49 protein-coding genes and 1 pseudogene (1 of these 50 running past the window's edge) are annotated in these 57,671 nt (G+C 74.1%); 26 read left to right on the forward strand and 24 right to left on the reverse strand.

The genetic code is table 11. The features are described 5' to 3' along the window. Positions 1-75: 75 nt before the first annotated feature. The gene (locus AB0C22_RS26510; protein WP_219468778.1) at positions 76-1,617 is read right to left on the reverse strand and encodes a M4 family metallopeptidase; all 1,542 of its coding nucleotides are present in this window, start codon (positions 1,615-1,617) and stop codon (positions 76-78) included. A 442-nt stretch (positions 1,618-2,059) separates the two neighbouring features. Between AB0C22_RS26510 and AB0C22_RS26515 the strand changes: the two genes are divergently transcribed. The 9 genes from AB0C22_RS26515 (at position 2,060) to AB0C22_RS26555 (ending at position 13,174) form a co-directional block, all read left to right on the forward strand. Beyond that, on the forward strand, positions 2,060-3,820 hold the full coding sequence (locus AB0C22_RS26515; RefSeq protein WP_219468776.1) for an ATP-binding protein: 1,761 nt from the start codon (positions 2,060-2,062) through the stop codon (positions 3,818-3,820). A 13-nt stretch (positions 3,821-3,833) separates the two neighbouring features. Further along, positions 3,834-4,982: an exonuclease SbcCD subunit D gene (locus AB0C22_RS26520; protein ID WP_357537714.1), complete on the forward strand. Its 1,149-nt coding sequence runs from the start codon at positions 3,834-3,836 to the stop codon at positions 4,980-4,982. Further along, positions 4,982-7,456, forward strand: a complete 2,475-nt coding sequence (locus AB0C22_RS26525; RefSeq protein ID WP_357537716.1) for an SMC family ATPase — start codon at positions 4,982-4,984, stop codon at positions 7,454-7,456. The genes AB0C22_RS26520 and AB0C22_RS26525 overlap by 1 nt, the downstream gene beginning before the upstream one ends. A gap of 87 nt (positions 7,457-7,543) precedes the next feature. Further along, entirely contained in the window at positions 7,544-8,509 is a 966-nt protein-coding gene (locus AB0C22_RS26530) for a hypothetical protein (RefSeq protein WP_219468772.1), read from the forward strand. A gap of 28 nt (positions 8,510-8,537) precedes the next feature. Continuing rightward, positions 8,538-9,395, forward strand: a complete 858-nt coding sequence (locus tag AB0C22_RS26535) for a fused MFS/spermidine synthase (protein ID WP_208570737.1) — start codon at positions 8,538-8,540, stop codon at positions 9,393-9,395. Between the two features lie 82 nt (positions 9,396-9,477). Beyond that, the gene (locus tag AB0C22_RS26540) at positions 9,478-10,182 is read left to right on the forward strand and encodes a sigma-70 family RNA polymerase sigma factor (RefSeq protein ID WP_219468769.1); all 705 of its coding nucleotides are present in this window, start codon (positions 9,478-9,480) and stop codon (positions 10,180-10,182) included. 14 nt (positions 10,183-10,196) lie between these two features. Then, positions 10,197-10,961 carry a zf-HC2 domain-containing protein gene (locus tag AB0C22_RS26545; protein ID WP_255597934.1) on the forward strand — a complete coding sequence of 255 codons (765 nt, stop codon included), beginning with the start codon at positions 10,197-10,199 and terminating at the stop codon, positions 10,959-10,961. 204 nt (positions 10,962-11,165) lie between these two features. Continuing rightward, on the forward strand, positions 11,166-11,843 hold the full coding sequence (locus AB0C22_RS26550; RefSeq protein WP_357537719.1) for a hypothetical protein: 678 nt from the start codon (positions 11,166-11,168) through the stop codon (positions 11,841-11,843). Positions 11,844-12,253: 410 nt separating this feature from the next. Beyond that, positions 12,254-13,174 (forward strand): DNA-3-methyladenine glycosylase 2 family protein, encoded by a 921-nt coding sequence (locus AB0C22_RS26555; protein ID WP_219468764.1) that lies wholly within the window; start codon positions 12,254-12,256, stop codon positions 13,172-13,174. Positions 13,175-13,288: 114 nt separating this feature from the next. On the opposite strand, the gene AB0C22_RS26560 is transcribed toward AB0C22_RS26555, so the two are convergent. The 3 genes from AB0C22_RS26560 to AB0C22_RS26570 form a co-directional block, all read right to left on the reverse strand. Then, positions 13,289-13,798 (reverse strand): DUF1990 domain-containing protein, encoded by a 510-nt coding sequence (locus AB0C22_RS26560; RefSeq protein ID WP_219468761.1) that lies wholly within the window; start codon positions 13,796-13,798, stop codon positions 13,289-13,291. A 79-nt stretch (positions 13,799-13,877) separates the two neighbouring features. Beyond that, positions 13,878-14,300: an SRPBCC family protein gene (locus tag AB0C22_RS26565; protein ID WP_219468759.1), complete on the reverse strand. Its 423-nt coding sequence runs from the start codon at positions 14,298-14,300 to the stop codon at positions 13,878-13,880. A 250-nt stretch (positions 14,301-14,550) separates the two neighbouring features. Beyond that, positions 14,551-14,760, reverse strand: coding sequence for a hypothetical protein (locus AB0C22_RS26570; RefSeq protein WP_208569499.1), 210 nt, complete (start codon positions 14,758-14,760; stop codon positions 14,551-14,553). Positions 14,761-14,893: 133 nt separating this feature from the next. Between AB0C22_RS26570 and AB0C22_RS26575 the strand changes: the two genes are divergently transcribed. Then, positions 14,894-16,009 (forward strand): ATP-dependent DNA ligase, encoded by a 1,116-nt coding sequence (locus tag AB0C22_RS26575; protein WP_357537721.1) that lies wholly within the window; start codon positions 14,894-14,896, stop codon positions 16,007-16,009. 74 nt (positions 16,010-16,083) lie between these two features. Next, entirely contained in the window at positions 16,084-17,622 is a 1,539-nt protein-coding gene (locus AB0C22_RS26580; protein WP_219470803.1) for an alpha/beta hydrolase, read from the forward strand. Positions 17,623-17,732: 110 nt separating this feature from the next. On the opposite strand, the gene AB0C22_RS26585 is transcribed toward AB0C22_RS26580, so the two are convergent. Beyond that, positions 17,733-18,227, reverse strand: coding sequence for a potassium channel family protein (locus tag AB0C22_RS26585; protein WP_219468753.1), 495 nt, complete (start codon positions 18,225-18,227; stop codon positions 17,733-17,735). A gap of 121 nt (positions 18,228-18,348) precedes the next feature. Between AB0C22_RS26585 and AB0C22_RS26590 the strand changes: the two genes are divergently transcribed. Next, positions 18,349-18,801 carry a GNAT family N-acetyltransferase gene (locus AB0C22_RS26590; RefSeq protein WP_219468750.1) on the forward strand — a complete coding sequence of 151 codons (453 nt, stop codon included), beginning with the start codon at positions 18,349-18,351 and terminating at the stop codon, positions 18,799-18,801. A 53-nt stretch (positions 18,802-18,854) separates the two neighbouring features. Here AB0C22_RS26590 and AB0C22_RS26595 read toward each other — a convergent pair whose 3' ends face one another. The 4 genes from AB0C22_RS26595 to AB0C22_RS26610 are packed head-to-tail and all read right to left on the reverse strand — an operon-like array spanning position 18,855 to position 26,511. Then, the gene (locus AB0C22_RS26595) at positions 18,855-19,595 is read right to left on the reverse strand and encodes an ABC transporter ATP-binding protein (RefSeq protein ID WP_357537723.1); all 741 of its coding nucleotides are present in this window, start codon (positions 19,593-19,595) and stop codon (positions 18,855-18,857) included. Continuing rightward, complete coding sequence (locus AB0C22_RS26600) at positions 19,592-20,590, reverse strand: ABC transporter ATP-binding protein (protein WP_208569503.1); 999 nt, start codon at positions 20,588-20,590, stop codon at positions 19,592-19,594. Before AB0C22_RS26600 ends, AB0C22_RS26595 begins: the two co-directional genes overlap by 4 nt. Before the next feature lies 1 nt (position 20,591). Then, positions 20,592-23,282: an FtsX-like permease family protein gene (locus tag AB0C22_RS26605; RefSeq protein WP_219468747.1), complete on the reverse strand. Its 2,691-nt coding sequence runs from the start codon at positions 23,280-23,282 to the stop codon at positions 20,592-20,594. Between the two features lie 43 nt (positions 23,283-23,325). Further along, entirely contained in the window at positions 23,326-26,511 is a 3,186-nt protein-coding gene (locus AB0C22_RS26610; protein ID WP_357537725.1) for an ABC transporter permease, read from the reverse strand. Between the two features lie 155 nt (positions 26,512-26,666). Here AB0C22_RS26610 and AB0C22_RS26615 point away from each other — a divergent pair, with 155 nt between their 5' ends. After that, positions 26,667-26,960: a hypothetical protein gene (locus AB0C22_RS26615; protein WP_208569506.1), complete on the forward strand. Its 294-nt coding sequence runs from the start codon at positions 26,667-26,669 to the stop codon at positions 26,958-26,960. A 41-nt stretch (positions 26,961-27,001) separates the two neighbouring features. Here the strand turns inward: AB0C22_RS26615 and AB0C22_RS26620 are convergent, their stop codons facing one another. Both AB0C22_RS26620 and AB0C22_RS26625 read right to left on the reverse strand, forming a co-directional pair. Further along, positions 27,002-27,589, reverse strand: a complete 588-nt coding sequence (locus AB0C22_RS26620; protein ID WP_219468741.1) for a GNAT family N-acetyltransferase — start codon at positions 27,587-27,589, stop codon at positions 27,002-27,004. 14 nt (positions 27,590-27,603) lie between these two features. Next, a complete protein-coding gene (locus AB0C22_RS26625; RefSeq protein WP_357021853.1) occupies positions 27,604-27,792 on the reverse strand; it encodes a hypothetical protein in 189 nt (62 codons plus the stop codon). A gap of 223 nt (positions 27,793-28,015) precedes the next feature. Here AB0C22_RS26625 and AB0C22_RS26630 point away from each other — a divergent pair, with 223 nt between their 5' ends. Continuing rightward, complete coding sequence (locus tag AB0C22_RS26630; RefSeq protein ID WP_357537728.1) at positions 28,016-28,303, forward strand: hypothetical protein; 288 nt, start codon at positions 28,016-28,018, stop codon at positions 28,301-28,303. On the opposite strand, the gene AB0C22_RS26635 is transcribed toward AB0C22_RS26630, so the two are convergent. Together AB0C22_RS26635 and ligD are read right to left on the reverse strand one after the other, a co-directional pair. Further along, positions 28,296-28,451 (reverse strand): hypothetical protein, encoded by a 156-nt coding sequence (locus AB0C22_RS26635; RefSeq protein ID WP_219468737.1) that lies wholly within the window; start codon positions 28,449-28,451, stop codon positions 28,296-28,298. The two genes, AB0C22_RS26630 and AB0C22_RS26635, sit on opposite strands and share 8 nt — an antisense overlap. Positions 28,452-28,817: 366 nt before the next feature. Continuing rightward, positions 28,818-29,831 (reverse strand): annotated as a pseudogene (gene ligD / locus AB0C22_RS26640) (non-homologous end-joining DNA ligase); the annotation flags it as partial. Between the two features lie 47 nt (positions 29,832-29,878). Here ligD and msrB point away from each other — a divergent pair. The 4 genes from msrB (at position 29,879) to AB0C22_RS26660 (ending at position 32,446) form a co-directional block, all read left to right on the forward strand. Beyond that, on the forward strand, positions 29,879-30,289 hold the full coding sequence (gene msrB, locus AB0C22_RS26645) for a peptide-methionine (R)-S-oxide reductase MsrB (protein WP_219468733.1): 411 nt from the start codon (positions 29,879-29,881) through the stop codon (positions 30,287-30,289). Between the two features lie 104 nt (positions 30,290-30,393). Then, complete coding sequence (locus AB0C22_RS26650; protein ID WP_088645482.1) at positions 30,394-30,651, forward strand: Prokaryotic metallothionein; 258 nt, start codon at positions 30,394-30,396, stop codon at positions 30,649-30,651. A gap of 60 nt (positions 30,652-30,711) precedes the next feature. Beyond that, positions 30,712-31,158: a GNAT family N-acetyltransferase gene (locus tag AB0C22_RS26655; RefSeq protein ID WP_357537730.1), complete on the forward strand. Its 447-nt coding sequence runs from the start codon at positions 30,712-30,714 to the stop codon at positions 31,156-31,158. A gap of 172 nt (positions 31,159-31,330) precedes the next feature. Next, entirely contained in the window at positions 31,331-32,446 is a 1,116-nt protein-coding gene (locus AB0C22_RS26660) for a lytic polysaccharide monooxygenase (RefSeq protein WP_357537732.1), read from the forward strand. A 139-nt stretch (positions 32,447-32,585) separates the two neighbouring features. Here AB0C22_RS26660 and hemQ read toward each other — a convergent pair whose 3' ends face one another. The 3 genes from hemQ to hemE are packed head-to-tail and all read right to left on the reverse strand — an operon-like array spanning position 32,586 to position 35,809. Further along, on the reverse strand, positions 32,586-33,299 hold the full coding sequence (hemQ, locus tag AB0C22_RS26665) for a hydrogen peroxide-dependent heme synthase (RefSeq protein WP_208569514.1): 714 nt from the start codon (positions 33,297-33,299) through the stop codon (positions 32,586-32,588). Continuing rightward, a complete protein-coding gene (hemG, locus tag AB0C22_RS26670) occupies positions 33,296-34,708 on the reverse strand; it encodes a protoporphyrinogen oxidase (RefSeq protein ID WP_357537734.1) in 1,413 nt (470 codons plus the stop codon). The genes hemQ and hemG overlap by 4 nt, the downstream gene beginning before the upstream one ends. Before the next feature lie 3 nt (positions 34,709-34,711). After that, on the reverse strand, positions 34,712-35,809 hold the full coding sequence (hemE, locus tag AB0C22_RS26675) for a uroporphyrinogen decarboxylase (RefSeq protein ID WP_219468717.1): 1,098 nt from the start codon (positions 35,807-35,809) through the stop codon (positions 34,712-34,714). Between the two features lie 226 nt (positions 35,810-36,035). Here hemE and AB0C22_RS26680 point away from each other — a divergent pair, with 226 nt between their 5' ends. The 6 genes from AB0C22_RS26680 (at position 36,036) to AB0C22_RS26705 (ending at position 44,002) form a co-directional block, all read left to right on the forward strand. Continuing rightward, a complete protein-coding gene (locus AB0C22_RS26680) occupies positions 36,036-36,608 on the forward strand; it encodes a DUF3000 domain-containing protein (RefSeq protein ID WP_208569517.1) in 573 nt (190 codons plus the stop codon). A gap of 189 nt (positions 36,609-36,797) precedes the next feature. Further along, complete coding sequence (locus tag AB0C22_RS26685) at positions 36,798-38,108, forward strand: ribonuclease D (RefSeq protein ID WP_219468713.1); 1,311 nt, start codon at positions 36,798-36,800, stop codon at positions 38,106-38,108. Positions 38,109-38,270: 162 nt separating this feature from the next. After that, a complete protein-coding gene (locus AB0C22_RS26690; RefSeq protein WP_357537737.1) occupies positions 38,271-39,467 on the forward strand; it encodes a thiolase family protein in 1,197 nt (398 codons plus the stop codon). Further along, on the forward strand, positions 39,464-41,530 hold the full coding sequence (locus tag AB0C22_RS26695) for a 3-hydroxyacyl-CoA dehydrogenase NAD-binding domain-containing protein (RefSeq protein ID WP_357537739.1): 2,067 nt from the start codon (positions 39,464-39,466) through the stop codon (positions 41,528-41,530). Before AB0C22_RS26690 ends, AB0C22_RS26695 begins: the two co-directional genes overlap by 4 nt. A 167-nt stretch (positions 41,531-41,697) precedes the next feature. After that, the gene (locus tag AB0C22_RS26700; RefSeq protein WP_357537741.1) at positions 41,698-43,053 is read left to right on the forward strand and encodes a hypothetical protein; all 1,356 of its coding nucleotides are present in this window, start codon (positions 41,698-41,700) and stop codon (positions 43,051-43,053) included. Positions 43,054-43,288: 235 nt separating this feature from the next. Beyond that, positions 43,289-44,002 carry a hypothetical protein gene (locus AB0C22_RS26705; RefSeq protein ID WP_219468702.1) on the forward strand — a complete coding sequence of 238 codons (714 nt, stop codon included), beginning with the start codon at positions 43,289-43,291 and terminating at the stop codon, positions 44,000-44,002. 77 nt (positions 44,003-44,079) lie between these two features. Here the strand turns inward: AB0C22_RS26705 and AB0C22_RS26710 are convergent, their stop codons facing one another. The 5 genes from AB0C22_RS26710 to AB0C22_RS26730 form a co-directional block, all read right to left on the reverse strand. After that, on the reverse strand, positions 44,080-44,466 hold the full coding sequence (locus tag AB0C22_RS26710; RefSeq protein WP_219468699.1) for a VOC family protein: 387 nt from the start codon (positions 44,464-44,466) through the stop codon (positions 44,080-44,082). A gap of 188 nt (positions 44,467-44,654) precedes the next feature. Continuing rightward, entirely contained in the window at positions 44,655-45,833 is a 1,179-nt protein-coding gene (locus AB0C22_RS26715; RefSeq protein ID WP_208569524.1) for a HAMP domain-containing sensor histidine kinase, read from the reverse strand. A 100-nt stretch (positions 45,834-45,933) separates the two neighbouring features. Then, positions 45,934-46,596, reverse strand: a complete 663-nt coding sequence (locus AB0C22_RS26720) for a response regulator transcription factor (protein ID WP_208569525.1) — start codon at positions 46,594-46,596, stop codon at positions 45,934-45,936. Positions 46,597-46,661: 65 nt separating this feature from the next. Further along, a complete protein-coding gene (locus AB0C22_RS26725) occupies positions 46,662-47,951 on the reverse strand; it encodes a PQQ-binding-like beta-propeller repeat protein (protein ID WP_357537743.1) in 1,290 nt (429 codons plus the stop codon). Then, on the reverse strand, positions 47,948-49,222 hold the full coding sequence (locus tag AB0C22_RS26730) for a hypothetical protein (RefSeq protein ID WP_357537745.1): 1,275 nt from the start codon (positions 49,220-49,222) through the stop codon (positions 47,948-47,950). The genes AB0C22_RS26725 and AB0C22_RS26730 overlap by 4 nt, the downstream gene beginning before the upstream one ends. Positions 49,223-49,378: 156 nt before the next feature. Here AB0C22_RS26730 and AB0C22_RS26735 point away from each other — a divergent pair, with 156 nt between their 5' ends. Further along, complete coding sequence (locus AB0C22_RS26735; RefSeq protein WP_308291134.1) at positions 49,379-51,235, forward strand: hypothetical protein; 1,857 nt, start codon at positions 49,379-49,381, stop codon at positions 51,233-51,235. Between the two features lie 45 nt (positions 51,236-51,280). Here AB0C22_RS26735 and AB0C22_RS26740 read toward each other — a convergent pair whose 3' ends face one another. Further along, complete coding sequence (locus AB0C22_RS26740) at positions 51,281-53,251, reverse strand: hypothetical protein (RefSeq protein WP_357537747.1); 1,971 nt, start codon at positions 53,249-53,251, stop codon at positions 51,281-51,283. A gap of 249 nt (positions 53,252-53,500) precedes the next feature. Between AB0C22_RS26740 and AB0C22_RS26745 the strand changes: the two genes are divergently transcribed. After that, on the forward strand, positions 53,501-54,697 hold the full coding sequence (locus tag AB0C22_RS26745; protein ID WP_357537749.1) for a hypothetical protein: 1,197 nt from the start codon (positions 53,501-53,503) through the stop codon (positions 54,695-54,697). 238 nt (positions 54,698-54,935) lie between these two features. On the opposite strand, the gene dxs is transcribed toward AB0C22_RS26745, so the two are convergent. After that, the gene (gene dxs, locus AB0C22_RS26750) at positions 54,936-56,891 is read right to left on the reverse strand and encodes a 1-deoxy-D-xylulose-5-phosphate synthase (protein ID WP_357537751.1); all 1,956 of its coding nucleotides are present in this window, start codon (positions 56,889-56,891) and stop codon (positions 54,936-54,938) included. Between the two features lie 70 nt (positions 56,892-56,961). After that, positions 56,962-57,671, reverse strand: partial view of an anhydro-N-acetylmuramic acid kinase gene (locus AB0C22_RS26755; protein WP_357537753.1) — the 3' portion only. 493 nt of this gene lie beyond the right edge of the window; 710 of the gene's 1,203 nt are visible here — the last part of the coding sequence; the start codon falls outside the window, past its right edge; it ends in the stop codon at positions 56,962-56,964.

Raw genomic sequence — 57,671 nt, forward strand, 5'->3', positions numbered from 1 at the left:
GCCCGGTGTGGCCACGCCCCGCGGATGAACGCGACGGTCCGGCGGCGACGGAGAGCCGTCGCCGCCGGACCGGGATCAGCTGACGCTCACGGCCGCCCAGGCGGCGGCGACCGTCTTGTACTCGGTGCTGGTCGCGCCGTACAGGTCGGTGGCGGCCGACAGGGTCGCGGTGCGGGCGCCCTTGTAGTTGGTGGTGGTGGTCATGTAGCGGGTCAGCGCCCGGTACCAGATCGCTCCGGCCTTGGTGTTGCCGATGCCGGTGATGGTGGTGCCGTTGCAGGTCGTGCTGGTGCCGTAGGAGGAGGTGCCGCTGCCCACGGCGAGCAGGTAGAAGAAGTGGTTGGCCACACCCGAGGAGTAGTGCACGTCCAGGCCGCCGACCGAGCTGCTCCAGCAGTCCGCCGACTTGCCGTCCTTGGAGGGCTTGTCCATGTAGCGCAGCGGGGTGCCGGTGCTGCGCAGCTTCTCCCCGATCAGGTAGTCGCCCGGGTCCTTGGCGCTGGCCGCGTAGAACTCGACCAGGGTGCCGAAGATGTCGCTGGTGGCCTCGTTGAGGCCACCGGACTCGCCGCTGTAGCGCAGCCCGGCGGTGTTGCTGGTGACCCCGTGGGTCATCTCGTGCCCGGCCACGTCGAGCGAGGTCAGCGGGTACCAGCCGGAACCGCCGTCGCCGTAGGTCATGCAGAAGCAGGCGTCCTGCCAGAACGCGTTGGCGTAGTTGCTGCTGTAGTGCACCCGGCTGTACGCGCCGACGCCGTCGTTGCGGATGCCGTTGCGGCCGTGCGCGCTCTTGTAGTAGTCCCAGGTCTTCTGCGCGCCGAAGGCGGCGTCGGCGGCGGCGGTCTGCCGGTTGGTCAGGGTGCCGTTGCCGAACACGTTGTTGGTGCTGGTGACCAGGGTGCCGGTGCCGCTGGTCCTGCCGTTGAGGTCGTAGGTGCGGTGGTTGCCCCGGGCCGGGTCGGCGAGCTGGTAGGTGCTGCCGGACAGGTTGCTGCCGACCGAGACCGTGCCCGAGTGGAAGGTGTTGCCGGTGCCCTCCCGCTGCACGCCCTCCCACGAGTCGCGGACCGCGCCGGTGGTGGCGTCGACCAGCACGTGCAGCTCGCTCGGGGTGCCGTCGGCGTGGGTGCCGCCGACCACCACCTCGTAGGCGAGGGTGGTCGCGGTGTCACCGGCGTCGAAGACGAGCTGCGCGCCGGCCACGGAGCGGCCGGTGGCGGTCGATGCGGCGTACGCGATCTTGCTGGCGGCGGCCTCGCTGAGCTTGGCCTTCGGGGCGCGTTGCGGGGCGTTGGCGAGGCGGTGGGTGGCGCCGCGCCAGGAGTCGCCCTTGCCGAGGTGGACGACCAGGTCGCCGCCGAGGACGGGCAGACCGTCGGAGTAGCGGTTGAGCCGGACGTGCTCGGTGCCGTCGGCGTCGGTCACCACGTTGCGGGGGGTGAACGTCTGGCCGTCGGCGGCGAGGCCGGCACCGGAGTGGGCCTTGAGCTGGGCGACCGCGCGGGTGAACGGGTCGGCGGTACCGGTGGGTGCGGCGGTGGCCGCCGTGGGCACCGTGACGACGGTGGCCAGGAGAGCGGCCGTGGCGAGGCCGCTCATCAGGGGGGTTCGGCGCATCGGGGTTCTGCCTCCACAGGGACAGTCGGGGGGGTGCCGACTGACGATGGCCCGCCGGTGGTGGACCGTGGGCCGGTCACGTGTCCGCAGGTTACGGGCGTGACAACCGGCACCGAAGGAAGAAGATCCTCGATGTCGGCTGTGGCTATTCTCAGCCCAACCGGCCGGTTTCTGTCACGCCCTGGACCGAGATTTTTTCGGAGTATTTCCGTCACCCCGCGCCACCTGCCGAAACGCGGTCACCCGCACCCGACATCTCGACCGTCGGTGACCGCACACTCCCCCCGGGTCACCGAATCGGCGGTCGTACGCCTCCCCGGGGTCGCCGCCACGGCCGCCCGCCGGTGGCGTCCGCCGCGTCGCGTGGCAACCTGTCGCACTCCTCGGGCAGGATGCAGGTCGTGCGCCCTGACCGAGACGACCAGCTGACCGGAGCCCGCGGATGACCGACGACCGGATCGACGGCCGGATCGACAGCCCCGGCGAGCCCGTCGGCCGGGTGCTCGGCACCGCCGACGCCACCCCGTTGCAGTTCTGGACGGCCGTCTCCCCGGGCAGCTACCTCCAGCTCGACGACGTGGTGGTCACCCGGCGCGACCTGCCCGACCGGGAGCCGGTCACCATCGCCGGGGTGGTCACCCAGGTCCGCGCCCGGCACGAGGGCGCCCAGTTCGAGTCGGACGTCTTCGCCATCGCCGACGGCACCCTCCCGGCCCAGGTGCAGGAGGCCGCCGAGATCACCACCACCCGGGTCGACCCGGAGCTGTACGTGCCGCCCGCGCCGGGCGCGACGGTCTACCGGGCCGAGGGCGACGCCCGCGCCCGCGCGCTGCACTTCGACCGGATGGAACGGCGCATCCCGATGGGGATGGGCCGCGACGGCGTCCCGGTCTACCTCAACGCCGACTTCCTCGACGGCAGCCGGGGCGCACACGTGTCGATCTCCGGCATCTCCGGGGTGGCCACCAAGACCAGCTTCGCCACCTTCCTGCTCTACTCGGTGTTCCGTTCCGGGGTGCTGGGCGGCGACGCGGTCAACGCCAAGGCGCTGATCTTCAACGTCAAGGGCGAGGACCTGCTCTTCCTCGACCACCCCAACGCCCGTCTCGACGATCCCACCCGGGCCGCGTACGCCAAGCTGGGGCTGGCCGCGGGGGCGTTCCCCGACGTGCGGGTGTACGCCCCGCCCCGGGTCGGCGACGCCTCCGGCACCCCCGACGTGAGCAGCCGGCTCACCGGCGTCGACGCCTTCTACTGGACGCTGAGCGAGTTCTGCGCCGAACGCCTCCTGCCGTACGTCTTCGCCGACGCCGACGACGAACGCCAGCAGTACACGATGGTGGTGCACTCGGTCACCGCCCACCTGGCCCGCTACGCCCAGCCCGCCGACGGTGGGGTCAGCGTCGACGGGGTGCGCCTCGGCTCCTACGCCGACCTCGTCGACCACGTCGTCGAGCAGCTCAACGACGACGAGACCCGGGGCGACTGGGCGGGCAGCGCGGTCGGCCTGGGCACCGTCAACGCGTTCGCCCGCCGGCTGATCGGCAGCAAGAAGGACCTGGGTCGACTGATCCGGGGCGACCTGGCCACCCGCCGCCCGCACGCGATCAACACCGCCGAGAGCGCCCAGGTCACCGTGGTCGACCTGCACAACCTCCCGGACCGCGCGCAGCGCTTCGTGGTCGGCGTGACGCTCCGCGGCGAGTTCGAACGCAAGGAGAAGTCCGGCACCGCCAAGCCGCTGCTCTTCGTCGTCCTCGACGAGCTCAACAAGTACGCCCCCCGCGAGGGCTCCTCCCCGATCAAGGAGGTGCTGCTCGACATCGCCGAGCGGGGCCGGTCGCTCGGGGTGATCCTGGTCGGCGCGCAGCAGACGGCCAGCGAGGTCGAGCGGCGGATCGTCACCAACTCGGCGATCCGGGTGGTCGGCCGGCTCGACCCGGCCGAGGCGTCCCGCCCGGAGTACGGCTTCCTCCCGCCGGCCCAGCGGCAACGCGCCCTGCTGGCCAAGCCGGGCACCATGTTCGTCAACCAGCCGGACATCCCGGTCCCGCTGTGCCTGGAGTTCCCCTTCCCGGCCTGGGCGACCCGGGTGTCCGAGGCGGGCCGGGCCCCGTCGGAGACGCTGCGTTCGATCACCGGCTCGATCGACCCGTTCGCCGTGGTCGGCTCGGGCGGCGCCGACGACGACATTCCGTTCTAGGGGGCTGGCCGCCATGAAGATCCTGCACACCTCCGACTGGCACGTCGGCAAGGTGCTCAAGGGGCAGTCCCGGGCCGAGGAGCACAAGCAGGTGCTGGCCGGGGTCATGGAGATCGCCCACGCCGAGCGCCCCGACCTCGTCATCGTCGCTGGCGACCTCTACGACACGGCCGCGCCGAGCCCGGAGGCGACCCGGCTGGTCACCCGGGCGTTGACCGCGCTGCGCCGGACCGGGGCCGACGTGGTGGCGATCGGCGGCAACCACGACAACGGCCACGCCCTCGACGCGTTGCGCCCCTGGGCGGAGGCGGCCGGCATCACCCTGCGCGGCGGGGTCCGCGACAACCCGGCCGAGCACGTCATCGACGGCGTCACCGCCGACGGTGAGCGGTGGCAGCTCGCCGCGCTGCCCTTCCTGTCCCAGCGGTACGCGGTCCGCGCGGTGGAGATGTACGAGCTGACCGCCGCCGAGGCCACCCAGACCTACGCCGACCACCTCGGCCGGGTGCTGGCGAAGCTGACCGAGGGTTTCACCGAGCCGGACCGGGTGCACCTGGTCACCGCCCACCTCACCGTGGTCGGGGCGAGCACCGGTGGCGGCGAGCGGGACGCGCACACCGTCCTCGGCTACGCGGTGCCGACGTCGGTCTTCCCGGGCACCGCGCACTACGTGGCCCTGGGGCACCTGCACCGGTCGCAGCGGGTGATCGGCCCGTGCCCGATCCGCTACAGCGGCAGCCCGCTCGCGGTCGACTTCGGCGAGCAGGAGAACGTCTGCTCGGTGACCCTGGTCGAGGTGGGCGCGCACTCCGCCGCCCGGATCCGGGAGGTGCCGGTGTCGGCGGCGGTGCCGCTGCGTACGGTGCGCGGCACCCTCGCCCAACTGGCCGAGGCCGACCCGCCCGAGGGCTGGCTGCGGGTGTTCGTCCGGGAGCAGCCCCGGGCCGGCCTGCGGGAGGAGGTGCAGGAGCTGTTTCCCCGCGCGTTGGAGATCCGGATCGACCCGGAGCTGCTGCCCACCCCGGGCAGCGGCACCCGGGTCGCCCAGCGGGCCGGCCGCTCCCCCCGCGAGCTGTTCGCCGACTACCTGGGCAGCCGGGGGCACGACGACGACGGGGTCCGGGACCTCTTCGACGAGTTGCTGGAGGAGGTGGAGCGCTGATGCGACCGATGCGGCTGGACCTGGCCGGTTTCACCGTCTTCCGCGACGAGACCACCGTCGACTTCACCGACGCCGACTTCTTCGCCCTGGTCGGGCCGACCGGCTCGGGCAAGTCGACGGTGCTGGACGCGATCTGCTTCGTCCTCTACGGCTCGGTGCCCCGCTGGGGTGGCGCCCGGGGGCTGGCCAACGCGCTCGCCCCGTCGGCGGTGGAGGCCCGGGTCCGGTTGGTCTTCGAGTCGGCCGGCGACCGGTACGTGGCGACCCGGGTGGTCCGCCGCGACGGCCGGGGCACGGTCAAGACCGCCAACGCCGGGTTGCAGCTGATGCCGCCCGGGTTCGACATCACCAAGCTCGACACCGGGCTCAGCCCGGAGGACCTGGGCGAGGTGCTGGCCGGCACCCCGGCCGAGATGGAACAGGCCGTGCTGGACGCGGTCGGGCTGCCGTACGAGCAGTTCACCTCCTGCGTGGTGCTGCCGCAGGGGCAGTTCGCCGACTTCCTGCACGCCAAGCCGGCCACCCGGCAGCAGATCCTGGTCAACCTGCTCGGCCTCGGCGTCTACGAGAGCGTGCAGAAACGGGCCACCGAACGCGCCGGGCAGGCCGAGGCGAAGCTGGAGGCGGTCGCCCGGGTGCTCGGCGGGTTGACCGACGTCGACGACGCGACGCTGGCCACCGCGTCCGCGCAGGTCGACCGGATCCGGGAGCTGTCCGGGGCGGTGGCGGCGGCCGTACCGGAGCGGGAGCGGGCGTGGGCGGCGGCGCGGGAGGCCACGGCGGCGCTGGCGGCGCTCGACGCCGATCTGGCCGGGCTGGCGGGGGTGCGCGCCCCCGCCGGGGTGGCCGAGGTGGCCCACGCGGTGAGCACCGCGCGGGCGGCGGTCGACGCGGCGGCCCGCACCGTGGCGTTGGCCGAGGAGCGGGAGGAGAAGCTGCGCGGCGAGTTGGCGGGCGCGGGCGACGAGAGCGCCCTGCGGCTGCTGCTGCGCGCGCACGCCGACGCGGAGCGGCTCGCCGGCGAGGCGGACACGGTCCGGGCGGCGCTGGACGCGGCGCGGGCCGCGCACGACACGGCGGTGGCGGCGCTCGACGCGGCCCGGGAGGCGGCGGCACGGGCCGAGGCCGAGCTGGAGGCGGCGTTCCGGGCGCACGAGGAGGCCAAGGCCACCGACCAGGCGGTCGCGCTCCGGGCGCACCTGGTCGACGGCGCGACCTGCCCGGTCTGCGTGCAGCCGGTGCCCCGGGTGCCGGCGTTGCCGGCCGGTTCGGCGGTGGCTGCGGCGACCGCCGCCGGCAAGGCGGCCCGGGCGGCCAGCAAGGCCGCGCAGGCGCTGGTCGACGAGCGGGACACCGCCGCCCGGGAGCGGGACCGGACACTGGTCCGGCTGCGGGCCCAGCACGACCAGCTGCACGGCCGGCTGACCGAGCTGGCCGGGCAGCTCGCCGGGGCGGCCACCCCGGCGGCGCTGCGCGACCAGCTCGCCGAGCACGCCCGGCTGCGGCAGGCACTCGACGAGGCGGCGGCGGCGGTACGGTCCGGCCGGGACGCCGCCCGGCGGGCCCGGGGGGCGGCCGACACCGCCGAGGAGCGGCTGCGGGCCGCCTGGCGGGACTTCGACACCACCCGGGACGGGCTGGCCCGGTTCGGGCCGCCGGCCGCCGACCGGGACGACGTCGCCGCCGCCTGGACGGCCCTGGTCGGGTGGGCCGGCGCGCAGGCCGGGCGACGACGGGCCGAGCGGGACGCTCTGGTCGAGGCGGTGCACATGGCGCGGTCGGCCGCCGAGTCGGTCGAGGAACGCCTCGGCGGCCTGCTCGACGCCGCCGGGCTGCCCCCCGCCGACGACCCGGCGCAGGCGGTCGCGGTGGCCGCCGAGCGGGCCGAGGCCGACCTGCGGCGGATCACCGAACGCCGCGCGCAGGCCCTCCAGCTGCGGGAACAGCGCGCCGAGCACGAACGGCAGGCGCGTACGGCGCGGGCGCTGGCCGGGCACCTGCGGGCCAACAACTTCGAGCGGTGGCTGTTGGCCGAGGCGTTGGACCTGCTGGTCGACGGGGCCTCCCGGATCCTGCGGGAGCTGTCCCAGGGGCAGTACGACCTGGTCCACGACAAGGGTGAGTTCTTCGTGGTCGACCACCACGACGCGGGGCTGCGCCGGGGGGTGCGGACGCTGTCCGGCGGGGAGACGTTCCAGGCGTCGCTGGCGCTGGCGCTGGCCCTGTCCGAGCAGCTCGCCGGGATGTCCACCACCGCCGCCAGCCTGGAGTCGATCGTGTTGGACGAGGGGTTCGGCACCCTCGACGCGGCCACCCTGGACATCGTCGCCGCCACCCTGGAGAGCCTGGCCGCCCGGGGTGACCGGATGGTCGGCGTGGTCACCCACGTGCCGGCGCTGGCCGAGCGCATCCCGGTGCGTTTCGAGGTCCGCAAGGACGCCCGCACGGCCCACGTCGAACGGACCGGCCGGTGAGCGCGAGGAGTGCAGCGCAGCGGAGCCCCGCAGTCGCGAACGAAAGGCGGGCCCGGTGAGCGCGAGGTCGGTTCGTGGGGCGGTGACGTGACCGGGCCGCAGCTGTTCGTGGACGCCTGGGACCCGTCCTACGGGGCGTCGTTCGAGGCGACGCCGGGTGGGCCGGTGACGCCGAGCAGCACCCAGGTCGACACCGACGTGGAACTGCCGGCGGTGGACTGGCGGGCGATCGGGCCGCGCCCGGGGGTGGCCGCCCCGGACGTGGTGCTGCTCGTCGACGGGGTACGCCGGATCGACGCCAGCGTGTGGACGGCCGAGGAGGACGGTGCCTCGTACCCGGGGATCGCCGCCTCGTACGCGGCCGGGGTGGTCCGTTGTGACCTGGAGCGCGGCGCGGCCGAGCTGGCCGGGGCACGGGTGGGTCGGGGCCTGTTCACGGCCAGCCCGTCGGCGCAGGAGGTGGCCTGCGGGCAGGTGCGCTACCCGGTGCACCGGGTCGGCGGCACCGGGGAGCTGAGCAAGCTGCCCGCGGCGGTGCAGGCCCCGCTGACCGCCCTGGAGGTCGCCGTGTCCGACGCGGCCCGCACCGACGGGGACCTGCTGGTGGTGGACGGCCCGCTGCGGGCGCGTCGGCAGCTGCCGCGCACCCTGGGCTACATCAAGACCCAGCACAGCCAGTATCTCGACGCCCGGCTCACCGCCGTGGTCACCGGGCTGGGCTCCGGCCAGCGGTCCCCGGTGTTCCGGCTCGGCACCGCCTGGGGTGGCTGGTCGTGGTACCTGCGGCTGCCGGTGACGGTGGGTGCGCCGTGGGCCGGGATCGTCCGGCTGGAGTGCTCGCCCGACCTCGAACCGCAGGACGCGATCGCGCTGGCCGACCTGTCGCTGGTCACCCTGCCCCGGTTCGCCTCCTCGCCGTACAAGGACCCCCGGGCCCCGCAGAACCTGGTGCCGATCGCCGGGTTGGAGCGGCGGCTGCGCGGGCTGCTGGGCGACGCCCGGTTGCTGCACCGCGCGCTGACCATGGCCAGCCGCAGCGGGATGCGTCGCTGATGGGCCACGACCATGGGAGGTGCCGCTGATGGGCCGCCGTCGGGGCGACGACCGGATCGTCGTGGACGTGGACACCGGTCGGGCCGAGCTGGTGCCGGACCCGGACCGGCCGCGCTCGTGGACGCTGCTGCTCGACGACGCCCCGCAGTCGCACGTGGACCTGGCCGACCCGACGCACCTGGAGTTCGAGTACGTCCGTCGGTTCGGCGCGGCGCTGGACCTGCTCGCCCCGCCGGGGGCCCCGCTGCGGGTGCTGCACCTGGGCGGCGGCGCGCTGACCCTGCCCCGGTACGTGCAGGTCACCCGGCCCGGGTCGACGCAGCGGGTCGCCGAGGTCGACGGCGCGCTGGTGGAGCTGGTCCGCCGAGAGCTGCCCTGGCCGGCCGACTCCCGGCTGAAGGTGCGGGTCGCCGACGCCCGGGCCACCCTGGAGGCCAGCCGCGACGGCGGGTACGACGTGGTGGTCGCCGACGTCTTCGCCGGTGCGCGTACCCCCGCCCACCTGACCAGCGCGGAGTACGCGGGGCAGGTGGCCCGGGTGCTCGCGCCGGGCGGCTGGTACCTGGCCAACCTGGCCGACGGTCCACCGTTGCGGCACGCCCGCGCCCAGGTGGCGACGGTGCGTTCGGTGCTGCCCCGGGCCGCCCTGGTCGGTGACGCGGCCGTGCTGCGGGGGCGGCGGCACGGCAACCTGGTGCTGGTGGCGGGGCGGGTCGAGCCGCCGGTGCCGGAGTTGACCCGCCGCGCGGCCGGGGACTGGTTCCCCGGTCGGGTGCTGGCCGGCGACCAGTTGGACCGGTTCGTGGCCGGCGCGGCGGTGGTCACCGACGCGGACGCCACGGGCTCCGTTCCGCCGCCGCCAGGAATTTTTTCGGTCCGCCGTTGATCCGCCGGGATGGGCGTTCCGTATCAAGGGTCGGCGCCCTCCCCGTGGGCCCGCTGATGTCGGTGGACAGCAGGAGGTCTGGATGAGTGCGGTCGCGGCCGGCTTGCACGGCGAATTGGCCAGGCCAGGGTGGATGTTCGCCCGGGCCCAGCCGCAGTCGCGTGCGTCGAGGTCAAGCCGGGGGGTCGACGCCGGCCCCACCGATCGCCAGAATGGCCCGGTGACTCCGCGGTCGGCGCCCGGGCGGCACCAGGCCCCGGCGACGACCCCGGAGGCGAGCCACTCCGACCAGTTGGTCCGGCTGCTCTACGCCGAGCACGCCGGCCCGCTGCTGATGTTCGTGATGCGGTTGACCGGTGGTGACCGGCAGCGCGCCGAGGACATCGTCCAGGAGACGCTGCTGCGGGCCTGGCGCAACGCACACCGGCTGGGCGTGCAGGGGCAGGGTTCGCTGCGGCCCTGGCTGGTCACGGTGGCCCGGCGGATCGCCATCGACGAGCACCGCAGCGAGCAGGCCCGCCCGCCGGAGACGTACGACCGGGATCTGACGGCGTTCGCCGAGGCGGACAGCACCGACCGGGTGCTGCGCACCATGACGGTGGCGGACGCGCTGCGTACGTTGAGCCAGTCGCACCGGGAGATCCTGGTGGCGACGTACTTCCGTGGCCGGACGGTGCCGGAGGCGGCCGAGGAGTTGGGCCTGCCGCTGGGCACCGCGAAGTCGCGGGTCTACTACGCGCTGCGCGCGCTGCGCACGGCCCTACAGGAGAGGGGGGTGACGGAATGAGCCGGGCAGACCATATGGACGTAGCCGCCTACGCGCTCGGCGTCCTGGACGTGCAGGACACCGAACGGTTCGAGGAACACCTCGCGACCTGCTGGGCGTGTGCCGCCGAGTTGGAGACCATGGTCCCGGTGGTGGGGCTGCTCTCCGACATCGACGGCGAGACGATGATGGCGATGGAGCAGACCGCGACGGACCCGCGGCTGTTGGACCGTACCCTGGTCGCGGTCCGTACCCACCGGCGCAAGGCCCGGTTCCGGCAGGTGCTGTCGATGGCCGCCGCGGTGGTGGCGGTCGGCGCGCTCAGCGGCGTCGGTGTGGCCACCTTCGGCAACCCGGGCGGCGGTTCCGGCCCGGTGATCGCCGAGCCGAGCCGGTCCGCGCCGGTGGACGGGCCGGCGAGCCCGCAGCCGACCCGGTCGGGGCCGTCGGTGGGTGGCACCGAGATCGAGGGCGACCAGTTCGACGCGACCGACGGCAGCACCGGGGTGAAGACCACCATGTGGCTCGCCAGCAAGGAGTACGGCACCTGGATCGGGTTCAACCTGACCCGGCTGCCCGGCCCGCGCACCTGCCGGCTGGTGGTCATCCGCAAGAACGACACCACCGAGGTGATCTCCACCTGGGCGGTGCCGGGAACGGGTTACGGCACCACCGCCAACCCGCAGAATCTCCAGTTGGAGGCGTCCACCTCGGCGCCGCGCGGTGAGATCGCGAAGTTGCAGGTGCAGTCGGTGGACGCCAACGGGGTGGCGAGTCCGCTGGTGACCCTGGTTCCCTGAACCAACCGTCGAAACGGCGTCGACCCGGTCCGGGTCGACGCCGTTTCGGCTTTCCGGGCCCGGAGGGTGCCTCTGCTGGCGCACACGTACGGCCGGCCGGAACGGTTCAACGAATCAGATGTGAAATGGCCCACTGTAGATCGTTCAACCTTGACAGTGGACGCTCCGTACTACTCGGTGAACCGCCAAGAATGAGGAGGGCACGTGGCAAAGATCAAGCGGACGACCGTCATCGTCGCGAGCGCGGTGGTCGCACTCACGGCCTGCGCACCCGCAGGTTACAACGGAGCGAACTCCAGCGCAGCCGAGCCGGTCGCCGTCGCCGCGGCCGAGCCCACCGCGTCGGTCGAGCCGGATTCCTCGGCCTCCCCCGGTGCGCCCGGCGCCTCGGGCGCCCCCGCCGCCGACCAGGCGCCGCCCCCGGCCAACGTTCAGCTCACCGACCAGCTCGTCGGTAAGAAGATCGCCCGGATGGGCAAGGTCGTGGTGGACCAGGAGGGCTTCATCCTCTACCGCTTCGACAAGGACTCCGACGATCCGCCGTCGTCGAACTGCGTCGACAAGTGCGCCCAGGTCTGGCCGCCCGCGCTGACCGACGGCAACCCGCAGCTCCAGGGCGTCTCCGACGACAAGGTCGGCACCGTCACCCGCCAGGACGGCACCCGCCAGATCACCATCGGTGGTTGGCCGGTCTACCGCTACATCGGCGACAAGAAGGCCGGCCAGTGGAAGGGCCAGGGCGTCGGCGGCACCTGGTTCGTGGTCGACCCGAACGGCAAGAAGAACCTGACCTGCCTGCCCACCGGCACCCCGAAGGCGGTCGCCCCGCCGGCGGCCGGCGACTCGGGCGGCTCCAGCAGCGGCGGCGACTACACCTACTGATCCAGCATCAGCCGGGACACGGTGGCCGGTCGCAGCCGGGGAGGGCGCGGCCGGCCACCGGCACACCAGGGCCTCGACGTACCGGCAGCGTCGCACGGTCCCGGCCGCGACGCCGGCCCTCACCGGGCCGGCGTCGCGGTACCACCCGCCGGACCCTCCCCCCACGAACCCCCGGAGCGGACGAGGGCGGTGGACGCGCCACACGCCAGCGGGCGCGCGCCATCGAAGGTCCCCCCAACCCCGCACCCACGGCCGCTCGGGCGGCCGGTCCACTCCGGGATGGAGACACCGCCGACGCGCAGGGCGTCGGCGGTGTCGTCCATTTCCGGCCCCGGCCCCTCGCCGGGGCGGGGCCGGACGCCGGGGCGGGGCCGGGTGACCCGGCCGCCCGGGCATGGCACAGTGACGGGGTGACCTGGGACGAGCCGGCAGCACGCCGGGTGCTGCGACCGCCGGCCGACTACCGGTTCACCGCCTCCGTCCGGCCCCTCACCTTCAGCCCGTACGACCCGTGTGCGCGGATCGCCGCCGGCACCTTCTGGTGGGCCACCCGCACCCCGGCCGGTCCGGCCACCCTCGCCCTGCGCCCTGGGCAGGGGGAACTGGTCGCCGAGGGCCACGGGCCGGGTGCCGACTGGGTGGTCGAGCGGGCCGACGCGGTCGCCGGCCTGCGCGACGACCTGACCGGCTTCGCCGAGCTGGCCGCCGCCCATCCGGTGGTGGCCGAACTGGCCGCCCGGCACCGGGGGCTGCGGATGCCCGCCACCGGCCAACTCTTCCCCCGGGTGCTGCGCGCCGTCTTCGAACAGAAGGTCACCGGCACGGAGGCGTACCGGGCGTACGCGGCGACCGTACGGCACTTCGCCGAGCCCGCGCCCGGCCCGTTCCAGCCGCTGCTGCTGCCACCCGACGCGGCCACCGTGGCGGCGACGCCGTACTGGGTGTTCCACCCGTTCGGCGTGGAGCAGCGCCGGGCCGACACGCTACGGCGGGCCGCCGCCCTGGCCGACCGGCTGGAACGCTGCGTCGACAGCGCCGAGGCGACCCGACGGCTCACCGCGATCCCCGGCATCGGCCCGTGGACCGCCGCCGAGGTGGTCCGGATCGGGTACGGCGACCCGGACGCGGTAAGCGTCGGCGACTACCACGTGCCGAACACGGTGGCCTGGGCGCTCGCCGGTGAGGCGCGCGGTGACGACGCCCGGATGCTCGACCTGCTCGCCCCGTTCCGGGGTCACCGGGGTCGGGTCTGCCTGCTGCTGGCCGTCGCCGGCATCCAGGCGCCCCGGTTCGGTCCCCGGATGCCGATCCGCTCCTTCGCCCGCTTCTGACCCCTCCCCACCAGCCACCGTCGCCCCGCCGGGCGGGGACCCGGTGCGCCGTGTCGCCGATGCAGGGGGCTACCGGGGCGGGTGGCTGCCGTTACCGAGGCGACCCCGGGTCGCTCATGACGTCGGCTGGTGGGAGAGCCGGCGCAGGGTGTGGGCCAGCCAACGGGCGTACCCGTGCTGGACGGCGCGACCGGCGGGCCCGGCGGCGGTCATGAACCAGCGGTCCGGCCGGCTGAACGCGGTGACCTCGAAGCTGACCCTGCCTTCAGCGTCGCAGCGGACCAGGAACGCTTCCTCCCCGCGTTCCGGATGGCCGGGCAGGGTGCCGTAGCCGAAGCCGGCCTCCCGGTCGCCCTCGGCCACCCAGACCACCTCGCACGGCCCCCACACCCGCAGTGGTCCCAGCCCGAGCCCCGGGGTGACCCGCGCCCCGGGCGCGGCCCGGGGCGCGTCGGTGCGCATCCGCACCCCGGCCGCCCGGTGCAGCCGCCAGCTCAGCACCGCCTCGGCGGCGACCAGGAAACTGCCGGGCGGCATCGGGGCGGTGTGCCGCAGGTGGTGGTAGCCCGCCGGTAGCGGCCCCCGTCGGGTCGCACCCACCTCGGGGTACGTCAACTCGGACACCGTGCCTCCCCAGGGTCATCCCCAGCCTATGGCCGATGTCGTCGACCGGCGACCCGACCGGCGGTGCCGCCCACCCGGCTCAGCCGGCCTCGCAGCGTCGCCGGAGCCCGTCGGCCTCCAACCGCAGGTAACGGCGCACCAGCCGGCCGCCGAGCCGGCCGGTGGGTCCGGCGAGGGGTCCGGTGAGCACCAGGGCCAGCTCCACCCGGACCCGACCGTCGGGCAGCGGCACGATCCGGTGCTCGCCCCGGCTGTGCACCCCCGGGGTGCTGGACTCCCAGACGAAGCAGCGGGGCGGGTCGATCTCGGTGACCCGCCAGGACGTCGGACGGAGCCAGGGCTGCTCCAGCCGGGCGGTGGCCCCGAGGACCAACGGTCCGGCCTCACCCCGGCGGGCGGTCCGCACCGATTCGGTCCACTCGGGCCAGCGGTCGATGTCGCTCTGCACCGCCCAGACCGTGTCGATGTCCGCGTCGATCTCGGTCGCCGTCTCGAACCGCATGCCGCCTCCGTGGCTCCACCGGCGGCACCCGCGTGCCGCCCGGTTCCCCGACGAGCCTGCCGCAGCGATCGTGACCGGGCCACCCTCCGGTCGCCCTCCCGACCGTGCGACCTCCCGACCGTGCGCCCGCCGGGACGCGGCCCGGCCGGACGCGGGGATCGGACGTAGCCTCGACCGGACGGGGCCTCGACCGGACGCAGCCTCGGCCGGGGCGCGGGTCAGCCGGGTGGGGCCTCGGCCGGTGCGCGGGTCAGCCGGCCTCGCGCAGGTCGGCCAGGTCCAGCGGGGTGTGCCGGTGGAGCAGCTCGGTCAGTTCGGCGACGGTGCCCGCCTCGCCGAGCACGTTCCTGCCGCCGCCGAAGCGGGCCGGATAGCGGTGCACCAGGCGGTAGCGGTGCCGGCCCCGCACCAGCTCGACGCTGACCTGCCAGCGCCCACAGCAACCACACCGCCACTCCACCCCGCGACGGTAGCTCCGAGCTGCGCAGACGAATCCGCCCCCGAGGGACGGCCGGTACCCACGGGGACACGCCGGACCGGGACCGACGGTGATCTGCCTCACCACTGTCGGTGGCGTCTGGTTGACTGTCGCCGTGGACCTGCCGATCAACCCGCCGGTCGAGCCGATGCTGGCCAAGAGCGTGGCCCGCCTGCCCACCGATCCCGGCCTGACCTACGAGCCCAAGTGGGACGGCTTCCGCTGCATCGTGTTCCGCGACGGCGACGAGGTCGAGCTGGCCAGCCGGGGCGGCAAGTCGATGACCCGCTACTTCCCCGAGGTGGTCGCGCAGGTGCTGGCGCAGCTGCCCGAGCGGTGCGCGGTCGACGGCGAGCTGATCGTGATCCGGCGCGACGGTCCGGGCGGCCAGCCCCGGCTCGACTTCGAGCAGCTCGCCCAGCGGATCCACCCGGCCGCCTCCCGGGTCGCCCTGCTCGCCGAGACGACCCCGGCCGACTTCGTCGCCTTCGACCTGCTCGCCCTCGACGACGAGCTGCTGGTCGACCAGCCCTACCCGACCCGGCGGGAGCGTCTGGTGCGGGCGCTGGCCGGGGTCCGGCCGCCGGTGCACGTCACCCAGGTCACCACCGATCCGGAGACCGCCCGGCGCTGGTTCGAGGTGTTCGAGGGTGCCGGGCTGGACGGGTTGATCGTCAAGCCGGCCGACCTGACCTACCAGCCGGGCAAGCGGCTGATGGCCAAGGTCAAACATGCCCGGACGGCCGACGTGGTGGTCGCCGGGTTCCGCTGGCACAAGTCCGGGCCGGTGGTCGGCTCGTTGCTGCTGGGCCTCTACGACGACGCCGGGGTGCTGCACCACGTCGGGGTCAGTGCCTCGTTCACCATGGCCCGCCGGCAGGAGCTGCTCGACGAGCTGGCCCCCTACCGGGAGGGCGACGCGGAGCACCCGTGGGTGCACGGCGACCACGAGCGCGGCCAGCGGATCCCCGGCGGGGTCAGCCGCTGGACGGGCGGCAAGAACCTCGACTGGGTGCCGCTGCGCCCCGCGCTGGTGATGGAGGTCGGCTACGACGCGATGGAGGGCGACCGGTTCCGGCACACCGCCCGGTTCGTCCGCTGGCGGCCCGACCGCGATCCCCGGTCCTGCCGCTACGACCAGCTCGACCGCCCGGTGCGCTTCGACGTCGACCAGGTGCTCCGGGGCGATCCGGCGGCGACCGTGCCGCCGGACGCCGGCACCCGGGCGTAGCCTGACTGCTACCCGATCATGGAGGTTCGCCGGTGACCAGCACCGCCCGCCGCAGCCGCCGGTTCCGGCTCGCCCTGGCCGGGTTCGTCGCGGGCGCGTTGCTCGTCACCGGGTGCACCCTGCCGGCGTTCGCCCCGCGGACGGAGGACTCGTCGGCGGCGGCACCGGGCGACACGCCCGCCTGGCGGGCCTGCCCGGAGGTGGCCGACGAGCTGGTGGGCCGGGGTGCCCCGGGCATGCGCTACGAGTGCGCCCGGATCGCGGTGCCCCGCAACTGGGGTGCCGGGACGGGAGCGACCACCGGACCGGGCAGCGGCGAGACCTTCGAGATCGCGCTGCTGCGGGCCCGGTCCTCGAAACAACGGGACCGGATCGGTTCCCTGGTGATCAACCCGGGTGGGCCGGGCGGTTCCGGCGTGGACACCGCCGTCTACCTGTCCTTCGGGCCGTCCTTCGGGGGGCTGCCCGCCGCGGTCACCGACCGGTTCGACATCGTCGGCTTCGACCCACGCGGGGTGTCCCGGTCCAGCCCGGTCAAGTGCATCTCCGACGCCGACCTGGACGCCAGCTTCGGCTACGACCCCGACCCGCGCAGCCAGCAGTCGTTCGACGCCTACCAGGCGCTCAACCGGCGGATCGGCCAGGGCTGCGGCAACCGGTACGGCGACCAGCTCCCCCTCTACGGCACCGAGCAGGCCGCCCGGGACATGGACGCGGTGCGGGCCGCCGTCGGCGACGACAAGCTCACCTACCTCGGCTACTCCTACGGCACCCTGCTCGGCGCGACCTACGCCCAGCTCTACCCGCAGCGGGTCCGGGCGCTGGTGCTCGACGGTGCGGTCGACCCCCGACAGCAGTTGGTGGCCGGGTCGGAGAGCCAGGCCCGGGGCTTCGAGCGGGCATTCGACAACTTCGACCGGTGGTGCGCGGCGAATGCCGGCCGCTGCCCGATCGCCCCGGACGCCCGGGCTGCGGTGACCGCGGCGATCGACAAGGCGAAGGTCTCCCCGGTACGCGGTGCCGACGGGCGGGAGGCCACCTCCGGGTGGGTCTTCTACGCGGTGATCTCCTCGCTCTACACCGAGTCGGGTTGGGAGGAGTTGGCCCGCGCGATCGACCGGCTCGACGAGGGCGACCCGACCGACGTGTTCAAGCTCGCCGACGCGTACGCCGGGCGGGGCGAGGACGGGCACTACTCCAACCTCTTCGACGCCAACCTCGCGGTCAACTGCGCCGACGAGACCGAGAAGCCCAGCGTGGCGCAGATCCGCCAGTTGCAGTCGCAGTGGCGGCAGCAGTACCCGCTGTTCGGGCCGGCCCTGGCGGTGGGGATGTTCGGTTGCGTCGAGTGGCCGGGCGGGCGGGACCCGTACCCGACCGGCCCGGCCGACGGGGCGCCACCGATCGTGGTGGTGGGCACCACCGGTGACCCGGCCACGCCGTACGAGCAGACGGCCCGGCTGGCCGCGATGCTGGGGGTCGGCCGGGTGCTCACCTGGGAGGGCGAGGGGCACACCGCCTACCCGCAGACCGCCTGCATCACCGAGGCGGTGGACGCCTACCTGATCTCGCTCACCGTCCCCCGGGAGGGGTTGCGCTGCCCCGCCCGCTGACCCGGCGACGCCGCCACCGGGCGATGGACGCTCCCGCCGGGCGAGACGGTCACCGACCCCACCACGTCACGGTCGCTGCTCCGACCGGGTTTCGGGGTCGCTGCCGGTGGTCAGCGGCGGTTGCGGCGTCCGCGCAGCCGCTGCCTGACCAGGGTCGCGTGGTCCGGTGGGGCCGGCGGCGGTGGCAGCTCCGGCAGCTCGATGCCCTGCCGGGCGGCCAACTCCTCCAGCAGCGCCCGCATCCGGCGCACGTCGTTCTTCAGCTCCTCCTGCTCGACGTGCTCGAAGGCGTCGTCGTCGACGATGAGCCGGCTGGCGAAGTGCGCGGTGATCAGGGGAATGACCAGCAGCACCATGGTGGAGATCAGCAGCGCGGCCAGGACGCGTCCCTGCCAGCTGGTCGGGGAGATGTCGCCGTAGCCGACGGTGGAGGCGGTGACCACCGCCCACCACACGGCGTCGGCGGCGCTGCGGTGCTCCACCTGGCCGTAGATCACCCCGGCCACCACGATCATCAGCAGGTACGACGTGATCAGCGTCCGGGGCGAGTTGGCGAAGTACACCAGGCCCCGGTAGACCCACCGGAACGGCAACAACAGCTTCATGCCGCACCATGCTGCCTCCCGGACGCCACCGCCGCCCGCCGGGCGTCCGACGACCGACCGCAGGCCGGGACACCCACCTGTGCCCGGCGACCGGGCGGGGTGCTGTGACAGGCTGCCGGTCATGACCGACGTGATCCTCCGCGAGGCGGTCCGGGACGACCTGCCCGCCATCCTGGCCCTGCTCGCCGACGACGTGCTCGGCCGGACACGCGAGCACACCGGGGTGGACGAGGCGTACGAGCGGGCGTTCGCCGCCATCACCGCCGACCCACGCAACCAGCAGCTGGTGGCCGAACGCGCCGGGGAGGTCGTCGGCTGCTTCCAGCTCACCTACATTCCGGGGCTGGGCCGGCACGGCGCGGAACGGGCGCTCGTGGAGGCGGTCCGGGTCCGCTCCGACCTGCGCGGGCACGGGGTGGGCCAGGCGATGATGACCTGGGCGATCGACGAGGCTCGACGGCGGGGCTGCGGGTTGGTGCAGCTCACCACCGACAAGTCCCGCACCGACGCGCACCGCTTCTATCAGCGCCTCGGCTTCGTCGCCAGCCACGAGGGCATGAAACTCCCCCTCTGACCGTGAGGATGTGGGAGCGGGTCACCCGGCCGGTCTGACCCACTCTCTGCCGGTCAGTCGTCGACCAGGCGGCCGTCGCGCAGGGTCAGCGCCCGGTCGGCCACCTCGATCAGAGCCGGGTCGTGGGTGGCGACCAGGGCGGTCATCCCCCGCGCGTGCACCACCGCGCGGAGCAGGTCCATGATCGCCCGGCCGGTCTCGGAGTCGAGCTGACCGGTCGGCTCGTCGGCGATCAGCAGGTCGGGTTCGTTGGCCAGGGCGCGGGCCACGGCGACCCGCTGCTGCTGCCCACCGGACAGCTCGTACGGGCGCTGACCGGCGTGGCCACCCAGGCCGACCAGTTCCAGCAGCACCGCCACCCGCTGCTCACGCTCCGCCGCCGGGACCCGGGCCAGCCGCAGCGGCACCCCGACGTTCTCCGCCGCCGACAGGATCGGCACCAGCCCGAAGGTCTGGAACACGAACCCGACCGTGCCCCGGCGCAGCCGCAGCAGCTCGGCCTCGCCGGCACCGGTGACGTCGTGCCCGGCTACCCGGACCCGGCCGGTGTCCGGTCGGTCCAGCCCGCCGACCAGGTTCAGCAGGGTGGTCTTGCCCGCGCCGGAGCGGCCCCGCACCGCCACCAGCTCACCCCGGGCGGCGGTGAAGGAGACCTCACGGACGGCGTGCACGGCGTGCCGTCCCCGGCCGAACGTCCGGCTCACCCCCTCGACCCGGACCACCTCGTCGGTGACCGCGTCGGCGGCCCGGACGACCGTCGTGTCGGCCCGGACGGCGGGAACCTGCTCGCTCATGCGTCACTCCCGTTCTGGTCCGGCGTCTGGTCGCCGGGGCGGACTTGCACGTGGTCGGGGGCGAGATCGAGGCGGACCCGGTCCCGCAACGCCAGGGCCGCCACGAAGGGCGCCGGGAGCTGCATCCGGCCGGTCCGGTCCAGCACCGCGTACTCCTCGCTGACCAGTTCGGTGCTGCCGTCGGCGCCGATCCGCGCGGTCCGGCGTACCTCGGAGGCGGTCCGGCCGTCGCGGATCGCGACGGTGCGGCGGACCTGGTCGGCGACGGCGTGGTCGTGGGTGACCACCACCACGGTCACCCCCAGTTCGGCGTTGATGGTGCGCAGCGCCGCGAAGACCTCCGCGCCGGTCGCCTCGTCCAGCTCCCCGGTCGGTTCGTCGGCGAAGAGCACCTCCGGGTCGTTGGCGACCGCCACCGCCACCGCGCAGCGCTGCTGCTCACCACCGCTGAGCTGCCCGGGACGCCGGTCCGCGCAGTAGCCCACCCCGACCAGGTCCAGCAGCTCGTCGGCCCGTCGTCGGCGGGCCCGGCCACCACCGCCACGCCGGGCCAGCCGCATCGGCAGCTCCACGTTCTCCCGGGCGGTCAGGTACGGCAGCAGGTTGCGGCCGGTCTGCTGCCAGACGAACCCGACGGTGTGCCGCCGGTAGCGCAACCGGCGGCGGGCCGACAGCGCCAGCAGGTCGTAGTCGGCCACCCGGGCGATCCCCGCCGTCGGCGTGTCCAGCCCGGAGAGGATGTTGAGCAGGGTCGACTTGCCCGAGCCGGAGGCCCCGACGATCGCCACCAGCTCACCCCGGTCGATCACCAGGTCGAGCCCCTGGAGGGCGACCACCTCGACCCCTTCGGTCTTGAAGATCCGGACTAGGCCGTCGCAGACGATGTGCCCGCGCAGCCGGTCCTGCCCGCCGGCCCGTTCGGCCGCCCGCTGCGCCGCCCGGCGTTGCAGGTCCGCCAGGTCGGGTACGACGGGGTTCTGGGCGGTCGTGGTCATCTCAGCTCTCCTCTCCGAGCCGGAGCACCTCGCCGAGGCGCATCCGACGGTTGTTCAAAGCCTCCACCGCCATGGCGAAGCCCAGCGCGACCGCGCCGAGCCCGACCGTGGCGGCGACCAGACCGGGCGCGAAACCCACCCGTACCGGTGTGCCGTTGGTGAACGCGGCGAGCCCGAGCAGCGGGGTGAGCAGCACCGGCAGCAGCACCCCGACCAGCGCTCCGGTCAGCACCGCCACCCCCACCAGCGGGGCCAGCTCCACCAGCAGCAGCCCCCGCCACTGCCGGCGGGACAGCCCCAGGGTGCGCAGCCGGGACAGCACCTCACCCCGGGCGCGGGCCCCGGCGAGGACGGTGAAGGCGACGGCGAGCAGGGCCAGCACCCCACCGGCCACCGCCCCGGCGACGAACCCGAACGCCAGCAGCCCGTTCGCGCCACCGCCGCCCAGCCGCAGCCGGGTCTGCGACCAGGTCTGCACCACCACGCCCCGGGGTCGTTCCCGGCCGGTCACCGCGCCGCCGGTCTGGTAGCGCTGCTGTCCCTCGTCCCCGACCTGCCGCAGCACCCCGGCGTCGAGCCGGTCACCGGCGACCAGGAACGCGGTGGGAACGGGCGGGCTGTCCCGCGGGGGCAGCGCCTGCCAGGGCAGCACCACGTACCGGCTGGTGTTGGGTCGGGCCAGCGGGAAGTCGACGACGGTGTCGACGGGCGTGAACTCGTACCGCTGGCCCTGCACGGTGATGAAGGCGGACCGCAGCCCGGCGTCGGCCAGGTCGGCGGCGACCGCCGGGGAGACCACCGCCGGCAGCGGTCCGCCGCCCGGCCGGGCGTCGCGCAGCGGGCCGGGCACCCGGACGTCCCGGCCGGCGGCCCGTGCCGTGCGAGCCAGCCCGGGGCCGTCGACCAGCAGCACGCTGGTGTCGCGCAGCCGGGCGTCGGTGCCGTCGGCGTCGGTCGCCAGGCGTTGCGCCGACTCGTCGGCCAGCGCGGTGGCGGCCCGCACCCCGGCCAGGCGTTCCAGTGCCGGGCCGGTGTCCGGGGCGAGCCGGTCGCCTCGGATCAGCGCGTCCGCCGGCACCGCCCGGGTGGCGACGTCGTCGCGGGTGTCCTCGATGCCGGTGGCGATCACCGCGCAGAAGGCGGCGGTGGCGACCGCGAGCACCACCACGACCAGCGGGGTGGCCGCCGCCGCCCGGCCGGCGCGGGCCGTGCCCAGGAAGGCGACACTTCCCCGGGTACGCGCGGCGAGCCGCCCGGCCAGCCGCACCGGCCACGGGTAGAGCCGCAGCGCCAGCACCGACGCGGCGACCGCGACCAGCGCCGGCACCGACACCAGCAGCGGGTCCACCGTGCCGGGGGTGAGCCCGCGCCGCCGCAGCAGCACCACCGCCACCCCGGCCAGCAGCACCAGGGCGGCCTCGGTGGTGGCCCGCCGCGCGGACGGCCGTAGCCGGCCCAGGTCCCGCCGCCCGACCACCCCGGACGGTACGGCCAGCGTCGCCACCGGCAGGGCCAGGGTGACCAGGGCGGTCGCGCCGACGGCGAGCGGGCCGGTGTCGCCGGGCGCACCGGGCAGCAGGCCGCCGAGCAGCCAGCCCAACCCGGCGGCCGGCGGTACGACCAGCAGCGACTCGGCGAGGCTGCGCCGCACGCCGGTGGTGACCCCGCCACCCCGGGCCCGGATCAGCGCGAACTCGGTGCGGCGTCGGCGCACGGTCGACGCGGCGGCCAGCACCACCAGCCCGGCGAGTGTCGCCAACACCCCGGCGGCGATGACGGCGAGCAGGGTACGGGCCGAGGTGACCGCCCGCCCGAACTCGCGCAGCGGGACGTCGACCCCCTGGGTCAGCTCCTTGCCGGTGCCGGTGCTGGCCCGCACCAGCCGCTGCACCCCGTCGACGAGGTGGTCGATGCGCCGGACGTCCATGCCGTCGGCGCCGAGCCGGTACCGCCAGGTGAACGACACCGGATGGTCCTCGACGGCCAGCCGGTCCAGCGCGGCGACGGAGACCAGCCCGACCAGGATGAACGGTTGGCCGTCCCCCTCCGGCTCGGCCACCTCCAGCACCGAGGGCAGGGTGTCCCAGTTGCCGTCGGCGGGGTCGACGGGCCGGAACAACCCGACCACGGTCAGCGGGGTCGGCGGGTGTTCCTCGTCGGGCGGGGCGAGGGTGAGCCGGCTGCCGACCCGTAGCCCGAACCGGCCGGCGATGTCGGCGGCCAGGGCCACCTGCACCGGGGCGTCGGCGGCGGCCGTCCCGTCCGGCCAGCGTCCCTCGACCAGGGTGCCCGCCGTCTCGACCCCGGGCATGGCCCGCAGGCCGAGGTGCACCAGGTAGTTGCCCCGGGCCAGGTCGGGGCCGGTGACCCGGTCCTCGGGGGTCTGCGCGGCATACCACCGCTGCGCCACGGCGGCCCGTACGTCGGCGGGCATCCGCTGCTGGAGCGTGTCCAGCTCGACCGCCTGGCTGCTCACCGACGGGGCGTCGACGCCGGGGCGGGTGGCGTACGTCAGGTCGCGGCGGGCGGCGGGCTCAGCGGCGAGGTGTTCCCGCAGGCCCTGGTCGGCCAGCCGGTTGACCACCCGGGGCACCCCGCCGACGAGCAGGGCGATCACCAGGGTCAGCGCGGCCAGCAGCAGGAACTGCCCGCTGTGGGCGCGCACCCGACGGATCACGGCACCGATGTTCATCGCTGGTCCTCCCCCTGGTGCGACGGTCCGGTCGTCGACGCCCTCACCGGTCTCCCCCGGTGTGCAGCCGGGCGATGGCGACCCGCCGCCGCAGCCCGGCGGCCATCGCCGCGCTGCCGGCCAGCGCGGCCAGCAGCAACCCCGCCACGGTCCACCCGATCGGGGTCCAGGCCAGGGCGAACACCGGTGCGGGCACCGGACGCCCGGCGGCCGGGGTGAGCACCACCAGCGGCGCCATGGTGGCCCCGACCACCGCGCCGAGCAGCAGCCCGACACCGACGCCGATCCCGGCCAGGAAGGTCTGCTCGGCGAGCAGCGCCCGGGCCAGCAGCCGGGGCGACGCGCCGAGGGTGTGCAGCACCGCGAACTCACCGGTCCGGTGTCGGGCGGTGGCCCAGACGTCCACCACCAGACCGACGAGGGCGAGCAGCACCGAACCGAGGGCGGCGGCCAGCAACCCCGTCCGGGCACCCTGCCAGTACGGGTCGTCGGCGGCCACGGCGGCGGCCTGCCGGCGGTCCAGCAGCGTCGTCCCGGGCAGGGCGGCGGCGGCCCGGGTCGCCTCGGCGTGCGCGGCGGGGTCGACCCGTAACCACCACTCGGGCACCGTCCGGACGGTCCCGGAGTTGCGGATCAGCCAGTCGGTGGCCGCCGGCAGGTCGAGCAGCACCCCGTCACCGGCGGTGGCGGGCAGCGCGGTCACCTCCCCGACCAGGCGCACCGGCAGGGAGACCCCGGACAGTGTCAGCACGACCGTCTCCCCGGGCCGGACGTTGAGCGCGGCCCGCACGGCGGGGGTCATCAGCGCCGGTGCGGGGGTGTCCGGGCCGTCCGGCACCACCGTGAAGCGGGACGACGGCTGGTAGGCGTACCGGCCGCCGTCGAGGAACCCGACGGGGTGGGTGGCGGTCAGCCCGGCGTCGACGACCCTGGCGCTGCTCTGCCCGGTGGGCTCTGCGGCGGCCACCCGCCACCGGCCGGTGAGGGCGACGGCGGTCGACCGGGCGTCCGGGCCGACGGTACGCAGGTCACGCACCTGGAGCGCGTATTCGGTGCCGGCCACGTCCCCGCCGTCGGCCTCGAATCCGGCCAGTCGTAGCCCGTCCACGGCCGGCAGGGTGACGCGGAACCCGACGGCCTGCCCGTCGCTGCCGGTGCGCGCCACGGGCAGCCGGTACGCCACCCCGTCGGCCCGGGTGAGCAGCACCGACACGGCGATCCGGTGCGGAACGACGGCTTGGTCGACGGGGGTCTGGACGGTGCCGGTGAGGCTGCGGGCGTCGGCCGGCAGCGGCACCCCGAGGGCCGGTCCCCGGGCGGCGGTCAGCGGTGCGAACAGCTCCCGCGCGGGCCGGTCGGCGAGTCGGTCGCTGAACTTGCCCACCTCGGCGGCGTGTGCGGTGTCCAGGCCCAGCACGGTGGCCTGCCGGTCGTCGCGGCCGACCCGGATGTCGTCCCGCCAGACCGGCAACGCCCGGTCGACCCCGGGCAGGGCGGCGAGCGTCGCGACCCGGTCGACGGGGGCGACCCCGCTCCGCTCGACCAGCCGCAGGTCCGCGCCGACGGTGTGGTCGGCCTGGTCGACCTGGGACCGTTCCCCGGTGGCGACCAGCGACCAGGCCAGGGTGCTGCCGCCGACGGCGAGGGCGAGCAGCAGCACCGGTCCGGCGTGCGGACGCCGGCCGGCCTGCCACATGCCGAAGATGGTCGCGGTCCACAGCCGCCGGTCGACGAACCGTTCGGCGAACCGGGTGGCCGGGGGGAGCAGCCGCAACGCCACCACCGCACCGGCCAGCACCCCCAGGGTCGGCGCGGCCACCAGCAGCGGGTCGACGCCGAGGTCGTTGCCCGCGCCGGCCAGGGGTGAGGAGTAGCGGCGCAGCTGCACCCAGGCCAGCACGGCGAAGGCCACCAGGGCCAGGTCGAGCCCGGCCCGGCTGACCGTGGCGACCCGGTCGGGGCGGGACCGGGCGGCCAGGTCGGCCACGTAGGTGCCCGCGCCCCGCAGGGTGGGGGCGACCATGGCGACGAGACAACCGACGGCGGTGGCGACGGCCGCCACCCACACCCACCGGCCGCCGCCGACGGCGCCGCCCAGGTCGACCGGGCCGTCGGCGGCGACCCGGCGCAGCACCCCACCGGCGAGCAGCGGCCCGAGCAGGGCCGCCGGGACGACCACCAGGGTCGCCTCCCGGGCGGCCAGGCCGGCGAGCTGCCGGCGGGCCGCGCCCCGGGCCCGTAGCAGGGCGGTCTGCGCCCGGCGGTCCTCGTTCAGCAGGGCGGCGATCAGCACCAGCGCGTACCCGCCGAGGACCACGATCAGCAGCAGGGGGGTGGCCAGCGCGGAGCGACCGGCCAGGTCGGCCCGGCTGATCCGGTCGATCAGCCGGTCGAGGGTGGTGACCGCCTGTGCCGACGAGCCGAGCCCGGCCGCCTCGGGCACCTCCGTCGCGGCGGTGGCGACGGCCCGACGCAGCGCCGGCAACCGGTCCGCCCCGACGGCGGCCAGGTCGGGCGCGACCACCCAGGATGCGGAGACCGAGCCCGGGAAGGTGGCGGCGAAGTCGGCCGGGTCGAGCACGAACGGCCCGTGCGTGGCGTCGGCGTCCGGGTCGACGCCGAGCCCGGGGGCGAGCCGCCAGTACGGGTCGGCCGGGTCGCGCGGTCGCCAGGTCCCGGAGAGCACCACCTCGGTACGCCGGTCGGTGCTGCGGTCGCGCATCGGCACCCGGTCGCCGGTCCGCAGTCCCAGCGCACCGGCGACCTTCTCCGGCAGGGTGGCCTGGAGCGGGCCGGCCCCGGGGGTGGGCCAGCCGCCGTCGACGAGGTCGGCGTGGTCGACCAGGTCGTCCAGGGTGGCCAGGCTGGCGAAGACCGGTTCCTTGCCGGTACGGGTGCCCGGCCCGAGGTCGCCGGTGAGTTCCCGCCCCGTGCCGTAGCGGGCGGCGGCGACCCGCACCGGGACGTCCCCGAGGGCGGTCCGGAAGCCGTCCCGCACGGCCCGGTCCCGGCTGGTGAACTCGGTGTGGTCGCGCCCGCCGGAGCCGCTGACCAGCAGGCTGCGTTCCTCGACGGGGGCGGCGGCGATCAGCGCGCGTTGACCGGCGTCGACGGCCCGCCGGTTGTAGTCGGCCAGCCCGGTGACCAGTGCGATCGCGACCAGTGCGGCGGCCACCGCCGCGAGCAGCAGCCCCCGCGCCTCGCGGGCCCGCCTCCACACCAGCTTCATCCGTTGCCTCCCCGGGGGCCCGGGGTCGGGCCGACGGAGAGCAAGAGTGGCGACCCGGCGGTAAAGGTTCGCACCCGTTACTTGATCGTTACTCCGGTCACCGTGCGGCCGGGCCGGGGTTGGCCGTTCGGCGTCGATCTGGTGGGATCGGCGGCATGGAAATCGCCCTCATCCTGTCGAGCACCGCCCTCGTGCTGGCGCTGCTGTTGCAGCTCCCCCGCCGGGACGGCCGGGGCGACGGCTCGTTTCGGCTGGTGGAGATCGAGCGTCGCCAGCGGCTGATCATGGAGCATCTGGGCATCGTGGACCGGGGCCCGGCTCTGCCCGGGGTGCGGGAGCACCTGGCCCGGGGCGAGAAGATCAAGGCGATCAAGGCTTACCGGGAGGCGACCGGGACGGACCTGCGCACCGCCAAGGAGGCGGTCGAGGCGATCGCCGCCGGACGCTGAGCCGACTGGGCCGGCCGGGACGCCTCCCGACCCGGCCAGGGTCAGCCCTGGACCGGCGTCCGCCGGGCCGGTCGGTACATGGAGCAGACCAGGGGGCCGCCCTCGATCGTGGTGCGCGCCGTGACCGTGAAGCCGAGACGTTCGTAGCGGCGGACGTTGCGCTCGTCGGAGGTTTCCAGCGCGATGCCGTTCGGGTCGCCGGACTCGTCGATGAGGGTCACCCCCGCGGCGGCGACGGCGGAGCCGAGACCGATGCCGCGCCGCTCCGGGTGGACGCCCAACGTCGCGAATTCCCACGCGCCGGGTGGCCGCGCCGGCAGCTCGACGGCCATGAGCGCCGCCAGCCGGTCACCGTGCAGCTCCGCGATCCGCGCCTGGAGGCCCTCCCCCGGCGCGGGCGCGTCGCCCGGCAGGAACGCGGCGACCGCCTGAGCGTCGTCAGTGACGAGGACCAGGCCGTGCGCGAGGGCGTGGCCCAGGTAGAGGGCCTGTAGCTCTTCGAGTCGACGCGGGTGGTCGTCGGCCGGGATCGACCATCGCGTCCACGGGTAGTCGTGGAAGGCGGCGGCGAGCGTACGTGCGGCGCGGGGCAGGTCGAGGGCGGTGGCCCGGCGGATGTGGCTGGTCATCGGCCCGAGCCTAGTCAGTCCTTGGTCAGCTCCGGCCGGTGCTCGCGGATCCACGCCTCGACGTCGACCTTCCGCCACACCTTGCCCTGCATCAGGTCGGCCACCGGATCAGGGAAGTTCCGGTGACTGGTGATCACGTAGACCCGCTGCTTGCTGATGCCGCCCAGCATCACGCGGATCTCGTGCGCACCCACCAGCTCCATACGGCGGACGCTAAACAGTTGCCCCGGACTCTTGACTCGGGTCAAGAGCCCGGTCACTGTATCGGGTATGCCAAAGAACGTTTCGCCTGTTCATGATCGGCAGCGGCGGCCCGTGGGCGGGCATCCGCCGATGCGCCCGCTGTGGCGGTGCCGCACGTGCGCCGCACCCTGGCCGTGCCAACCCGCCCGCCTGCTCCTGACCCGGGAGTACCGGCGGGACCGGGTGGCACTGTCGATCTACATGGCCAGCCAGTTGTTCGAGGCCACCGCCGATCTGGTGCGACTCAATCCGCACCCGGCCCCGTCCCCGGCGGAACTGTTCGACCGTTTCCTCGCCTGGACGGCCCGACCGTCCACCCGGGCCGCGAACACGTCCCGGCCGGGCGACGGGCGTCGAGCCGGGGCCGCGAACACGTCCCGGTCGGGCGACGGGCGTCGACCCGGGGCCGCGACCCCGGAACCGGAACCGGCTACGGACCGCCCGGCCGACCGCCTGCCGGAGACTATCTGACGAGCAGGGTCAGTAGTCCGGTGAGGGCGACGAGGACCGCCGCCACCCCGGTGAGCACGGCCGGCAAGATCTTGAGGTATTCCAGGATCACGGAATGCCGGTGCGGCGTCCCACCGATCCGCTGCGTTCTTCTCGTCGTGGCCGCCATGGTGATTCCCCTGTCCGGTGCCCGCGTCCGGTCGGATGAATCGGAGCCGCTGACCGGCGAATCGACTGTCGCCGCCGGGCAGCAGCCGACCGGACACTCCACAGCGAGGGCATAATCCCTGTTCACACGAGTGCAGCCGACTTCCGCGCATCCTACCTTTCATATTCGACCGTAGGCGCGACGACCAGCCGAGCGCAATCATCAGTACCGGAAAGAGTGCGGAGGAATGCCATTTTCACGCGTGGGAGTGGCATGCTGCGCAACTGATTTCGGATTACCGGCGGACAGCCCGTACCCACCGTCGCCGCCGGCATTCCGATTTCCGTCGGCGGGGGTCGGCGGCTTTGACTCGGCGGTGTCGTCGGCCGGGCGCTTCGCCCGGCTCGGCTGCACCCGTTTCGGTTCGCCCGGCATCTTCGGATGGTCGGGCGGGTAGGGCAGGTCGCCCAGTCCGTGCCCGGCGTCCCGCTCGGCCCAGTCGAGCAGGGGCGTGATGTCGACCGGGTCGTCGTCGATGCCCGCGTGCGGGTCGCCCCGCTCGGCCAACCGGACCGGCACCGTTTTCAGGTCGAAGTCGTCCGGGTCGATGTCGGGCAACTCGTCCCAGGTGACCGGGGTCGAGACGGTGGCCCGCGCGTTGGCCCGCAGCGAGTACGCGCAGGCGATGGTGCGGTCCCGGGCCATCTGGTTGTAGTCGACGAAGACCCGGTGCCCGCGCTCCTCCTTCCACCAGGCGGTGGTGACGAGGTCGGGACGACGCCGTTCCAGCTCCCGGGCCAGCGCGATGGTGGCCCGGCGGACCTCGGTGAACGTCCAACGCGGGGCGATGCGCAGGTAGACGTGCAGCCCTCGACCGCCGGAGGTCTTCGGCCAGCCGGTGATGCCCAACTCGCCGAGAATGCCGCGCAGCTCGGCGGCGGCAGTGGCCGCGTCGGCGAAGTCGGTGCCGGGCTGCGGGTCGAGATCCACCCGCAGCTCGTCGGGGTGGTCGACGGCGGCGGCCCGGACCGGCCAGGGGTGGAACACCACGGTGCCCATCTGCGCGGCCCAGGCGACGTGGGCGAGGTCGGTGGGGCGCAACTCGTCGGCCCCGCGCCCGCTGGGAAAGGTGATCCCGACGGTCTGCACCCACGGCGGCACCCCCCGGGTGGGCACCCGCTTGGAGTAGAACGCCTCCCCCTCGACCCCGTCGGGGAAGCGTTGCAGGGTGGTCGGCCGGTCCCGCAGGGCGCGCATGATGCCGTCGCCCACCGCGACGTAGTAGTGGAAGACGTCGGCCTTGGTGAACCCACGCCCCGGGAAGATCACCCGATCCGGACTGCTCAGCCGGACGGTGTGCCCGGCCACCTCGACCTCGGTCGCCTTCGCGCTGCCCGCCATGGCGCGACCATATGCGATGCCCCCGACATCCGACGTACGGTTGACCGGTGAGTCCTGACGAGAAAGAGCTGCCCCGCACCGAGGACGAGTGGCGGGTCCGGTTGACCCCGGAGGAGTTCCGGGTGTTGCGCGAGGCCGGCACCGAGCGCCCCTTCACGGGCGAGTACGTCGACACCAAGACCGCAGGCGTCTACCACTGCCGGGCCTGCGGGCTGGAGTTGTTCTCCAGTGACACCAAGTTCGATTCGCACTGCGGCTGGCCGAGCTTCGACGACGCCATCCCGGGCCGGGTCAAGGAGATCCAGGACCGCAGCCTCGGCATGGTCCGCACCGAGATCCGCTGTGCCCGCTGCGACAGCCACCTGGGGCACGTCTTCCACGGCGAGGGTTTCACCCCGAAGGACACCCGGCACTGCGTGAACTCGGTCTCGATCCGGCTGGAGCCGACGCAGAGCTGACCCCGACACGCCGTCCAACCCGACCGAATTCAGGGCATTTGCCTCCTTTAGGCGTTTCCGCGAGGCACGCTTGGGGCAGATGTCCGATTCGGGGGGTACGACAGATGGCTACCTGCGAGGTCTGCGGCAACGACTACTGGATGGCGTTCGAGGTGCGTACGGTCAGCGGTGACGTGCACACCTTCGACAGCTTCGAGTGCGCGGCACACAAGCTCGCGCCGATCTGCGAGCACTGCCAGGTGAAGATCATCGGGCACGGCGTGGAGGTCGGCGGCCGGTTCTTCTGCTGCGCGCACTGCGCCCGCGCGGTGGAGGCCCTGGGCGCCGAGATCCGCGACGCGGTCGGTGCCCGCCCGGCCTGACCCGGCCCCGACGTCACGGGGCGTGCCGGGCCGGCGGGCGGGGTCGCCTAGCATCGCGGAATGGCCCCTCAGACCGTCGACGTCCACGTCGCCACGTTCGCCGAGTTGGACGCGCGCACCTTCCACGACCTGCTGCGGCTGCGCATCGACGTGTTCGTGGTGGAGCAGCGCTGCCCGTACCCGGAGCTGGACGGTCGCGACGTCGAACCCGGCACCCGGCACCTCTGGCTGGCCCACGACGGCGTCGCCCTGGCGTATCTGCGGATGCTGGTCGACCCGGGTGACGTGACGCGGATCGGTCGGGTGGTGGTGGACCCGGCGGCCCGGGGCGGCGGGCTCGCCGGCCGGCTGATGACCGAGGCCCTGCGGCTGGTCGGTGACCGGCCGTGCGTGCTGGAGGCGCAGGCCCACCTGGCGGGGTTCTACGCCGGGCACGGCTTCACGGTGACCGGACCGCAGTACGTCGAGGACGGCATCCCGCACCTGCCGATGCGGCGGGAGAGCTGACCGGCCCACCCGGGGTGCCGCCTGGTCGAGCCGTCCGAAACATTGACGGATTCCGCTTTCCTGTGCAAGCCTGCGGGATAGAGCCGTCGTGGGAGCCGCACAGCAGGCATGGGAGGGGCAACTCCCGGCCGTCCGGGCGTCGTTCGACCGACCCCTTCACCTCGGAGGCTCCATGTCCACCGTCCTACGCAGACGACCCACCGCGCTCGCGGGGTCGCTGCTCACCATCGGCGCGATCATCGCGCTGTTGCTCACCACCGCCCTGGCCAACTCGGCTTCCGCGCACGGCGCGGTGGTGAACCCCGGGTTCCGCTCCTACAGCTGCTGGGAGCGCTGGGGCGCCGAGTTCCAGAACCCGAGAATGGCCACCGAGGACCCGATGTGCTGGCAGGCCTGGCAGGCCGACCCGCAGGCCATGTGGAACTGGAACGGCCTGTTCCGGGAGGGTGTCGCCGGCAACCACCAGGGTGCCATCCCGAACGGCCAGCTGTGCAGCGGCGGACGCACCCAGAACGGCCGCTACAACGCCCTGGACACCGTCGGCGCCTGGAAGACCACGTCGGTCGCGAACAGCTTCCGGCTGAAGTTCTTCGACCAGGCCAGCCACGGGGCCGACTACATCCGGGTGTACGTGACCAAGCAGGGCTTCAACGCGTTGACCACGCCACTGGGCTGGAGCAACCTGGAGCTGGCCGGGCAGATCGGCAACACGCCGGCCTCCCAGTGGGACAAGGACACCGGTGGCGTGTCGATCCAGATCCCGGTGAACGCGGCCGGCCGTACCGGCCGGCACATCGTCTACACCGTGTGGCAGGCCAGCCACCTGGACCAGTCGTACTACCTGTGCAGTGACGTCGACTTCGGTGGCGGCAACAACCCGACCACCCCGCCGCCCACCACCGCGCCGCCGACCACCCCGCCGCCCACCACGGCCCCGCCGACCACGCCGCCGCCCACCACGGCCCCGCCGACCACCCCGCCGCCGGCGACCGGTGGCTGCACCGCCACCTACCGGGTGACCTCCACCTGGAACGGCGGGTTCCAGGGTGAGGTGGACGTGACCGCCGGGTCCTCGGCGATCAAGGGTTGGACGGTGAACTGGACGTACTCCGGGGGCCAGCAGGTCAGCCAGGCGTGGAACGCCACGTTGGCCAGCAGCGGTTCGACGGTGACGGCCCGCAACGTCAACTACAACGGCGCGTTGGCCGCCGGGGGGAAGACCACCTTCGGCTTCCTCGCCTCCGGCAGCGGCGCCAGCCCCACCCCGGTCTGCACCGCGACCGTCTGACCGGTCGGCACAGCACAGCACACGCAACAACAAGGAAATAGTGGCCTCCCGCGGCGGGAGGCCACTATTTCCATGATCGGGCACGATCATGACCGCCGGGGCACCGCGACCCGACCGACCGGGCAGGGCAGGGCAGGTGTCAGACCAGGCAGTTGACGATGTCGGCGACGGAGCGACGGCGGCCGGTGTAGAACGGGACCTCCTCGCGGACGTGCCGACGGGCCCCGGAGGCCCGCAGGTCGCGCATCAGGTCGACGATCCGGTGCAGCTCGTCGGCCTCGAAGGCGAGCATCCACTCGTAGTCACCGAGGGCGAACGACGCCACCGTGTTGGCCCGTACGTCCGGGTAGCCGCGCGCCATCTTGCCGTGCTCGGCCAGCAACTCCCGCCGCTCGGCGTCCGGCAGCAGGTACCACTCGTAGGACCGGACGAACGGGTAGACGCACAGGTAGGGGCGGGGCGCCTCGTCGGCGAGGAACGCCGGGATGTGGCTCTTGTTGAACTCCGCCGGCCGGTGCAGCGCCAACTGCGACCACACCGGGGTCAACGCCCGCCCCAGGGTGGTCCGACGCAGCCGCAGGTAGGCGTCCTGGAGGGCGTCGCTGGACGACGAGTGCCACCAGATCATCACGTCCGCGTCGGCGCGCAGCCCGGCCACGTCGTACATGCCCCGGACCACCACGTCCTTGCCGGCCAGCTCCTCGAAGAGGGACTCCACCTCACCGGTGACGTTCTCCCGCAGCGCCGGCAGCGTGCCGGTGGCCCGGTAGACCGACCACATGGTGTAACGGACGGTGGCGTTGAGTTCCTTGAGTCGGGCCGCGTTGGTCTGCTCGGTCGTCTGCTCGGTCATGGCCCCGATCCTTCCAGTGCTTCGATGATCTCCCCGGCCGCGTCCTCGCCGGAGCGCACGCAGACCGGGATGCCGACCCCGTCGAAACCCGCCCCGGCCAGCGCCAGGGTGGGGTGCGACGCGCGCAGCGCCGCCCGGACGGCGGCCACCCGCCCGGTGTGGCCGGGCGGGTACTGGGGCAGCGCGCCACCCCAGCGCTGCACGTGACCGGCGACCGGCGCGGGCAACGCCACCCCGAGCACCCGGGTCAGCTCCCGGTGCACGGTGGCGAGCAGGTCGTCGTCGGTGAGCTGGAGGGAGGTCTCCTCGCCGTACCGGCCGACGGAGGCGCGGACCAGGGCCAACCCGTCCGGCGCGGCCAGGTGCCCCCACTTGGTGGTGAAGAACGTCGACGCCTTGATCAACAGCCCTTCGGTGGCCGGCACCAGGAAGCCGGAGAGCGGGGGCAGCGCCGGCCGGGGCAGGGCCAGGGTGACCAGCGCGACGCTGGCGTAGTTCAGCCCGCCGACGGTCGCCGCCTGCGCCTCGGCGAACCCGGCGAGCAGCCGGGCGGCCGGCCGGGCCGGGACGGTGAGCAGCACCGCGTCCGCCTCGACCAGTTCCGGGTCGCGGGTCGGGCCGACGGTGAGCCGCCAGCCGTCGCCGACCGGGGTCAGCTCACGGACCGCAGCGTGCCGGCGGATCGTCGCCCCGCTGGCCGTGGCCGCCGCCTCGACCAGGGTGCTCAGTCCGCCGTCCAGGGTGCCGAAGACCGGCGCACCGGGCGCGCGGGGCGCGGCGGCCTGCGCGGCCCGGACCGCCCCGACCAGGGTGTGTTCCACCCGCGCCGCGCGGGCCAGCGCCGGCATGGTGGTGACCAGGGACAGGTCGTCGGCCCGACCGGCGTAGACGCCGCCGAGCATCGGGTCGACCAGCCGCTGCACCACCTGCGCACCGAACCGGGCCCGGACCAGCGCGCCGACCGAGACGTCCTGGTCCGCGTCGAGCAGCGGCCGGCCGCCGTCGCGGTCGGCGGCCGCCGTGGGCTCGGCGACCGCCACCACCGCCGCCAGATCCCCGGGTACGCCGACCAGCGTGCCGCCCGGGATCGGGCGCAGCCCGCCGTCGACGACGAGCGCCGCCTGCCCGACGGTGGGGTGCACGATCCGCCCGGCCAGGCCGAGCCGGCGGGCCAGGGCCACCGCTGCGGACTCGCCCCCGGCCGGGTCCCGCATCAGGAACGACTCCGCGCCGAACTCCACCGGGCGGCCGGCCAGCTCACCGGTGCGCAGCTTGCCACCGAGCGCGCCGGACTGCTCGTACACGGTGATCTCGGTGTCGGCGGGGGCGCGGTCGCGCAGCCGCAGCGCGGCGGCCAGGCCGGTGATGCCGCCACCGACCACCGCCACCCGCCACGGTCGCGCGCCCACGGGTCAGCCCTGCTCGGCCCGGCGCGCGGACACCTCGTGCACCAGCGCGACCACCCGGGTCAGCACCTCGGGGTCGGTCTCCGGCAACACGCCGTGACCGAGGTTGAACACGTGGCCGGGGGCGGCCCGGCCCTGCTCGACGATCCGCCGCACCTCGGCCTCGATCACCGGCCAGGGGGCGAACAGCACGGTCGGGTCGAGGTTGCCCTGCACGGCGCGCTCCGGACCGATCCGGTGGGTCGCCACGTCCAGCGGGGTACGCCAGTCGACGCCGACCACGTCGGCCCCGGCCTCCCCCATCGCGCCGAGCAGTTCGGCGGTGCCCACCCCGAAGTGGATCCGGGGGACCCCCGCGTCGGCCAGGCCGGACAGCACGGTGGTGGAGTGCGGCAGGACGAAGCGGCGGTAGTCGGCCTCCGACAGCGCGCCGGCCCAGGAGTCGAAGAGCTGCACGGCGGAGACCCCGGCGTCGACCTGCACCCGCAGGAACGCCAGGGTGACCTCGGCGAGCCGGGCGCAGAGCGCGTGCCACAGCTCGGGCTGGCCGTACATCATCGCCTTGGTTTTGGCGTGGGTACGCGACGGCCCGCCCTCGACCAGGTAGCTGGCCAGGGTGAACGGGGCGCCCGCGAAGCCGATCAGCGGGGTGTCGCCCAGCTCGGCGACGAGCAGCCGGACGGCTTCGTCCACGTAGGACACGTCGGCCCGGTCGATGCGGCGGACCCGCTCGACGTCGGCGGCGGTGCGGACCGGCTCGGCCACCACCGGCCCGGTGCCGGCGACGATGTCCAGGTCCACGCCGGCCGCGGCGACCGGGACGACGATGTCGCTGAACAGGATGGCCGCGTCGACGCCGTGCCGGCGGACCGGCTGGAGGGTGATCTCGGCGACCAGGTCCGGCCGGCGGCAGGAGTCGAGCATCCCCACGTTGGCCCGGATCTTCCGGTATTCCGGCAGGGACCGGCCGGCCTGGCGCATGAACCAGACCGGGGTGTGCCCGACGGGCTCCCGGCGGCAGGCCCGGACGAAGGGCGAGTCGGCCGGCCCGCTGCGGCGGGATTCTCCGTCTCGGGCGGCGGTGCCCGTGGTGTCGGTGGTCATCGGGGCAATCGTGCCACGCACCCGTGGGGACGCGGCGGGCAGCGCCGCCTTTTGTGACCCGCGCCCCCGGTCGGGCCCGGCGGCGGTGATCCGGGGCCCGGCCCGCCCCCGGCCGACGGTGCCGGCTGACCCCCGGACGCCCCGGTCGGCGACGGGACACCGCCGTCGGTGGCTGCTTCGGCGTGCCGTCCCAGCGGGCGGCGGCGCGTCGGCATAAGCTCCGGTCATGGCCCCCCCGATCGCGCTCCCGGAGACGTTCGCCCGCGCGGTCGCCGGCCTGCGGTCGGTCACGCCCCGGGCGGAGATCGTCCTGGAGGAGGTCGGTGCGCCGCAGCGGCTCGCGCCGTACGCGTTCGCCCTCTCCGCCACCGTGCTGCGCGACGACGACGAGGTGGCCGACGGCCGGTTGATCCTGCTGCACGACCCGGCCGGGCACGACGCCTGGCAGGGCACCCTGCGGCTGGTCACCTACGTGACCGCCGAGCTGGAGGTGGACCTGGCGGCCGATCCGCTGCTGCCGGGGGTGGGCTGGACCTGGCTCACCGACGCCCTGGAGGCGCACGAGGCGCGGCACCGGGCGGCCGGCGGCACGGTCACCCAGACCGTCTCGACCCGGTTCGGCGAGCTGGCCGGCCCGCCCGCCGCCGGGGACGTCGAGATCCGGGCGTCCTGGACGCCGCTGGGTGAGGACCTCGCCGCGCATCTGTCGGCCTGGTGCGCCCTGCTCGCCTCCACCGCGGGGTTGCCGCCGCCCGGGGTCACCGCGCTCTCCGAGCGCCGGCCGGCCGGCGCGGCCTGACCGTAGGACCGCGCGACACGCCCGAGCCGCAAGTAGATGTCCTGGACACGACAGGGACGTCCCGGGCGGCCGGGAACGTCCCCGGCGCGAGGTCGGTGTCCGTACCGTCCGGACCTCTGCCGGACACCGGGACGACACACACCGGACCGGCTGCGCACACCACATCGCCGGGCGCACTAGGGTTGTCAGGTGACCGACGAACCACCCCTGCGCCGTCGGGCCGCCGAAAGCCGCACGGCAGACGTTCCGCCCCCGGCCGTCGCGGAGCCGGCGGACCCGGGCACCGAGCAGCCCACCGGCGGGCCCGTTCCGCTGACCGCACCCCGCGACGGCACCCCCCAACCGGTGGCGACCCCGGCTGAGCTGGACGAGGTCGTGGCCCGCTTCGCGGCGGGCACCGGCCCGGTGGCCCTGGACGCCGAACGCGCCTCCGGCTACCGCTACAGCCAGCGGGCCTACCTGGTGCAGCTGCGCCGCGAGGGTGCCGGCACCACGCTGATCGACCCGCTGCCGCTGCCCGACCTGTCCACCCTCGACGAGGCCATCGGTGACACCGAGTGGGTGCTGCACGCCGCCAGCCAGGACCTCGCCTGCCTGGCCGAGGTGGGGTTGCGTCCGCGCCGGCTGTTCGACACCGAACTGGCCGCCCGGCTGGCCGGTTTCGAACGGGTCGGCCTGGCCGCGCTGACCGAGCAGCTGCTCGGCTACACGCTGGAGAAGCACCACTCGGCGGCGGACTGGTCCACCCGGCCGCTGCCCGAGTCGTGGCTGACGTACGCCGCGCTGGACGTCGAGATGCTCGTCGACCTGCGCGACGCGCTGGACGCCGAGCTGCACGCGCAGGGCAAGTCGCCGTGGGCGGCGGAGGAGTTCGCCGCGCTGATCACCTGGGCCACCCGGCCGCCCCGGGTGCGGGCGGAGCCGTGGCGGCGGACCTCCGGCATCCACCGGGTGCGCGGGTCGCGGGCGCAGGCCCGGGTCCGGGCCCTGTGGTACGCCCGGGACCAGATCGCCGTCCGACGCGACGCCGCGCCCGGTCGGGTGCTGCCCGACTCGGCGATCATCGCCGCCGCCGAGCTGGACCCGAAGGACGAGAAGACCCTGCTGACCCTGCCCGGCTTCGGGGGCCGGTCGGTACGCCGGCTGGCCCGCACCTGGCTGGTCGCCCTCGACGAGGCCCGTCAGCTGGCGGAGGACGCGCTGCCGGTCACCCCGACGGTGGAGGGGCCACCCCCGCCGCACCGGTGGGCGGAGCGGGACCCGGTGGCCGCCGGCCGGCTGGCCCGGTGCCGGGAGCTGGTGGTACGGGTCGCCGGTGAGCACCGGCTCCCGCCGGAGAACCTGATCACCCCCGACTCGGTCCGCCGGCTGGCCTGGCAGCCGCCCGGCGAGATCACGGTGGACACCGTCACGGAGACCCTGCGTGGTTACGGTGCCCGGCAGTGGCAGCTCGACCTCCTGCTCCCCGCGCTCGCCGAGGCCCTCCTGCCCACCCCCTGACCGACCGGTCGGGGTGTGGGGTGGGCCACACCCGGGGTGGTGACGCCCATGGTTACTGGCTAGTAGCATTCGGGGCAAACGCCAGTGCCGGCCGACCCTCGTTCGGCGCGTGCCGCCGTCCGGCGGCACGACGCCGGATCGTGGTCGAAGAGGAGGCTCCAAGTGCCCCGAGAAGTTCGGGATGTCGTCTTTGTCGACGGTGTCCGCACCCCGTTCGGCAAGGCGGGTGGCATGTACGCCAACACCCGCGCCGACGACCTGGTGATCCGCTGCATCCGCGAACTGCTGCGCCGCAACCCGCAGCTGCCCCCGGAGCGGGTCGAGGAGGTGGCCGTCGCCGCCACCACCCAGATCGGTGACCAGGGCCTCACCATCGGCCGCACCGCCGCCCTGCTGTCCGGCCTACCCAAGACCGTCCCCGGCTTCTCCGTCGACCGGATGTGCGCCGGCGCGATGACCGCCGTGACCGCCGTAGCCGGTGGCATCGCGATGGGCGCCTACGACATCGCCATCGCCGGTGGCGTCGAGCACATGGGCCGGCACCCGATGGGCGAGGGCGTCGACCCCAACCCGCGGATCATCGCCGAGAAGCTGGTCGACCCGTCCGCCCTGGTGATGGGGGCCACCGCCGAGAACCTGCACGACCGGGTCCCGCACATCACCAAGGAGCGCACCGACACGTTCGCGCTCGCCTCGCAGCTCAAGACCGCCAAGGCGTACGCCGACGGCAAGCTCTCCGACGACCTGGTGCCGGTCGCGATCCGCGACGCCGACGGCGGCTGGGGCCTGGCCACCGCCGACGAGGCGCCCCGGGAGACCTCGCTTGCGAAACTGGCCACCCTGAAGACCCCGTTCCGCCCGCACGGCAAGGTCACCGCCGGCAACGCGGCCGGCCTCAACGACGGCGCCACCGCCAGCCTGCTCGCCGACGAGGCCACCGCCCGTGAGCTGGGCCTGCCGGTCGCCATGCGGCTGGTGTCGTACGGCTACGTCGGCGTCGAGCCCGAGGTGATGGGCGTCGGCCCAATCCCGTCGACCGAGAAGGCGCTGCGCATCGCCGGCCTGACCATCGACGACATCGGCCTGTTCGAACTGAACGAGGCGTTCGCCGTGCAGGTGCTCGCCTTCCTCGACCACTTCGGCATCGCCGACGACGATCCCCGGGTCAACCCATGGGGCGGCGCGATCGCCATCGGCCACCCGCTCGCCTCCTCCGGCGTACGGCTGATGACGCAGCTCGCCCGGCATTTCGCCGAGCACCCCGAGGTTCGCTACGGCGTCACCGCGATGTGCATCGGCATCGGCATGGGCGGCACGGTCATCTGGGAGAACCCGAACTGGGAAGGTGCAGACAAATGAGCCTCAGCGCACCGAACGAGGTCGTCACCCGGGCGCTGCTGCGTCAGGTGACCGTGCCGGGGCTGGACCGGCCGGCCGCCCTGATCACCCTGGACAACGGTCTCGACCACACCAAGCCGAACACCTTCGGCCCGGCCGGACTGGCCAGCCTCGACGAGGCGATCAGCGCCGCGCTGGCCGCCGACCCGGCGTTCATCGCGGTCACCGGCAAGCCGTACATCTTCTGCGTCGGCGCGGACATCACCAGCCTGCCGGCCTTGGCGGACCGGGAGCAGGCGCTGGAGATCGGCCGGCTCGGCCACCGGGTCTTCGCCCGGCTCAAGGACAGCGCGGTGCCGACCTTCGCCTTCGTCAACGGCGCGGCGATGGGCGGCGGCCTGGAACTGGCCCTGCACTGCCACTACCGGACGCTGTCCGGCGGCGCGGCGGCGTTGGCCCTGCCCGAGGTCTCCCTCGGCCTGATCCCCGGTTGGGGCGGCACCCAACTGCTACCCAACCTGATCGGCATCCCCGCCGCCACCCAGGTGATCCTGCAGAACCCGCTGATGCAGAACAAGATGCTCAAGCCGAAGCAGGCCGCCGAGATGGGCATCGCGGACGTGCTGCTGGAGCCGGCCGACTTCCTCGAACGGTCGCTGGAATGGGCCGTCGGGGTGGTCCGGGGCGCGGTCACCGTCACCCGACCCGAGGTCGACAAGGACATGTGGGCGGGTGTGCTGTACTTCGCCCGGCAAACCCTCGACCAGCGGTTGCACGGCGCGGTCCCGGCCGCGTACAAGGCGCTGGACCTGCTGGAGACGGCCAAGGACGCCGACTTCGCCACCGGCACCGCCGCCGAGGACGAGGCACTGGCCGACCTGATCTTCTCCGAGGAACTGCGCAGCGGTCTGTACGCCTTCGACCTGGTGCAGCGGCGGGCCAAGCGGCCGGCCGGTGCACCGGACAAGGCCCTTGCCCGGCCGGTCACCAAGGTCGGCATCGTCGGCGCCGGCCTGATGGCCAGCCAGCTCGCGCTGCTGTTCGCCCGCCGCCTCCAGGTGCCGGTCGTGCTGACCGACCTGGACCAGTCGCGGGTCGACAAGGGCGTCGGCTACGTGCACACCCAGATCGAGAAGGCCGTCAGCAAGGGCCGGATGGACAAGGGCACCGCCGCCAAGCTGTACGGCCTGGTCTCCGGCTCGGTCGACAAGTCCGTCTTCGCCGACGCCGACTTCGTCATCGAGGCCGTCTTCGAGGACCTGGACGTCAAGAAGCAGGTCTGGGCCGAGCTGGAGAAGATCGTCTCTCCGGAGGCGGTGCTCGCCACCAACACCTCGTCGCTGTCGATCACCGCGATGGCGGCCGAGCTGGAGCACCCGCAGCGGGTGGTCGGCTTCCACTTCTTCAACCCGGTCGCGGTGCTGCCGCTGCTGGAGATCGTCCGGGGTGAACGGACCGACGACGCCACCCTGGCCACCGCCTTCGCCGTGGGCAAGCAGTTGAAGAAGTCGTCGGTGCTGGTCTCCGACGCCCCGGCGTTCGTGGTCAACCGGCTGCTCACCCGTTTCCTGGGCACCGTGTTCGCCGCCGTCGACGCGGGCACCCCGCTCGACGTGGCGGACAGCGCCCTGGACCCGCTGGGGCTGCCCATGCGTCCGCTCGCCCTGCTCCAGCTGGTCGGGCCGGCCGTGGCGTACCACGTGGGCGGCACCCTGCACGCGGCGTACCCGGACCGGTTCGACGTCAGCGAGAACCTCCGCCGGATCGCCGAGTCGGGTCAGCCGATCGTCGTCGAGGACCGGATCAACGACGAGGTGGCCAAGCTGCTCGTCGTCGGCGACCAGCCGCTCAGCGGCGAGCAGGTCCGGCAGAACGCGCTCGACGCGCTGGCGCAGGAGATCCGGCTGATGCTCGACGAGGGTGTCGTCGCCGAGGCGCAGGACATCGACCTGTGCATGATCCTCGGTGCGGGCTGGCCGTTCCACCTGGGCGGGGTCACCCCGTACCTGGACCGGACCGGCACCTCCGAGCGGGTCACCGGGCAGCGTTTCCTGCCGCGCGGAGTCGCCAGCCTGCGCGCCTGAACCATCCCCGCTCCCCCGCGATCGCGGTGGCCGACGATGTCCTCCCCCCGGGCTATCGTGGCCACCGCGATCGTCATTTGCGTACCCTCGTCAGACTCGGGGGGCTGCGGGGCCGGGCTCCGTCTGGCTACGATCACGCGTTCTCACCCTCGCCTGGAGCTGATCTGATGACCACACCGCCGGTCGATCCCTGGTCCGGACAGCCGGAGCACGGCTCGCCCACCGGTCACTACCCGCCTGCGTCCGACGGCCCGCCCGCCCCGCCCGAGGGTCCGCACACCCCGCCACCGGGTGGCGGCTGGCCCACCACGCCGTACCCGGGAGCAGCGACCCCGCAGTCCGGCGGCTGGCCCGACCCGCAGTCAGCTCCCCCGGCCGACTCCTATCCCGGTCCGCAGTACGGCGGCTGGTCGCAGCCCGACCCGGCGCAGGGCGGCTACCCCACGCCCCCACAGTCCGGCCCGCCCGGCACCCCCTCGTCCGGCTACCCCGCCACCCCGCAGTCCGGCCCGCCCGCCGGCTACCCCGGTGCGCCGCAGTCCGGCCCGCCCGCCGGCTACCCCGGCATGCCGCAGTCCGGCCCGCCCGCCGGCTACCCCGGCATGCCGCAGTCCGGCCCGCCCGCCGGCTATCCCGGTGCGCCGCAGTCCGGCTACCCGGCGGCCCCGCAGCCCGGCTACCAGGGCACCCCGCAGCCCGGGTACCCCGGCCCGCAGCCGGGGTACCCGGGTGCGCCCCGGCCCGGCGGCTACCCGGAGCCCGCCGCGCCGCAGTACGCCGGCTTCGGCGGTGCGCCGTACAGCGCTCCGCCGGGGTTGCCGCACGGACCCGCGCCGCAGCGGTCGAAGCTGCCGCTGCTGCTCACGCTCGGGCTCGCCGGCCTACTGGTGCTCTGCCTCGGCGGCGGCGGTCTCACCTGGGTCGCCCTCAGCGACGACGACCCGAAGACGCCGACCCCGTCGCCGACGCCCACCGCGGTCACGTCGCCCACCCCGAGCCCCACCCCCGTCGAGACCGACAGCCCGACTCCCGAGCCGACCCCCACCGAGAGCGCCGACGACCCGGGCCCGATCCGGCTGGTGACCCCGACGACCCTCGGTGGCCGGTCCAAGAGCACCGACCCGGAGCTGCGCCGGATCGCCGACCAGATGGTCCGCGACATGAAGTCCGAGGTCCGCAACGAGACCGGGGCGGTGAGCGCGTTCTACGGCAGCGCGGCCAGCAGGAACATGGTGATGATGGCCGGCGCGTCGGGCCCGGTCATCCTCCCCGAGCAGGAGCTGGACGACGCGGTCAAGGGCCTGGGCAGCTCGCTTGCGGTCACCAAGATGTCGACCATCGACCCGGGTCCGCTGGGTGGGGTCGCGAAGTGCGGGGACGGCAAGGCGTCCGGCATCGCGCTCGGCGTCTGCGTCTGGGCCGACCACGGCAGCGTCGGCATGATCGTCATGTACTTCTCCTCGGCGAGCAAGGCGAAGTCCGAGTTCGTCTCCATCCGGGGGCAGATCGAGAAGCGGGACTGATCCGCGCGACGACGGTCACGGTCACCGGTCCCACGTGGGACCGGTGACTCGGCGCGCCCGGGTCCACCCCGCGTGCCGCCCGGCGACCGTACCCCTCCGCCCGCATCGACCTGTCCCGAAACCGCCGACCGCCCGACGGGCCGGGTCGGAACGGGCCGGTGGAGCGGGGCCAGGGTTGTCCGACCCTCTGGCTAAGATCATCCGGCCTTACCCACGACGTTCTGGAGTCCACCTCATGTCCCAGCCCCCGACCGGTCCGCACGCCTCCCAGCCGGACGGCGGTACGCCCCAGGGCGGCTACCCGCCACCGCCGCAGCCGGACACCGTCGGCACGCCGCCGTACGCCGGGCCGCCCGCGCCACCGGCCAAGAAGCGGTCCCCTGTCAAGATCGTCCTGATCGTGCTGGCCGTACTGCTGGTGCTCTGCCTCGGTGGTGCCGCCATCGCCGCCTTCGCCCTCAAGGACGACGTCAAGGAGGCCGTGGACGCCGTCAACACGACGGTCACCGCCCCGGCCACCCTGGCCGGCCGCCCGCAGGTCACCGAGCCGGCGCTGAAGGCGGTCGCCGACGGGCTGGTCACCGAGATGAAGAAGTCCGTGCAAAACGAGACGAGCACCGCAGGTGCCTTCTACGGTGACCCGGCCAAGCGGGACCTGCTGATGATCGCCGCCGCGTCCGGCGTGATGGCCGACCCGAAGAAGGAGCTGAACGACGCCGTCACCGGCATCGCCACCCAGCTGAACGTCACCAACATGGCGGCTGTCGACGCCGGCCCGCTCGGCGGCGACGCCAAGTGCGGCGACGGCAAGAGCGAGGGTGTCCCGCTGGGCGTCTGCATCTGGGCCGACCGGGGCAGCGTCGGTCTGATCGTGCAGTACTACAAGTCGGCCGCCGACCTGAAGTCCGAGTTCGTCACGATGCGCGGGCAGATCGAGAAGAAGGGCTGACCCACCGGTCGGCCCGACAGGCCCCGTCCACCTCAGGGTGGGCGGGGCCTGTCGCCGTCGACGACGGGACGCGAACGTCAGCCGGCGGTGGCGGCCCGCTCGGCGGCGCTGCGCAGGACGCAGAACTCGTTGCCCTCCGGATCGGCCAGCACCACCCAGCCCGTGCCGTCCGGCCGACGCTTGTCGTCGACATGGACGGCGCCGACAGCCAGCAGCCGCTCGACCTCCTCGTCCCGGGTCCGGTCGACCGGCTCCAGGTCGAGGTGCAGGCGGTTCTTCACCGACTTACCCTCCGGCACGGCCAGGAAGAGCACCTCCGGCCCACCCTCGGGCAGGAGCATCGCCTCCGGGTCGCCGGGGAGGTCGTCGGGCTGGCGGGGGCACTCGAAGACCTGCGCCCAGAAGCCGGACAGGGCGTAGGTGTCATGACAGTCGATGCTCAGGTTGTGGATTCGTGCGCTCACGGGTCTGCCTCCGAAGCAGTGGTACGCGCCCCGCGACGTGCGATGTCAGCGGTGGGCGGGGTGGGGCGCGGGACAGGTCATGGTGGACATCAACCGCACCCCCTCTCTCCGGCTCGGGCCGACCGCATGATCCTCGCAGGCGGCCCGGCCGGCCGGCAATCCGTTTGATCCGCCCGGTGGACCGGGTGCTACCGGTGCGGCTCGACCCGACCGGAGCCGGTCGGCACCTGGTCGACCGACGGCAACGTGACGGTCACCTCCAGCCCGCCGCCCTTCTGTGCGGTGACCTGGACGGTCCCGCCGTGGGCGTCGCAGACCGCCCGGACGATGGACAGGCCCAGCCCGGACCCCCGGGCCCCGGTCCGTTCCCGCCCACCCCGACGGAAGGGTTCGAACAGCCCCGGCACGTCGGCCTGGTCCACCTCGAAGCCGGTGTTGCGCACCACCAGCCACGAGGAGCGCCCGTCGGTGCCGGTACGCACCCAGAGTCGACCGTGCAGGTGGTTGTAACGCACCGCGTTCTCGATCAGGTTCCCGGCCAGCCGGTCCAGCAGGCCCGGGTCGCCGGTCACCGGAGCCGGCCGCAGCGAGGACTGCACCCGCAGCCCGATCCGCTCCACCTCCCGGGACATCGCCGACAACGCGTTGGCGGTCCCGGTCGCCAGGTCACACTCCGTCCGCCGGGCCAACCGGCGGCCGGTCTGAGCCTCGCTGCGGGCCAGCACCAGCAACGCGTCCACCAGACCGTTGGCGCGTTCCGAGGCGTCCCGGACCACGGTGGCCATCCGGCGGTACTCGGCGGCGTCCGCCTCGTCGTCGCTGAGGGTCACGTCGATTTCGGTACGCATCACCGCCAGCGGGGTCCGTAGCTCGTGCGAGGCGTTGGCGACGAACCGCTTCTGCGCCTCGAAGGCGGCGGTGATCCGGTCCAGCATCGCGTCGAACGTCCGGGCCAGCTCCGCCACCTCGTCGTCCGGCCCCGACCAGCCGATCCGCTGGTCGAGCGTGGTCTCGCCGAGCCGACGCGCGGTCGCGGTGACCTGGTGCAGCGGGCGCAGTGTCCGGCCAGCCACCCAGTACGCCCCGGCCACCCCGACCACGCTGATCGCCAGCAGCGCCAGCAGGCCCTTGACCAGCAACTCGTCGGAGGCGGCGTCGACCAGTTGCCGCTGCCACACCGCCGCGTCCAGCGACCGCCCGTCGGCCAGCAGCACGGTGGTGCCCGGCCGCAGCTCGTCGGTGGGCCGCAGCGCGTCGCGCACCAGCAGCCAGGCCAGCGTCACCAGGATCGCCCCGGCCCCGACCAGCAGTACCCCGTTGAGCAGCGTCAGCCGCAGCCGCAGGGTGGGCCGCAACCGCCGGGTCACGAACCCACCCCGACCCACACGACCCGCCCGCTCCTCGCGCTCACCGAAACGACCTCAGCTCGCGACTGCGGGGCTCGCACACCCCACTCACTCCTCGCGCTCACGGGCTGACCGTCCGGTAGCCGGCACCGACCACCGTCTCGATCAACGGGGGGTCGCCGAGCTTCTTGCGCAGGGTCCGCACGGTGACCCGGACGATGGTGGTGAACGGGTCGGTGTTCGCGTCCCAGACCCGTTCCAGCAGCTCCTCGCTGGAGACCACCGCGCCGCGCGCCTTGACCAGCTCGCTGAGCACACCGAACTCCTTGTTCGTCAGGTCGACCGGGGCACCCGCCCGGGTCACCACCCGGCGGGCCGGGTCGAGCACCACGTCGCCCACCTGGAGCACCGGGGGGGCGGCCGGGGTGGCCCGACGGGCCAGCGCCTGCACCCGGGCCACCAACTCGTCGAAGGCGAACGGCTTGGGCAGGTAGTCGTCCGCGCCGAGCCCCAACCCCGCCACCCGGTCGGCCACGCTGTCGCTGGCGGTCAGCATCAGCACCCGGGTGAGGGTGCCGGAGGCGGCCAGCTCGGCGCAGATCTGGTCGCCGTGCATCCCGGGCAGGTCCCGGTCGAGGACCACCACGTCGTACCGGGTGACGAAGGCGGCCTCGTGGCCGGCGTCCCCGTCGTACGCCACGTCGACCGCCATCCCCCGCTTGCGTAGCCCACGCACGATCGCGTCGGCGAGGTTCCGTTCGTCCTCGACCACCAGCACCCGCATCCCGACCTCCTCGCCGACCTGTCCGACAACCTAGCGCCGCCGGCCAAACGACCGCCGCAGGCAGGTCACCCGGCACGGTCAGCCGGCATCCGCCACACCCCGAGACTGTTGCTCTGCCGCCAGCAGACCAACACACCCTGACTGTGCCAGCAGACGTCCCACCGCCCGGACAGCACGTCGCGTACCCGGGCGGTGCCGTCGGTGGGGTCCAGTTCGGCCAGCAACTGCCGGCCGCCCGCCGCCGGTCGGAGGGCGAGGATCGGCGCGGTGAACGGCCGCTGGTAGACCGTCCTCCATTCGCCCAGCTCGGCCTCCAGTCGGCCGGTCGCCGAGTCGAGCAGGGCCAGCCGCTGCGGCCCGTCGCCGAAACTGACGCCGAGCATCCGGTTGCCGACCGCCTCGACCGGGGCCCACCGGTCGCTGGACCAGCGCTCCCGGCCGGTCACCGGATCGAGCACCCGGGCGGTGGAGGAGCCACCGAGACAGACGGCATCGCCGCAGGCGTAGGCGCTCCCGCCGCCGGGGACCGGATCCGTCGTGTCCCAGCGACGCCGACCGGACCCCAGGTCGTACGCGGCGACCCGGCCCGGGTCCTCGCTGACGAGCAGCAGGCCACCGACCGGCTGGGCCAGGTGGTGGTGGTCGCCCCGGGCGGGCGGCACCGGGAAGGTGGACCGACGCGCGCCGGTGCCGACGTCGTACACCTCGGCCTGACCGGCGCTGGTGACCAGGACGAGGCCCTCGATGCCCCGGGGGCCCGTCCGGTACCCGACGGTGGCCGGTCCGGCCGTGGCCGTCCAGCGGACCGCGCCGGTCGCCGGGTCGACGCCGCGCACCGCCACCCGGTCGACGTGGAGATCCTCCAGCAGCAACCCGCCGTCGCCGGTCACCACCGCCGCCCCGGGCTGCCGCCACCGGGTCCGCCCGTCGACGTGGTCGAGCACCATGGAGACGGGTTCGCCGCCGGGATCGGTGGTGACCACCACGTCGTCGTCGACCCCCTCCAGCACCACCAGCTGGTGCCGGGGCGACAGCGACGTCTCCCAGCGCACCCGCCCGTCGGTCAGGTCGATCGCGGTGAGCTGCCGGCTGCCGGCCGGTGACAGCGCCGACGGGTAGGCGAGCACCAGCAGGTCCCCGACGATCAGGTGACTGGGCTCCGGCACGTCCGGCAGGGGCACCGGGATCAACCGGGGCGGCCCGGGTGCCGCGCCGGCCATGGTGAGCAGCAGGAGCAGGACGGTCAGGGCGACGAACACCGGGTGGCCGGCCGACCGCCGCGCCCGGGGCCGGCGTGCCGGCGGCGGCGTCGGCTCATCGTGGTGACCGACCTCACCCAGATCGATCACCGTCACCGGGACACCCGCCACACCCCGTACCTGCCGTCCATCAGCCGGCACAGCAGGAGCTGAGCGTCGGCCCGGCAGTCACCGGACACGGCGGGCAGCACGTCGCGCGCGTGGACCCGCGCGGCGGCGACATCCAACTCGGCGACCAGCATCCGGTCCCCGCCGGCCGGACGCACCCCGAACACCGGCCCGTCCGACGTGTCCGAGGGGGCGAGGTTCCAGACGTCCAGCTCGGCGGCGACCTGCCCGGAGGCGACGTCCAGCACCACCAGGGGGTGCCAGACGCCCCGCCCCAGGCTGCTCGCCAGCATCCGGCCGCCGCGTTCGGCGCCGGCCAGCTCCCACCGGTTGTCGCGCCACACCGTCCGGCCGGTCGCCGGATCCAACGCCCGCACCCCACCGGCCTCACCCTGCGCGCAGATCAACGACCCGCACGGGACGAAGAACGACGGGACCCGCCACGGTACGTCCCACCGGCGCGTCAGCCCGTCGACGTCGTACCCGGTCAGCCGGTCGGCGTTCGGCTCGACGGCGAGCAGCAGATCGCCGACGACCCCGTAGGTGCCCGACGGCGAGGCCACCAGCGGTGCGGTGTGCAGGCGTACCCCACGGCGGGCGTCCCAGACCTCGGCCGGGCCGTCGGGGCGTACCGTCACGATCCGGTCCACGCCGTCGGCCCGGTTGCGGTACAGGGTGACCGCCGACAGCATCGACGCCGACCAGCGGTCCTTTCCCGTCACCGGGTCGACCGAGTGAACCGTCGGTGGGCCGTCCCCACCGTCTTCGAAGAGCAGGTCGGGGCCGGCGGCCAGGCCCTCCCCGGACCGCTGCCACCGCACCCGACCGGTGTCCCGCGCGTGGGCGAACGTCCGGTACGCCCCGTCCGGTCGGCCGGAGGAGCCGGTGACCAGCACCAGGTCGGCGTGCCAGCGCAGCTCGGCGGAACCGCTGACCACCGGCACCGGCACCTGCCAGCGCCGCACCGGCCGCGCCCTCGGGGAGTCGGGGATGCGCCACGCGCTCAACCGGCCGGAAGCGATCGAGGCGTCACCCGGCTCGAGCAGGAAGACGTCCCCGTCGTGCAGCAGCGCCACCGCGCCGAGCGGGGCGGGCACCACGAACGTCGCCCGCTTCGCCACCGGTGTGGCGGCGGCCAACGCCAGCAGGGCGAACACCAGCACCACAGCCAGCCGCAGCGGTCGGCCGACGGGCCGGGGCACGGGACCGGGCGGCGGTGACCCGGCGTCGCGGAGTTCACCCAGATCGATGACCGTCACGCGCACCCTCTTTCGACCGTCGCACCCCGTCGACCGCACCGCCCGCTGGTGGACGGGGACCGCCGTGCACCGGGTCACCGGACCGGCCGACCGTCGCCTGTACGATGGCCCGTCGTGGCCGTGCCGGTGGTAGATCCCTCGTTGAACCCGACGTCCGTGCCCGACGCCGTCGAGCCGGACGCGACAGACCCGCACCGGCGGCCCCGCCGTCGGCCGGGCCGGGCCGACGTGCTCGCCATCGGAGCCTATGTGCTGATCGGCGTTCTGGTGTGCCTGAACTACTGGGTGGACGTGCAGCACCGGGTGTCGTCCCACCTGCCGACCGACCACAGCTGGTTCGAGTGGCTGTTCACCCACGGCGCGTACTCGGTGCGGCACCTGGAGAACCCGCTGTTCAGCGCCCGGCAGAACGCCCCGGACGGGGTGAACATGATGGCGAACACCTCGCTGCTGGGGATGACCATCCCGCTGGCCCCGGTCACGCTGCTGTTCGGCCCGCAGGTGACCTACGCGCTCTATCTGGGCGGGGCGCTCGCCGCGACGGCGGCCACCTCGTACTGGATGCTCTCCCGGCACCTGGTGCGCTCGCGGGCCGGCGCGTTCGTCGGCGGCGCGTTCCTCGGTTTCGCCCCGGGCATCGTGCACCACGCCAACGGGCAGCCCAACTTCGTCTCCAACTTCCTGCTGCCGGTGATCGTGACCCGGGTGCTGCTGCTGGGCCGGCCCGGCCGGTGGCGCCGCGACGGGCTGGTGCTGGGGCTGCTGGTGGCGTACCAGGTCTTCATCAACGAGGAGATGCTGCTGCTGACCGCGCTGGCCTGCCTGGTGGCGGTGGTGGCGTACGTGGTGCAGCGGCCCCGCGAGGCCCGCGCCCGGGCCGGTGGCTTCCTGGCCGCGCTCGGGGTCGGCGGCGGGCTGGCGCTGCTGCTCACCGCGTACCCGATCTGGTACCAGTTCAACGGGCCGCAGTCCTACCGGGGGTTGCAGGGCGGGGTGTTCCACAACTGGGGCGAGGACCTGATGGCCTTCGTCACCTTCGCCCGGGACACGGTGGCCGGGGACGAGGCGGTCGAGAAGACCATCGGACTGACCGAGCAGAACACCTGGTTCGGCTGGCCGCTGGTGCTGGTCGCGGTGGCCGCCCTGGTGCTGCTCTGGCGGCGGTCGCTGGCCGCCCGGATCGCCGGTGTGCTGGTGGTGGTCTTCACCGTCGCGGCGATCGGCCCCAAGGTGCGGTTCAACGGGGTGGAGACCACCATCGACGGCCCGTGGGCGTACATCTCCGACGATCTGCCGTTGGTCGAGATGATGATGCCGACCCGGCTGACCCTGGTGGTGACCGGCGCGGTCGGCGTCCTGCTCGCGCTGGCCTGGGACGCGGTGGGCGGCCGAGGCCGGCCCCGGGTGCCCGCGCCGCGCGCCGCCGCCGACGACACCGTCGCCGGGGACACCGCCGCGACCGACCCGTCGGGGCCACCGGCCCGCCGCCGCTGGGTCCGCCCGGTCGGGTACGCGGCGATCGCGCTGGCGGTGCTGCCGCTGTTCCCCCGTCCGCTGCCCGCGCAGCACATCGACCTGCCACCGCACTTCATCACCGCGGGCGGCTGGCGGCCGTACGTCCCGGACGGGCGCACCCTGGTCCCGGTGCCGATCCCGAGCAACGTGCACGGCCTGTCCACGCTGCGGTGGAGCGCGCTGACCGGGCACGAGTTCCCGGTGCCCGGCGGTTACTTCATCGGCCCCAACGAGCTGGGTCAGGGTGTCTTCGGTGCCCCGAACCGGCCGACCAGCACCCTGGTCTACGCCACCATGGACGCCGGCACGGTGCCCGCCCTGACCGAGGAGAACCGTCGGCAGGCGGTGGCGGACCTGCGGTTCTGGCGGGCCTCGGTGGTGGTGCTGGGCGCCCATCCGCGCGAGGCGGTGCTGCGGGACCTGATGACCGGCCTGCTCGGCCCGGCGCAGCGGGTCGACGACGTCTGGCTCTGGGACGTCCGCCCGCTGGTCGGCTGACCCGCCCGGCCCGTCGCGCAGTCCAGCCCGGCTGGACCGGAACAGTCAGGCGGTGCGGGCGGACAGCGGCCGGACGTCCCACACCCACACGTCGAGTTCCCGGCGGGCGGGGCCGACCAACTGCTCGACGGTCCGGCGCAGCGGCTCCGCGTTGTGCTGGCGCAACGGCAGCACCAGCACGGCGGCGTTCCAGTGCCGCAGCTCGTCCAGGCTGCGGCGGCGTTGCCGGTCGTCCAGTTTGGTGGTACGCCCGGTGGTGGCGACCTCGTCGAGGAGCTGCCCGATGCCGCTGGGCCGCCCGCCGAACCGCCCCGGGTCACCGGTGTTGCCGTTGCGCGGGGCGAGGAAGTAGCCACCGGGGATCTTGAAGTCCAGGTTGGTGGCCGCCGCCCAGCGCATCCCGTGGGTGTTGCCCATGCTGGGCACGGGCACCGGCACCAGGGTCTGCCCGGGGCCGACGTACTCCCGCCAGCGGTCGGCGGTGATGAAGTCCGGCACCGGCGGGCGGGAGGTCACCTTCAGCGGCATCGGCACGATCGGCAGCAGGGCCAGCACCAGGGCGGCCACCGTGACGGTCTTGGCGTGCCGCCACTGTGCGCCGCGCAACGTCCAGGCCCGCTGCACCGCCAGCGCCAGCAGCATGCCGATCACCACGGAGGTGATCAGCGCGAACCGGGTGGGCACCACCGCGTCCAGCAGCGGCAGCCGCACCAGCAGCTCCCACGGCCCGGTGACCAGGTCCCGCCCCCACCAGGAGATCCGCTCGCCGAGGGAGAGCAGCGCGAAGAACGCGCCGGTGACGGCGAGCGCCCGGACGAGGCGTTCGCGGCGCAGCCAGAGCACGATGCCGACGGCGATCAGCGACAGGCTCCAGCCGAAGAAGGCGTTCTCCTCGGAGTAGTTCGGGGCCAGGTTGACGTTGGCCCGTTCGTTGCCGCCGAAGGTCGGCGAGCCGGGGGCGAAGAAGGCGGCGATGTCGTTGCCGTAGTCCTGCACCGCGTCGCTGAGCCCGTGGTAGGCCATCGGCCCGGCGAACTGGATGTAGAGCGGGTACGCCAGCAGCGCCCCGGCCAGCACCGCGCAGGCGGCCACCCCCTTGGCCAGGGGCCGCCACGCCGCCGACCAGAGCGCCGGCCGCTGGGCCACCATGGCGATCAGGAAGATGCCGCAGGCCAGGGCGGTGAAGAGCAGGATCTCCTCGTTGATGAACGCCTGCCCGGTGACCAGCACGGCGAGCAGCAGGCCGTCGCGCAGCGGCCGGGTGGAACGGGTCAGCACCATCACCCGCCACACGATGAACGGCAGCAGGAACTGGCTGATGATGTTGGGGTGCCAGTTGGCGTGCGAGAGCATCGCCGGGGAGAACCCGCAGAACCAGCCGCCGACCGCCGCGGCGAGCCGCCGCCGCACCAGGTGCCGGGACAACACGTGGTACCAGGCGGCGGCGGTGCCGGCGAGGCCGAGGGTGACCAGCACCACGAAGGACACCGCCGGCCCGAACAGCAGGGTGACCGGCACCATCGGGATGCCCAGCGCCAGCACCGCCGTGTTGGCCATCAGGTTGACGCCGTCGGGGAAGTTGAACTGGTCGGTGTAGAACGGGAACTCCCCGTGCAGCACCACCCGCACCGAGTGGGCCAGGAAGAACTGCACCTGCGCCGGGTCGCTGCTGTAGAGCGAGGCCACCCGGCCGGCCGGGTCGGCCCAGATCCGGCTGGTCACCCAGAGCGCGACGAGCAGGAAGATGCCGTACACCACCAGGTCCTTGCGGCGGGCGGTCCAGCGCCAGCGCCGCCACCACGCGGACGGCGTCGCGCCGTCACCGTCCGTGTCCGCCGCCCCCCGCTCCGGTACGCCCACCGCCGCCGTGCCGTCGCCGTCGACTTCCGACCCGTCGGCTGCCCCGACGGGCGCGGCCTCCACCGGTGGCGCGTCGACCGGCGTCGCCTCGACGGTCCGGTCCACGGGTGCCGGCACTCCGGTGATACGCAGGTCGGCGGGGGTGGTACGGGTCACGGGTGGGGGCGCTGTCGCGGTGGCCGTCGTGCCGCGGGCAGGGCCCTCGGAGTCGTCGGGGGCCGGTGCGGAGGCGCCACGGGGCTCGGCAGACGTCACAGTCGGCGGAGTCTACCGGAGCCGGGAAAAAGCCCGAAATTCACTCTGGTGTCCCTTGTGGTCATCGGGGACACGGCTGCGGGGCGTCACCGGGCGTTGCGTACCATGTGGGCTTCCGACAACGACGGCGACGCGATCGGGGGCGTAGGGATGGCTTCGGTTCGCCGTCGTGGCACGACTGTCGCCGTGCTGCTCGGTCTGCTGCTGACCGTCCCGGCGTGCGGCCCGGTCGCCGGGCGTCAGGCCCGCGAGCTGCGGGTCGGCTACGACAGCCTGGACGGCACCCGCGCGGTGTGGCCGCCCCGCGGGTCGCTCGCCGGGGACGCCACGGCGACGTCGGCGGTGACCGAGGCGGTCCGTGCCTGGCGATCCCCGATCGACGACCGCGCCCACCTGCCGTCGTCGGGCATCCTGTGGTCGGGTGCGGTCGACGGCGTCCCGCTGGCCCTGGTCGCCGCCGACGTGCCCGGGGAGAGCGCCTCCTGGCTGCTTCAGCTCACCGGTCGCGACGGCCGGTACGAGGTGACCCGGGCCAGCGAGTACACCGACCCGGGTTACCTGGTCTACGCCGACGTGCTCCCGCTGCACCTGCCCGACGGCCGGCGTTACCTGACCTCCGGCCGGGTGGAACGCCTGCTCGGCCCGGACGGTCGGGCGCTGCTGCTGACCGACGGGCTGACCGGCGCGGTCAAGGTGCCCGAGTGCCGGGCGGTGCCGGTGACGGCCACCCTGCGGGCCACCGAGTCGCTGCCCCGGGGGCGGGCCGCCGACCGCCTGCTCGACCTGGGCGTCGCCACCGCCGACCCGAGGTACCCCCTGGTCCGCGACGACACCGGCTCCGGCCGGCGGGCCCTCGACGGGTTGGACACCTGCATGCTCGCCGACGAGCAGGGGCCGTTCGGGAGCATCCCGCGCCGCATCGGCGACCGGGACGCCCCCCGCTCGGTGCCGGAGTCGTGGCCGATGGAGAAGGTTGCCGTCCGGGCGATCGGCGAGATGATGCTGGGCGGCGGAGCCGACCCCGGTGACCTGGAGCAGCTGACCTGGGAGACCGACGCGGGGACGATGACCGCGGTGGTCTACCGCCCGGCCGGCGACGGCACGCCGGTGGTCTCCCCCGCCGACCGGTCCAACCCGCTCCAGACGTACGTCCTGCCGGTGCCGGGGCAGCCGCTGGTGGTGCTGACCTGGCGGGGCAACCGGGACGCGTCCCTGTCGGTGCCGCCCGGCACCCCCCGCCTGGTGGACCGCCCCGGCCTGGTGGTCGTCCCGCTGCCCGCCGCCCGCCAGACCTTCAGCCTGGCCACCGCCGAAAAAACCTACTACCGCTCCGCCGGCGGCCGCTGACCCCCCCTCCCCGCCCCGGCTCGCCCCCGTCCCCGCCCCGGTGATCAAGAGGTTTGCGTCAAAGTTGATCACTGGATTGACGCAAACCTCTTGATCACGGGAGGGATTGACGCAAACTTCTTGATCACCGGGGTCAGCGACGGCGGCGACGGGCGGCGGACGGCGGGGCGGGAGACGGGAGACGGGGTAGGGGCGGTCACGGCAGTGCCGTGACCGCCCCTACGGGGTCGCCGGTGGGTCAGTTGGGGGTGGTGTCGCGGGCGGGGAGGCGGACGGTTTCCACAGTGGGGGCGTCGCCGTCCAGGCCGGAGATCCAGCCGGTGACGTCGCGGGCCACGTCCTGCGCGGTCAGCCGCAGGTCGGCCAGGATCTGCGCCCGGGTGCCGTGCGGGTGCCAGTCGGCCGGTACGCCCAGATCGCGCAGCGGCACCCGGACGTCGGCGTCGCGCAGCGCCTGGCCCAGCGCGTCACCGACACCACCGATGCGTACGCCGTCCTCGACACTGACCACGAGGCGGTGTCCGGCGGCCAGCTCGACCAGCTCGGCCGGCACCGGACGCACCCAGCGCGGGTCGACCACGGTGACGCCGTAGCCCTGCTCGGCCAGCCGGGACGCCACCTCCATCCCGAGCAGCCCGAACGAGCCGACCGCCACCAGCAGCACGTCGGTACGGGCCGACTCGGCCAGCACGTCGACCGGGCCGACCCGGCGGATGGCCGGCAGGTCGGCGGCGACGGTGCCGGTGGGGAACCGGACGATGGTGGGACCGTCGTCGACGGCGATCGCCTCGCGCAGCTCCTCACGGAGGCTGGCGGAGTCGCGGGGGGCGGCGATCCGCAGCCCCGGCACCACCCCGAAGACCGACATGTCCCAGATGCCGTAGTGGCTCGGCCCGTCCGGCCCGGTGATGCCGGCGCGGTCCAGCACGAACGTCACCGGCAGCTTGTGCATCGCCACGTCCAGCAGGACCTGGTCGAAGGCACGGTTGAGGAAGGTCGCGTAGACCGCCACCACCGGGTGCAGCCCGCCCATCGCCAGGCCCGCAGCGGAGGTGGCCGCGTGCTGCTCGGCGATGCCCACGTCGTACACCCGGTCGGGGTGCTTGCGGGCCAGGGTGGCGATGCCGGTCGGCTCGGCCATCGCGGCGGTGATGCCCACCACGTCGGGCCGTTCGTCGGCGATGGCGACCAGCTCGTCGGCGAAGACCTGGGTCCACTTCACCGACGGGGCGGCGAGCAGCTTGCCGGTCTCGGCGTCGAACGCGCCCGGACCGTGCAGGCAGTCCGCCTCGTCCTCCTCGGCCGGGCGGTAGCCGTAGCCCTTGCGGGTCACCGCGTGCACGATCACCGGGCCGCCGAAGTTCTTGGCCGCGCGCAGCGCCGACTCGACGGCGGCGATGTCGTGCCCGTCGACCGGGCCGACGTACTTGATGCCGAGGTCCTCGAACATCGCCTGCGGGGCGACCGCGTCCTTGATGCCCTTCTTGACCGCGTGCAGCACCTCGTACATCGGCTTGCCGACGAACGGGGTGTTGCCGAGGGCGTCCTTGACCGTGTCGAGGACCTTTTCGTAGCCGGGGTTGAGCCGCAGCGACGACAGGTGGTCGGCGAGGCCGCCGATGGTCGGCGAGTAGGAGCGGCCGTTGTCGTTGACCACGATGACCAGCCGGTTGCCGGAGGTGGCGATGTTGTTGAGCGCCTCCCAGCACATGCCGCCGGTGAGTGCGCCGTCGCCGACCACGGCGACCACGCTGCGCTGCTCGCCACGCAGGGCGTACGCCTTGGCCAGCCCGTCGGCGTAGGACAGGGCGGTGGAGGCGTGCGAGTTCTCGATCAGGTCGTGCTCGCTCTCGGCCTGGCTGGGGTAGCCGGACAGGCCACCGCGCTGGCGGAGCTTGTCGAAGCCGTCCTGCCGGCCGGTGAGGATCTTGTGCACGTACGACTGGTGGCCGGTGTCGAACAGGAGCCGGTCGCGCGGGGAGTCGAAGACCCGGTGCATGGCCAGGGTCAGCTCCACCACCCCCAGGTTGGGGCCGACGTGCCCACCGGTGCGGGAGACCTTGGCGATCAGAAAGTCACGGATCTCGGCGGCGAGGATGTCCAGCTGTTCGCCGGTCATCCGCTTCACGTCCTGCGGACCACGCACGGTGCCCAGCAGCCGGCCGTGGTGGGCCGTGTCCTCGTCAACACTCATGACGAGAGAGTCTATCGGCCGCCGCACACTCCGCAGTGCGGCCGTGGATCATCGCTGGTGGGGGCCCCGATCAGCGCAGCACGACCAGTCGACGCGGCGGGAGCGTCCCGGTCACCCCGGCCGGCGGCCCGGACGGGGTCCAGGACCCCAGCACGGCCGCCCGGCGGGCCCCGGTCACCGAGGGCAGCGCCCCCGGCAGGCCGTGCCAGGACAGCCAGCCCAGCAGAGCGAACGCGTACGCCTCCCGGGCCTGGGCGGGCACCCCCAGCTCGTCGGTGGTCCGCAGCGTCCAGCGGCCGATACCGAGGGCGGCCAGCCGACCCCACAGGGTCGGATTGCGTACCCCACCACCGGCCCCCACCACCTCGGTCACCCGGTGCCGCGCGCAGGCGGCGGCGACCGTCCGGGCGGTCAACTCGGTCAGCGTGGCGAACACGTCGTCCGGGACGACCGGCTCCCCCAGCGCCGCCAGCCGTTCGTCGAGGTAGCCGGGGTGGAACAGCTCCTTGCCGGTGGACTTGGGCGGTGGTGCCGCGTAGTAGGGCTCGGCGAGCAGCAGCGCCAGCAACCCGGGGTGTACCCGGCCGGCCGCCGCCCGTACCCCGTCGACGTCGCAGGGCCGGTCGAGGAACCGGCGGGCCGCCGCGTCGAGCAGGGCGTTGGCCGGGCCCACGTCGTACCCGAGCACGGGTGCGTCCGGGGCGACCACGGTGAGGTTGGCGATGCCGCCCAGGTTGAGCGCCGCCCGTACCCCGCCGCCGGGTCGCCCGCCCAGGTCAC

Source organism: Micromonospora sp. NPDC048894, from assembly GCF_040649765.1.
In the GTDB taxonomy this organism is placed as follows: domain Bacteria; phylum Actinomycetota; class Actinomycetes; order Mycobacteriales; family Micromonosporaceae; genus Micromonospora; species Micromonospora antibiotica.

Excerpts from the sequence above, each read along its gene's own strand:
- AB0C22_RS26510 (WP_219468778.1), bottom strand. The coding sequence starts at position 1,617 with ATGCGCCGAACCCCCCTGATGAGCGGCCTCGCCACGGCCGCTCTCCTG.
- AB0C22_RS26515 (WP_219468776.1), top strand. The coding sequence starts at position 2,060 with ATGACCGACGACCGGATCGACGGCCGGATCGACAGCCCCGGCGAGCCC.
- AB0C22_RS26520 (WP_357537714.1), top strand. The coding sequence starts at position 3,834 with ATGAAGATCCTGCACACCTCCGACTGGCACGTCGGCAAGGTGCTCAAG.
- AB0C22_RS26525 (WP_357537716.1), top strand. The coding sequence starts at position 4,982 with ATGCGACCGATGCGGCTGGACCTGGCCGGTTTCACCGTCTTCCGCGAC.
- AB0C22_RS26535 (WP_208570737.1), top strand. The coding sequence starts at position 8,538 with ATGGGCCGCCGTCGGGGCGACGACCGGATCGTCGTGGACGTGGACACC.
- AB0C22_RS26540 (WP_219468769.1), top strand. The coding sequence starts at position 9,478 with ATGAGTGCGGTCGCGGCCGGCTTGCACGGCGAATTGGCCAGGCCAGGG.
- AB0C22_RS26545 (WP_255597934.1), top strand. The coding sequence starts at position 10,197 with ATGGACGTAGCCGCCTACGCGCTCGGCGTCCTGGACGTGCAGGACACC.
- AB0C22_RS26565 (WP_219468759.1), bottom strand. The coding sequence starts at position 14,300 with ATGCGGTTCGAGACGGCGACCGAGATCGACGCGGACATCGACACGGTC.
- AB0C22_RS26585 (WP_219468753.1), bottom strand. The coding sequence starts at position 18,227 with ATGAAGCTGTTGTTGCCGTTCCGGTGGGTCTACCGGGGCCTGGTGTAC.
- AB0C22_RS26590 (WP_219468750.1), top strand. The coding sequence starts at position 18,349 with ATGACCGACGTGATCCTCCGCGAGGCGGTCCGGGACGACCTGCCCGCC.
- AB0C22_RS26595 (WP_357537723.1), bottom strand. The coding sequence starts at position 19,595 with ATGAGCGAGCAGGTTCCCGCCGTCCGGGCCGACACGACGGTCGTCCGG.
- AB0C22_RS26600 (WP_208569503.1), bottom strand. The coding sequence starts at position 20,590 with ATGACCACGACCGCCCAGAACCCCGTCGTACCCGACCTGGCGGACCTG.
- AB0C22_RS26605 (WP_219468747.1), bottom strand. The coding sequence starts at position 23,282 with ATGAACATCGGTGCCGTGATCCGTCGGGTGCGCGCCCACAGCGGGCAG.
- AB0C22_RS26610 (WP_357537725.1), bottom strand. The coding sequence starts at position 26,511 with ATGAAGCTGGTGTGGAGGCGGGCCCGCGAGGCGCGGGGGCTGCTGCTC.
- AB0C22_RS26615 (WP_208569506.1), top strand. The coding sequence starts at position 26,667 with ATGGAAATCGCCCTCATCCTGTCGAGCACCGCCCTCGTGCTGGCGCTG.
- AB0C22_RS26620 (WP_219468741.1), bottom strand. The coding sequence starts at position 27,589 with ATGACCAGCCACATCCGCCGGGCCACCGCCCTCGACCTGCCCCGCGCC.
- AB0C22_RS26625 (WP_357021853.1), bottom strand. The coding sequence starts at position 27,792 with ATGGAGCTGGTGGGTGCGCACGAGATCCGCGTGATGCTGGGCGGCATC.
- AB0C22_RS26635 (WP_219468737.1), bottom strand. The coding sequence starts at position 28,451 with ATGGCGGCCACGACGAGAAGAACGCAGCGGATCGGTGGGACGCCGCAC.
- AB0C22_RS26650 (WP_088645482.1), top strand. The coding sequence starts at position 30,394 with ATGGCTACCTGCGAGGTCTGCGGCAACGACTACTGGATGGCGTTCGAG.
- AB0C22_RS26655 (WP_357537730.1), top strand. The coding sequence starts at position 30,712 with ATGGCCCCTCAGACCGTCGACGTCCACGTCGCCACGTTCGCCGAGTTG.
- AB0C22_RS26660 (WP_357537732.1), top strand. The coding sequence starts at position 31,331 with ATGTCCACCGTCCTACGCAGACGACCCACCGCGCTCGCGGGGTCGCTG.
- hemQ (WP_208569514.1), bottom strand. The coding sequence starts at position 33,299 with ATGACCGAGCAGACGACCGAGCAGACCAACGCGGCCCGACTCAAGGAA.
- hemE (WP_219468717.1), bottom strand. The coding sequence starts at position 35,809 with ATGACCACCGACACCACGGGCACCGCCGCCCGAGACGGAGAATCCCGC.
- AB0C22_RS26680 (WP_208569517.1), top strand. The coding sequence starts at position 36,036 with ATGGCCCCCCCGATCGCGCTCCCGGAGACGTTCGCCCGCGCGGTCGCC.
- AB0C22_RS26695 (WP_357537739.1), top strand. The coding sequence starts at position 39,464 with ATGAGCCTCAGCGCACCGAACGAGGTCGTCACCCGGGCGCTGCTGCGT.
- AB0C22_RS26700 (WP_357537741.1), top strand. The coding sequence starts at position 41,698 with ATGACCACACCGCCGGTCGATCCCTGGTCCGGACAGCCGGAGCACGGC.
- AB0C22_RS26705 (WP_219468702.1), top strand. The coding sequence starts at position 43,289 with ATGTCCCAGCCCCCGACCGGTCCGCACGCCTCCCAGCCGGACGGCGGT.
- AB0C22_RS26720 (WP_208569525.1), bottom strand. The coding sequence starts at position 46,596 with ATGCGGGTGCTGGTGGTCGAGGACGAACGGAACCTCGCCGACGCGATC.
- AB0C22_RS26745 (WP_357537749.1), top strand. The coding sequence starts at position 53,501 with ATGGCTTCGGTTCGCCGTCGTGGCACGACTGTCGCCGTGCTGCTCGGT.
- dxs (WP_357537751.1), bottom strand. The coding sequence starts at position 56,891 with ATGAGTGTTGACGAGGACACGGCCCACCACGGCCGGCTGCTGGGCACC.